The 57,671-nt window shown below is 73.7% G+C and carries 48 protein-coding genes, 1 tRNA gene and 1 pseudogene (2 of these 50 cut by a window edge); 27 read left to right on the top strand and 23 right to left on the bottom strand.

Annotation, left to right across the window (positions count from 1 at the left end; translation table 11 throughout):
* A protein-coding gene (locus CBP52_RS04125; protein WP_232514650.1) for an HAD family phosphatase crosses the window boundary here: on the bottom strand, positions 1–714 show its 5' portion. It extends 9 nt beyond the left edge of the window; the window shows 714 of its 723 coding nt (coding positions 1–714); its start codon is at positions 712–714; its stop codon lies off the left edge, out of view.
* 155 nt (positions 715–869) lie between these two features.
* On the opposite strand from CBP52_RS04125, the gene CBP52_RS04120 reads away from it, so the two are divergent.
* Both CBP52_RS04120 and CBP52_RS04115 read left to right on the top strand, forming a co-directional pair.
* Positions 870–1,154, top strand: a complete 285-nt coding sequence (locus tag CBP52_RS04120; RefSeq protein WP_094179936.1) for a hypothetical protein — start codon at positions 870–872, stop codon at positions 1,152–1,154.
* 82 nt (positions 1,155–1,236) lie between these two features.
* A complete protein-coding gene (locus CBP52_RS04115; RefSeq protein WP_094179935.1) occupies positions 1,237–2,091 on the top strand; it encodes a PAC2 family protein in 855 nt (284 codons plus the stop codon).
* A gap of 52 nt (positions 2,092–2,143) precedes the next feature.
* Here CBP52_RS04115 and mshC read toward each other — a convergent pair.
* Positions 2,144–3,402: pseudogene (gene mshC, locus CBP52_RS04110) on the bottom strand (cysteine--1-D-myo-inosityl 2-amino-2-deoxy-alpha-D-glucopyranoside ligase).
* A gap of 70 nt (positions 3,403–3,472) precedes the next feature.
* Between mshC and CBP52_RS04105 the strand changes: the two are divergent.
* On the top strand, positions 3,473–4,522 hold the full coding sequence (locus tag CBP52_RS04105) for a magnesium and cobalt transport protein CorA (protein WP_157732493.1): 1,050 nt from the start codon (positions 3,473–3,475) through the stop codon (positions 4,520–4,522).
* Between the two features lie 6 nt (positions 4,523–4,528).
* Here the strand turns inward: CBP52_RS04105 and CBP52_RS04100 are convergent, their stop codons facing one another.
* Positions 4,529–5,422, bottom strand: coding sequence for an undecaprenyl-diphosphate phosphatase (locus tag CBP52_RS04100; protein WP_094182136.1), 894 nt, complete (start codon positions 5,420–5,422; stop codon positions 4,529–4,531).
* Positions 5,423–5,501: 79 nt separating this feature from the next.
* Here CBP52_RS04100 and CBP52_RS04095 point away from each other — a divergent pair, with 79 nt between their 5' ends.
* Positions 5,502–6,473: an aldo/keto reductase gene (locus CBP52_RS04095; protein WP_094179933.1), complete on the top strand. Its 972-nt coding sequence runs from the start codon at positions 5,502–5,504 to the stop codon at positions 6,471–6,473.
* 22 nt (positions 6,474–6,495) lie between these two features.
* Here the strand turns inward: CBP52_RS04095 and CBP52_RS04090 are convergent, their stop codons facing one another.
* Positions 6,496–6,873, bottom strand: a complete 378-nt coding sequence (locus CBP52_RS04090; protein ID WP_094179932.1) for a primosomal protein — start codon at positions 6,871–6,873, stop codon at positions 6,496–6,498.
* A gap of 164 nt (positions 6,874–7,037) precedes the next feature.
* Here CBP52_RS04090 and CBP52_RS04085 point away from each other — a divergent pair, with 164 nt between their 5' ends.
* Positions 7,038–7,271 carry a DUF5703 family protein gene (locus CBP52_RS04085; protein WP_094179931.1) on the top strand — a complete coding sequence of 78 codons (234 nt, stop codon included), beginning with the start codon at positions 7,038–7,040 and terminating at the stop codon, positions 7,269–7,271.
* Between the two features lie 27 nt (positions 7,272–7,298).
* Here CBP52_RS04085 and CBP52_RS04080 read toward each other — a convergent pair whose 3' ends face one another.
* Positions 7,299–8,636, bottom strand: coding sequence for a M20/M25/M40 family metallo-hydrolase (locus CBP52_RS04080; protein WP_094182135.1), 1,338 nt, complete (start codon positions 8,634–8,636; stop codon positions 7,299–7,301).
* Between the two features lie 22 nt (positions 8,637–8,658).
* Positions 8,659–10,743 carry a M3 family metallopeptidase gene (locus tag CBP52_RS04075; protein WP_094179930.1) on the bottom strand — a complete coding sequence of 695 codons (2,085 nt, stop codon included), beginning with the start codon at positions 10,741–10,743 and terminating at the stop codon, positions 8,659–8,661.
* 181 nt (positions 10,744–10,924) lie between these two features.
* Here CBP52_RS04075 and CBP52_RS04070 point away from each other — a divergent pair, with 181 nt between their 5' ends.
* Positions 10,925–12,472, top strand: coding sequence for a M20/M25/M40 family metallo-hydrolase (locus tag CBP52_RS04070; protein ID WP_094179929.1), 1,548 nt, complete (start codon positions 10,925–10,927; stop codon positions 12,470–12,472).
* A 55-nt stretch (positions 12,473–12,527) separates the two neighbouring features.
* Here the strand turns inward: CBP52_RS04070 and CBP52_RS04065 are convergent, their stop codons facing one another.
* Genes CBP52_RS04065 through ald form a run of 3 tightly spaced genes read right to left on the bottom strand, consistent with a single transcriptional unit; the run spans position 12,528 to position 15,273 of the window.
* Positions 12,528–13,007: an ACT domain-containing protein gene (locus CBP52_RS04065; RefSeq protein ID WP_094179928.1), complete on the bottom strand. Its 480-nt coding sequence runs from the start codon at positions 13,005–13,007 to the stop codon at positions 12,528–12,530.
* Positions 13,004–14,098: a lactate dehydrogenase gene (locus CBP52_RS04060; RefSeq protein ID WP_094179927.1), complete on the bottom strand. Its 1,095-nt coding sequence runs from the start codon at positions 14,096–14,098 to the stop codon at positions 13,004–13,006. The genes CBP52_RS04065 and CBP52_RS04060 overlap by 4 nt, the downstream gene beginning before the upstream one ends.
* 59 nt (positions 14,099–14,157) lie before the next feature.
* Positions 14,158–15,273: an alanine dehydrogenase gene (gene ald / locus CBP52_RS04055; RefSeq protein ID WP_094182134.1), complete on the bottom strand. Its 1,116-nt coding sequence runs from the start codon at positions 15,271–15,273 to the stop codon at positions 14,158–14,160.
* A 72-nt stretch (positions 15,274–15,345) separates the two neighbouring features.
* On the opposite strand from ald, the gene CBP52_RS04050 reads away from it, so the two are divergent.
* Positions 15,346–16,140 carry a fructosamine kinase family protein gene (locus CBP52_RS04050; protein ID WP_094182133.1) on the top strand — a complete coding sequence of 265 codons (795 nt, stop codon included), beginning with the start codon at positions 15,346–15,348 and terminating at the stop codon, positions 16,138–16,140.
* A gap of 6 nt (positions 16,141–16,146) precedes the next feature.
* Here CBP52_RS04050 and CBP52_RS04045 read toward each other — a convergent pair whose 3' ends face one another.
* Entirely contained in the window at positions 16,147–17,358 is a 1,212-nt protein-coding gene (locus tag CBP52_RS04045; RefSeq protein ID WP_094179926.1) for an AI-2E family transporter, read from the bottom strand.
* 185 nt (positions 17,359–17,543) lie between these two features.
* Here CBP52_RS04045 and CBP52_RS04040 point away from each other — a divergent pair.
* Together CBP52_RS04040 and CBP52_RS04035 are read left to right on the top strand one after the other, a co-directional pair.
* Positions 17,544–17,626 (top strand) — tRNA-Leu (locus CBP52_RS04040).
* 320 nt (positions 17,627–17,946) lie between these two features.
* Entirely contained in the window at positions 17,947–18,522 is a 576-nt protein-coding gene (locus tag CBP52_RS04035) for a hypothetical protein (RefSeq protein ID WP_157732492.1), read from the top strand.
* Between the two features lie 49 nt (positions 18,523–18,571).
* On the opposite strand, the gene CBP52_RS17470 is transcribed toward CBP52_RS04035, so the two are convergent.
* From CBP52_RS17470 to CBP52_RS04015, 4 genes are all read right to left on the bottom strand, one after another.
* Entirely contained in the window at positions 18,572–19,729 is a 1,158-nt protein-coding gene (locus tag CBP52_RS17470; RefSeq protein WP_157732491.1) for an alpha/beta fold hydrolase, read from the bottom strand.
* 151 nt (positions 19,730–19,880) lie between these two features.
* A complete protein-coding gene (locus CBP52_RS04025; RefSeq protein ID WP_094179924.1) occupies positions 19,881–21,527 on the bottom strand; it encodes a glycoside hydrolase 43 family protein in 1,647 nt (548 codons plus the stop codon).
* Entirely contained in the window at positions 21,527–23,098 is a 1,572-nt protein-coding gene (locus CBP52_RS04020; protein ID WP_369826291.1) for an alpha-N-arabinofuranosidase, read from the bottom strand. Before CBP52_RS04020 ends, CBP52_RS04025 begins: the two co-directional genes overlap by 1 nt.
* Before the next feature lie 64 nt (positions 23,099–23,162).
* Positions 23,163–24,164 (bottom strand): LacI family DNA-binding transcriptional regulator, encoded by a 1,002-nt coding sequence (locus tag CBP52_RS04015; RefSeq protein WP_094179923.1) that lies wholly within the window; start codon positions 24,162–24,164, stop codon positions 23,163–23,165.
* Positions 24,165–24,771: 607 nt separating this feature from the next.
* Here CBP52_RS04015 and CBP52_RS04010 point away from each other — a divergent pair.
* From CBP52_RS04010 to CBP52_RS03990, 5 genes are all read left to right on the top strand, one after another.
* Positions 24,772–26,370 carry an extracellular solute-binding protein gene (locus CBP52_RS04010; RefSeq protein ID WP_369826333.1) on the top strand — a complete coding sequence of 533 codons (1,599 nt, stop codon included), beginning with the start codon at positions 24,772–24,774 and terminating at the stop codon, positions 26,368–26,370.
* Positions 26,371–26,462: 92 nt separating this feature from the next.
* Positions 26,463–27,515 carry a sugar ABC transporter permease gene (locus CBP52_RS04005; RefSeq protein ID WP_094179922.1) on the top strand — a complete coding sequence of 351 codons (1,053 nt, stop codon included), beginning with the start codon at positions 26,463–26,465 and terminating at the stop codon, positions 27,513–27,515.
* A 9-nt stretch (positions 27,516–27,524) separates the two neighbouring features.
* Positions 27,525–28,487: a carbohydrate ABC transporter permease gene (locus tag CBP52_RS04000; protein ID WP_094179921.1), complete on the top strand. Its 963-nt coding sequence runs from the start codon at positions 27,525–27,527 to the stop codon at positions 28,485–28,487.
* Between the two features lie 100 nt (positions 28,488–28,587).
* Positions 28,588–29,205 carry a DUF624 domain-containing protein gene (locus CBP52_RS03995; protein WP_198303569.1) on the top strand — a complete coding sequence of 206 codons (618 nt, stop codon included), beginning with the start codon at positions 28,588–28,590 and terminating at the stop codon, positions 29,203–29,205.
* A 56-nt stretch (positions 29,206–29,261) separates the two neighbouring features.
* The gene (locus CBP52_RS03990) at positions 29,262–31,352 is read left to right on the top strand and encodes a right-handed parallel beta-helix repeat-containing protein (protein ID WP_094179919.1); all 2,091 of its coding nucleotides are present in this window, start codon (positions 29,262–29,264) and stop codon (positions 31,350–31,352) included.
* Here the strand turns inward: CBP52_RS03990 and CBP52_RS03985 are convergent.
* Positions 31,289–31,627 carry a hypothetical protein gene (locus CBP52_RS03985; protein ID WP_094182131.1) on the bottom strand — a complete coding sequence of 113 codons (339 nt, stop codon included), beginning with the start codon at positions 31,625–31,627 and terminating at the stop codon, positions 31,289–31,291. The two genes, CBP52_RS03990 and CBP52_RS03985, sit on opposite strands and share 64 nt — an antisense overlap.
* 122 nt (positions 31,628–31,749) lie before the next feature.
* Between CBP52_RS03985 and CBP52_RS03980 the strand changes: the two genes are divergently transcribed.
* The 6 genes from CBP52_RS03980 to CBP52_RS03955 all read left to right on the top strand — a co-directional run bounded on the left by CBP52_RS03980 (position 31,750) and on the right by CBP52_RS03955 (position 39,924).
* Entirely contained in the window at positions 31,750–33,234 is a 1,485-nt protein-coding gene (locus tag CBP52_RS03980) for a DUF3375 domain-containing protein (protein ID WP_094179918.1), read from the top strand.
* Positions 33,227–33,997, top strand: a complete 771-nt coding sequence (locus tag CBP52_RS03975) for a DUF4194 domain-containing protein (protein ID WP_094179917.1) — start codon at positions 33,227–33,229, stop codon at positions 33,995–33,997. The genes CBP52_RS03980 and CBP52_RS03975 overlap by 8 nt, the downstream gene beginning before the upstream one ends.
* Positions 33,994–37,383, top strand: coding sequence for an ATP-binding protein (locus CBP52_RS03970; RefSeq protein WP_094179916.1), 3,390 nt, complete (start codon positions 33,994–33,996; stop codon positions 37,381–37,383). The genes CBP52_RS03975 and CBP52_RS03970 overlap by 4 nt, the downstream gene beginning before the upstream one ends.
* Before the next feature lie 49 nt (positions 37,384–37,432).
* The gene (locus tag CBP52_RS03965) at positions 37,433–38,209 is read left to right on the top strand and encodes an LLM class F420-dependent oxidoreductase (RefSeq protein ID WP_094179915.1); all 777 of its coding nucleotides are present in this window, start codon (positions 37,433–37,435) and stop codon (positions 38,207–38,209) included.
* A gap of 40 nt (positions 38,210–38,249) precedes the next feature.
* On the top strand, positions 38,250–39,185 hold the full coding sequence (locus tag CBP52_RS03960; protein ID WP_369826290.1) for a RimK family alpha-L-glutamate ligase: 936 nt from the start codon (positions 38,250–38,252) through the stop codon (positions 39,183–39,185).
* Positions 39,186–39,381: 196 nt separating this feature from the next.
* The gene (locus CBP52_RS03955; RefSeq protein WP_157732490.1) at positions 39,382–39,924 is read left to right on the top strand and encodes a CarD family transcriptional regulator; all 543 of its coding nucleotides are present in this window, start codon (positions 39,382–39,384) and stop codon (positions 39,922–39,924) included.
* Between the two features lies 1 nt (position 39,925).
* Here CBP52_RS03955 and CBP52_RS03950 read toward each other — a convergent pair whose 3' ends face one another.
* Complete coding sequence (locus CBP52_RS03950) at positions 39,926–41,473, bottom strand: ATP-dependent DNA ligase (RefSeq protein ID WP_094182130.1); 1,548 nt, start codon at positions 41,471–41,473, stop codon at positions 39,926–39,928.
* Positions 41,474–41,585: 112 nt separating this feature from the next.
* Between CBP52_RS03950 and CBP52_RS03945 the strand changes: the two genes are divergently transcribed.
* On the top strand, positions 41,586–42,209 hold the full coding sequence (locus CBP52_RS03945; protein WP_094179912.1) for a hypothetical protein: 624 nt from the start codon (positions 41,586–41,588) through the stop codon (positions 42,207–42,209).
* A 68-nt stretch (positions 42,210–42,277) separates the two neighbouring features.
* Positions 42,278–42,841 carry a cysteine hydrolase family protein gene (locus tag CBP52_RS03940; protein WP_094182129.1) on the top strand — a complete coding sequence of 188 codons (564 nt, stop codon included), beginning with the start codon at positions 42,278–42,280 and terminating at the stop codon, positions 42,839–42,841.
* 14 nt (positions 42,842–42,855) lie between these two features.
* Here CBP52_RS03940 and CBP52_RS03935 read toward each other — a convergent pair whose 3' ends face one another.
* From CBP52_RS03935 to CBP52_RS03925, 3 genes are read right to left on the bottom strand one after another with little or no spacing between them, the layout of a single operon-like run.
* Complete coding sequence (locus tag CBP52_RS03935; RefSeq protein WP_094179911.1) at positions 42,856–46,572, bottom strand: PHP domain-containing protein; 3,717 nt, start codon at positions 46,570–46,572, stop codon at positions 42,856–42,858.
* On the bottom strand, positions 46,565–48,319 hold the full coding sequence (locus tag CBP52_RS03930; protein ID WP_094182128.1) for a DNA polymerase Y family protein: 1,755 nt from the start codon (positions 48,317–48,319) through the stop codon (positions 46,565–46,567). The genes CBP52_RS03935 and CBP52_RS03930 overlap by 8 nt, the downstream gene beginning before the upstream one ends.
* Before the next feature lie 37 nt (positions 48,320–48,356).
* Positions 48,357–49,355 (bottom strand): hypothetical protein, encoded by a 999-nt coding sequence (locus CBP52_RS03925; RefSeq protein WP_094179910.1) that lies wholly within the window; start codon positions 49,353–49,355, stop codon positions 48,357–48,359.
* A 265-nt stretch (positions 49,356–49,620) separates the two neighbouring features.
* Between CBP52_RS03925 and CBP52_RS03920 the strand changes: the two genes are divergently transcribed.
* The 5 genes from CBP52_RS03920 to CBP52_RS18465 all read left to right on the top strand — a co-directional run bounded on the left by CBP52_RS03920 (position 49,621) and on the right by CBP52_RS18465 (position 53,218).
* The gene (locus CBP52_RS03920) at positions 49,621–49,959 is read left to right on the top strand and encodes a metalloregulator ArsR/SmtB family transcription factor (RefSeq protein ID WP_094179909.1); all 339 of its coding nucleotides are present in this window, start codon (positions 49,621–49,623) and stop codon (positions 49,957–49,959) included.
* Positions 49,956–51,755: a SulP family inorganic anion transporter gene (locus CBP52_RS03915; protein ID WP_369826289.1), complete on the top strand. Its 1,800-nt coding sequence runs from the start codon at positions 49,956–49,958 to the stop codon at positions 51,753–51,755. The genes CBP52_RS03920 and CBP52_RS03915 overlap by 4 nt, the downstream gene beginning before the upstream one ends.
* Before the next feature lie 13 nt (positions 51,756–51,768).
* Entirely contained in the window at positions 51,769–52,308 is a 540-nt protein-coding gene (locus CBP52_RS03910; protein ID WP_094179908.1) for a YbhB/YbcL family Raf kinase inhibitor-like protein, read from the top strand.
* Positions 52,309–52,371: 63 nt separating this feature from the next.
* Positions 52,372–52,935 carry a YbaK/EbsC family protein gene (locus CBP52_RS03905; protein WP_232514647.1) on the top strand — a complete coding sequence of 188 codons (564 nt, stop codon included), beginning with the start codon at positions 52,372–52,374 and terminating at the stop codon, positions 52,933–52,935.
* Between the two features lie 151 nt (positions 52,936–53,086).
* Positions 53,087–53,218 (top strand): hypothetical protein, encoded by a 132-nt coding sequence (locus tag CBP52_RS18465; RefSeq protein WP_255407184.1) that lies wholly within the window; start codon positions 53,087–53,089, stop codon positions 53,216–53,218.
* A gap of 48 nt (positions 53,219–53,266) precedes the next feature.
* Here the strand turns inward: CBP52_RS18465 and CBP52_RS03900 are convergent, their stop codons facing one another.
* The 4 genes in view from CBP52_RS03900 to CBP52_RS03885 are tightly spaced (at most 58 nt apart) and all read right to left on the bottom strand, a layout consistent with a single transcriptional unit that may run on beyond the window.
* A complete protein-coding gene (locus CBP52_RS03900; protein WP_094182126.1) occupies positions 53,267–54,100 on the bottom strand; it encodes an RNA methyltransferase in 834 nt (277 codons plus the stop codon).
* Between the two features lie 19 nt (positions 54,101–54,119).
* Positions 54,120–55,325 carry an endo-1,4-beta-xylanase gene (locus CBP52_RS03895; RefSeq protein WP_094179906.1) on the bottom strand — a complete coding sequence of 402 codons (1,206 nt, stop codon included), beginning with the start codon at positions 55,323–55,325 and terminating at the stop codon, positions 54,120–54,122.
* Positions 55,326–55,355: 30 nt separating this feature from the next.
* Positions 55,356–56,639 (bottom strand): sugar MFS transporter, encoded by a 1,284-nt coding sequence (locus CBP52_RS03890; protein ID WP_094179905.1) that lies wholly within the window; start codon positions 56,637–56,639, stop codon positions 55,356–55,358.
* A gap of 58 nt (positions 56,640–56,697) precedes the next feature.
* Positions 56,698–57,671, bottom strand: the end of a protein-coding gene (locus CBP52_RS03885; protein WP_157732489.1) for a hypothetical protein. The gene runs 1,867 nt beyond the window's last position; only the last 974 of its 2,841 coding nucleotides appear in the window; the start codon falls outside the window, past its right edge — the gene reads right to left on this strand; it ends in the stop codon at positions 56,698–56,700.

The following is a 57,671-nucleotide window of genomic DNA, read 5'->3' as shown; positions in this document are numbered from 1 at the left end:
CGGCGGGACCTCCAGCACGGCACCCGCGGCCAGGTCGCGCAGCACGTCCAGCGTGAGGTCGCGCAGGGACCGGATGCGGCTCAGGCCGGGGCGGTCGGCGACGTGCTGCACGCCGTCGACCGCGAGGGTGTGCGCCCCGGAGGCGAGCGCGGACGCGATGCCCGAGCGCGAGTCCTCGACCGCGACGCACCGCTCGACGGGAACGCCGAGCGCGCGCGCCGCCGCGAGGTAGGGCTCCGGGTCCGGCTTGGGACGGGTCACGTCGTCACCCGCGACGACGACGTCGAACACGCCGGCCGCGACCGCGAACGGGTCCGCGAGCGGGCGGTAGGACGACGTGACGAGCGCGAGCGGGACGCCGGCGGCGCGCAGCGCCTGGAGTGCGTCGCGCGCGCCGGGCTGCCACGGGACCTGCCGCGCGACGCCGCGCGCCACGGACGCGGTCAGCTCGTCGACGATCGTCGGGACGGGCAGGTCCACGCCGCGCGCCCGTAGCACGCCCGCGGAGTGCACCATCGCGGAGCCGACGAGCTCGGTGGCGTCCTGCGCCGTCCACGGGACGCCGAACCGTGACGTGAGCTCGATCTCCGCGGCCATCCACAGCGGCTCGGTGTCGATGAGCGTGCCGTCCATGTCCCACAGCACGGCCGCCGGCAGCGGGCGCGACCCGGACGTGCTCGGGTCGGCGGGCGTGGTCGTGCGCGGCGTGGTCACGTCGTCTCCATGGGGGGCGCGGGCGCGAGCAGGTCGAACGGTCCGGGTGGCTCGCGGTCGTGGCCGACCCTATCCGCGTGTCGTGCCGGCGCGACGACGAGGTCCCTCGACGCGGGGCGTCGCGCGCGGTTCACTGGGCACGGAGGTGGGGTGCCATGACCCGACGGTCGGGAGCGGCGCTGGTCGCCGCCGTAGGGGTGCTGCTGCTGGTGGGTGCGTGCGCCGCGGGTGCCAACACCGGGCAGAGCCCGAGCGGGGCGAACTTCTGGTGGGGCCTGTGGCACGGGATGATCCTGCCGGTGACGTTCATCGTGTCGTTGTTCACCGACACGGTGTCGATCTACGAGGTCGACAACGACGGCAACTGGTACGACTTCGGGTTCATGCTCGGGATCGCGCTGTTCTCGGGACCCGTGATCGCCGGCAGCCGCCGGCGCTGACCTGGCGCTCGGTCGCACCCGCATCACCCTTCCGGCGGTACGCCGGACGTGCCACCGGGGCGGCGCGGCCTACGCTGGAAGGATGAGCGACTCCCACGAGCTGCCCGCGGACCGCACGGTCCTGCTCGCCGCCTTCGAGGGCTGGAACGACGCGGGCGGCGCCGCGACGCACGCGTTGGAGCACCTGCACGACGCGTGGCACGCGGAGCACGTCGACGAGCTCGACCCGGAGGAGTACCACGACTTCCAGGTCAACCGTCCGCACGTCGCGCTGCGGGACGACGGCACGCGCGAGATCACGTGGCCGACGACGGCGGTGGTCGTGGCGACCGCGCCCCGCTCGGGCCGACGCGTGGTGCTCGTGCACGGCATCGAGCCGTCGATGCGGTGGCGCCGGTACTGCCACGAGCTGCTCGACATCGCCGCGACGCTCGAGGTGGACACCGTCGTGACCGTCGGCGCGCTCCTGGCCGACGTGCCGCACAGCCGCCCCATCCCGGTGACCGCGACGTCGGAGGACCGCGGCGTGCGGGACCTGCTCGGCGTCGAGCCGAGCACGTACGAGGGGCCGACCGGGATCGTCGGGGTGCTGCAGCACGAGGCGGGTGCCCGGGGTCTGGCCGCGATGTCGTTGTGGGCGGCGGTGCCGCACTACGTCGCGCACCCGCCGTCGCCGAAGGCGACGCTCGCGCTCCTACGCCGCCTCGAGGAGGTGCTGGGCGAGCCGATCGAGATGGGTGACCTGCCCGACGAGGCCGCCGCGTGGCAGGCCGGGGTCGACGAGCTCGCGGGCGAGGACGGCGAGATCGGCGAGTACGTCCGTCAGCTCGAGGAGGCCAAGGACACGGTCGACCTGCCCGAGGCGTCGGGCGACGCGATCGCCGAGGAGTTCGAGCGCTACCTGCGCCGCCGCGACAAGGGCACGGGCAGCGCCTGACCCGACGGTCGGGTCGCGCCCGGCAGGCCCGGTCGGGTGGCGGGGCAGGTCGCTACAGGCGCACGCCGAGCAGGGCGTCGACGGTGCGTGCGACGACGCCCGGGGCCCCTTCGACGAACCCCACGCCCCCGTCCCGGGAGCCTGCGAGCGTCTGCGCGGCCCAGGCGTCCACCACGGCCAGCGCGCGCGGGGTGTCGAGGTCGTCGGCCACGGCCGCGCGCACGGCGTCGAGCACGGGCGCCGCGTCCACACCGCCGTTGCCGGACATCGCATGGCGCCAGCGGGCGAGCCGCTCCTGCGCGGCGACGAGGCCCGCCTCGGTCCAGTCCCAGTCGTCGCGGTAGCGGTGCGCGAGGATCGCGAGCCGGATCGCCATCGGGTCCACGCCGCGGGCCCGCAGCGCGGAGACGAGCACGAGATTCCCGCGGGACTTGCTCATCTTCTCGCCGTCGAGCCCGACCATCCCCGCGTGCACGTGGACGCGGCCGCCGGTGCCGCCCTCGAGCAGGCGCAGGTGCGAGGTGCTCATCTCGTGGTGCGGGAACAGCAGGTCCGAGCCGCCGCCCTCGACGTCGAACGAGCCGCCGAGCGCCTGCCCCGCGATGACCGCGCACTCGATGTGCCAGCCGGGCCGGCCCGCGCCGAGCGACCCGCCGTCCCACGACGGTTCGCCCGCGCGCGCCGCGCGCCACAGCAGGGGGTCGAGCGGCGCACGCTTGCCGGTCCGGTCGGGGTCTCCCCCGCGCTCGGCGAACTGCGCGAGCATCGTGGCCGCGTCCAGGTGCGCGACGGTGCCGAAGCGCTCGTCGGACGCCAGGTCGGCGTACACGTCCTCGCCGGGCGCGTCCGGGGCCGGCACGCGGTACGCGGCGCCGTCCGCGACGAGCTTCTCGACCGCCTCGACGATCGGGGGATCGTCTCGACGACGCCGGCCCACGCGTCGGGCGGGACGACGCCGAGCGCGGTCATGTCCTCGCGGTACAGGGCCACCTGGTCGTCGGCGAGAGCGCGCCAGTCGACACCCGTCGCGGCCGCGCGCTCGAGGAGCGGGTCGTCGACGTCGGTGACGTTCGACGCGTACCGCACGCGCTTGCCCTCGTCGCGCCACGCGCGGCCCAGCACGTCGAACGCGACGTACGTGGCCGCGTGGCCGAGGTGCGTCGCGTCGTACGGTGTGATGCCGCACACGTACAGCGACGCGTCCTCGCCGGGCGCCGCCACGACGAGCTCGCCCGAGGACGAGTCGCGCACGCGGACGGGGCCGCCGTGGCCGGGGAGCTCGGGGATCTGCGGGGCCGGCCAGGTGAGCACCAGCGCAGCCTAACGGGGCCCACGCGCACGCTGCGCAGCGCCGCGGTGCGGTCCGCGACACAATCGGCCCGTGAGCAGCGAGCGACAGGTCTACACGGGCGACGGGCGCGGGTGGCGAGCGGTGCCCGAGGCACCGGCGACGGGTCTCACCTGGGTCGTCGTGCCCGACGGCACCGCGCTGCGCGACGAGGCCCGTCGCGGCGGGCTGAGCGAGCAGGGCCTGCGGATGCTCGACGAGCACCCGCTGACCGACCTGCGGCCCAGCCCGACGGGCCCGCTCGACGACTCCGGTCGGCACGTGCGCGGCCACGTGAACCGGTCGTACGCGGGCGAGATCCTGCTGACGCTCCCCACCGCCACGTACGTGGACGCGTCCCGCGACGTCCGCACCGGAGCGCTCACGTGCGTCGTCACGGACCGGGTCGTGGTCGCGTGGGAGCAGGGCGAGGCGGGTGTGCTCGGGGCCGCGGCGCACAAGCTGTGCGGCGGGCTGCCGGTCCCGGACACGGGCACCCGGCAGGTGCTCGCCGCCATCCTCCTGACGCTCGTGACCCGCGCGGCGGACGTGGAGGCCGGGCTCGGTGACGCGGTCGCCGAGCTCGAGCAGCTCGTCGTCGAGACACCCGACCGGTCCCGGACGGCCGACTCCGACGAGGCGTCGTTGGGAGCGGTGTACGGGCTCAAGCGGGAGATCGCCGAGGCGCGCCGCGCGCTGGGCCCGATGACGAGCGCGCTGCCCGAGCTCGAGGCCGAGGCGCAGGAGGCCCGTGCCGCGGACCGGCCGGTGCGGGACCTCGAGGCGACGAGCGCGTGGCTGCGCCGGGTGCGCGAGCGGTCCGACCGTGTGGACGCGCACCTGGACGCGCACGACGGGCTGCTCGACGCGATGCTCTCCGTCCACCTGAGCACCGTGTCGGTGCGGCAGAACGAGGACATGCGCAAGATCTCCGCGTGGGCGGCGATGATCACGGTGCCGACCCTCGTCGCCGGGATCTACGGCATGAACTTCCGGTACATGCCGGAGCTGGACTGGCGCTTCGGCTACCCGTTCGCGCTGACGGTCATGGCCACCGCGTGCGGGCTGCTGTACCGCGCGTTCCGGCGCTCCGGCTGGCTGTGAGCCCGCTCAGCCCGCGGTCACGTCCGCGGCCGGCATCGCGTCGACCGCACCGGTGAGCAGCAGCACGACGACGAGCGCGGCCAGGCCCAGGCGGTAGTAGACGAACGGCCGGTAGCTGAACGTCGAGACGATCTTGAGGAACGCGATGATCACGAGGTACCCCACGACGAACGCGACCAGGGTCGCCAGCAGCGTGGCACCGAACCCCGGCGTCCCGGCCGTGCCGAAGTCGTCGACGGACTTGGCGAGCTGGTAGAGGCCCGAGCCGAACACCGCGGGGATCGCGAGCAGGAACGAGTACCGCGCGGCCGCCTCGCGGGTGTACCCCATGAGCAGCCCACCCGTGATGGTGCCGCCCGAGCGCGACACGCCGGGGACCAGGGCGAGCGCCTGCCAGAAGCCGAACTTCACCGCGTCGCGCACGGTGAGCTCCTCCAGCGGCCGTGAGTGCCGTCCCACCTTGTCGGCCCAGCCGAGCACGAGGGCGAAGACCGCGAGCGTCGCGACGACGAGCCACAGGTTGCGGAACGTGTGCTCGATCGAGTCCTGGAACAGCAGGCCGAGCACGACGATCGGCACCGAGCCGGCCGCGATGAACCAGGCCATCAGCGCGTCGTGGTCCGGCACCTGTCCCCGCGGCGCGCCGAGCCGCGAGCGCAGGTCCGTCCCGTAGCGCCCGCGCAGCGCGTACCACCAGGCGAGCACGATCCGCTTGATGTCGTGCCGGAAGTACAGCAGCACGGCGGTCTCGGTGCCGAGCTGGGTGATCGCGGTGAACGCGGCACCGGGGTCGCCGCCCATCAGCTCACCCACGATGCGCAGGTGCGCGCTGGAGGAGACCGGCAGGAACTCGGTGAGCCCTTGCACCAGACCCAGGATGATTGCGTCGAACCCGCTGATCTCTGCCACGGGCCGCCACGATATCTCCCCGACGAGCGGCTGCCTCACCGCGCAGGTCGCCGGGCTAGGGTGGCGCACCATGGAGCATCGTCACGTGGGCCGGACGGGCCTGCGCGTGTCGCGGATCGGTCTGGGCACGATGACGTGGAGCCGGGACACCGACGAGCACGAGGCGGCCGAGCTGCTGCGCGACCTCGTGGCCGCGGGCGGCTCGCTCGTCGACACGTCCGCGTCGTACGCGGACGGCGGCGCCGAGGAGCTCCTCGGTTCGCTGGTCGGTGCGGTCGTCCCGCGCGAGGACCTGGTGCTGTGCACCAAGGCGGGCGTCCGGCGCACGGCCGACGGGCCGACGGTCGACGCGTCCCGCGGCGGCCTGCTCGCGTCCCTGGACGCGTCGCTCGCGCGGTTGCGTACCGACCACGTCGACCTGTTCCTCGTGCAGACGCCGGACCCGCGCACGCCGCTGGAGGAGACCGCGTCCGCGCTGCGCCAGGCCGTGCTCTCGGGCCGAGCGCGCTACGTGGGGGTCGCCAACCACCCCGGCTGGCAGGTCGCGCGGCTCGCGGGCCTGCTCGACGACGTGCGCGACCACGTCGGGCTCGCGGCGGTCGAGATGGAGTACTCGCTCCTGGAGCGGGGCATCGAGCGCGAGGTGCTGCCGGCGGCGCGGGCGCTCGGGGCCGGCGTGCTCGCGTGGTCCCCGCTGGGCCGCGGCGTGCTCACCGGCAAGTACCGCCGGACGGTCCCGGCGGACTCACGCGCGGCCTCGCCGCACCTCGCGGGCTTCGTGCGTCCGTACCTGACCGGCTCCGCGTCGGCGGTGGTCGACGCGGTCGTCACCGCAGCGAGCGGGCTGCAGCGCCAGCCGCTCGAGGTCGCGCTCGCGTGGCTCGCGCGCCGCGAGGGTGTGGCGGCGGCCGTCGTCGGGGCGCGCACGTCCGCGCAGCTGCGTGGCGCGCTGTCGTCGCTCGACCTCGAGCTGCCCGACGAGATCGAGCAGGCGCTCGACGACGTCTCCGCGCCGACGGTCGGGTACCCCGAGCGGTTCTGACCCCGCGCCCGACGGTCCGCCGTCAGCGGGCGGGCTCGACCTCGGTCTCGTCGTCGTACTCGTCGTCGAAGCCACCCTCGGCATCGTCCGCGTCGTCCGCGTCGTCGAAGTCCGCGTCGACGTCGTCGGTGTCATCGGCGTCGTCATCGGCGTCGTCGTCGTCATCCGCGTCGTCGTCGTACTCGTCCTCGTCGTCCTCCTCCTCGGCGAGGTAGAACGGCGTGGCCTCCCCGTGGATCGTGCCGAGCGCGTCGTCGTACACCTCGAACGCGTCGGCCAGGACGTCGTAGGCGTCGTCGACCGCGGGGTCGTCCTCGCCCTTGCGCGCGACGACGGCGTTGTAGTGCGCCTCGAGCGCGGCGATGAATCGGTCCAGCGCGGCACGGGGGTCGACGGTCATGCCCCGAACGCTACCGCCGCAACGCGTCGCCCGGCAGGGCAGCAGGGCCCGGTGCGGCGCCCCGCCGGTTGTGATGCATCTCTCCACGTGCGTGGATCGCGGCGACGCAGGGGGCACAATGGCCGCACGTCCGACGACAGCCACGACAGGGGACGAGGTGACGGATGACGGTCGGGACGCGTGCGCGGCGCCGGGACTGGGTCGCTCAGGGCGGTCAGTACGAGTACCGCGTGATCACGCTGCCGCGCAGCACGAGCCGCAACGAGGCCCGTCAGCTGCTCACCGAGCAGGCCGAGTACGGCCGCTGGGAGCTGGCCCGCACGGTGCTCTACGAGGGTGGTGAGCGGCGCGTCTGGCTGCGCCGCAAGATCCTGCGCGTGCGCAGCACGCTCGACTGAGCCGCCCGCGGCACGCGGGACGGCGTGTCAGCAGGTGGCGAGCAGGCGGTCCAGGACGCGCGTGCCGAACCGCAGCGCGTCGATCGACACGCGCTCGTCGACACCGTGGAACATCCCGGCGAAGTCGAGGTCCGCCGGCAGACGAAGCGGCGCGAACCCGTAGCCGGTGATCCCGAGCCGGGACAGCGACTTGTTGTCGGTGCCGCCCGACAGCGTGTAGGGCAGGACCACGGCACCGGGGTCCTCCGCGACCAGCGCCTGCGTCATCGCGTCGACGAGCGGACCCGACGTGGGCGCCTCGAGCGCGACGTCGTGGTGGATCTTCTCGACGCGCACGTGCGGCCCGGCGAGCTCGGTGAGCGTCGCCCAGAACTCGTCCTCGCGGCCGGGCAGGAACCGCGTGTCGACCGCCGCCTCCGCACGGCCGGGCACGACGTTCGCCTTGTACCCGGCGGTCAGCTGCGTCGGGTTCGACGTGTGCCGCAACGTCGCGCCGACGAACCGGCTCGCGGGTCCGAGCGCCGCGACGAGCGCGTCGACGCCCGCCTCGTCGTCCGGGTCGAACGGCAGGCCGGTGAGGTCCGCGACACCCTCGAGCAGCGCCCGCACCGTGGGCGTCAGGTCGAGCGGCCAGGCGTGCCGCCCGATCCGCGCGACGGCCTCGGCGACGTGCGTGACGGCGTTGTCGGGCGTGACCTGGCTGCCGTGCCCGGCCCGGCCTTCCGCGACGAGCCGCAGCCACGCGAGGCCCTTCTCCGCGGTCTGCACCAGGTAGGCCCGGCGGTCGCCGACCGTGACCGAGAACCCGCCGACCTCGCTGATGGCCTGGGACGCGCCCTCGAACAGCTCGGGGCGGTGGTCCACGGCCCACCGTGCGCCGTACGTGCCGCCGGCCTCCTCGTCGGCGAACATCGCGAGCACCACGTCGCGCGCGGGCCTGCGGCCCTCGCGAGCCATCTGCCGCACGACCGACAGGACCATCGCGTCCATGTCCTTCATGTCGACCGCGCCGCGCCCCCACAGCAGGTCCCCGTCCACGTGCCCCGCGAACGGGTCCACGCTCCAGTCCTCCGCGCGCGCGGGCACCACGTCGAGGTGGCCGTGCACGACGAGCGCGGGCCGCGAGCGGTCGACGCCCTCGATCCGCGCGACGAGCGACGTGCGGCCGGGTGCGCTCTCGAACACCTCCGGCTCGATGCCGACGTCGCTCAGCAGCGTCGCGGTGTACTCCGCTGCCGCCCGCTCCCCCGGCCCCGACCCGTCCCCGTAGTTCGACGTGTCGAACCGGATGAGCTCGCGGCAGATGTCGACGACCTCGTCGGCGGCCGTCAGGGTCGAGGACGTCGGAGCAGGCTGACTGGGCACCCGCCCACCGTACCCGCGCGGCTCACGCGCCCGCCGCGGCGGACAGGCCGCGGCGCTCGAGCAGCGGGGTGATCTGCGGGTCGCGTCCGCGCAGGTCACGGAACGCCGCCATCGGGTCGATCGAGCCGCCGCGCGCGAGCAGCCGGGCACGGAAGACGTCGCCGTTCTCGCGGCGCAGGCCGCCGTTCTCGCGGAACCACTCGACGGTGTCGGCGTCGAGCACCTCGGACCAGATGTACGAGTAGTAGCCGGCCGAGTAGCCGCTCGAGAACACGTGGTTGAAGTACGCGCTGCGGTAGCGGGGCGGCACGGGTGCGAACGCCACGCCCGCACGCTCGAGCGCGGCCGCCTCGAACGCCTCGACCTGCTCGGGGTCGGTCGGGACCTCGTCGGGCGCGAGGCGGTACCACGCCTGGTCGAGCAGCGCGGCCGCGAGGTACTCGGTCGTCTTGAACCCCTCACCGTCCTGGCGGCCCGCGAGCAGCGTCTCGACCCACGCGGACGGCAGTGGCTCGCCCGTCTCGTGGTGCACCGCGAAGGCCTGCAGCACCTGCGGCTCCCACGCCCAGATCTCGTTGACCTGCGACGGGTACTCGACGAAGTCGCGCGGCACCTCGGTGCCGGACTGCGACGGGTAGCGCACGGCCGAGAGCAGGCCGTGCAGCGCGTGCCCGAACTCGTGGAACATCGTGATGACCTCGTCCCACGCGAGCAGCGTCGGCCGGCCGTCGGGCGGCTGGGGGATGTTGAGGTTGTTCACGACGACGGGCGGCTCGCCCAGCAGCGTCGACTGGTCGACGAGGTTGTTCATCCACGCGCCGCCGCGCTTCGACTCGCGCGTCCAGTAGTCCGCGAGGAACAGGCCGAGCCCCGAGCCGTCGACGTCGTGCACCTCGAAGACCCGCACGTCGGGGTGGTACCCGACGAGGTCGGTGCGCTCGGTGAACGTCAGCCCGTACAGCGCGGTCGCGGCGCGGAACACGCCCTCGTGCAGCACGCGGTCGAGCTCCAGGTACGGGCGCAGCGCGGTCTCGTCGAGCGCCCGGGCGCGCGAGCGGACCCGCTCGGCGTAGTACGCCCAGTCCCACGGCTCGAGCGTCGCGCCGGGGTGGTCCTCGTGCAGCGCCGCGGTCAGCTCCTCGGCCTCACGGCGCGCGTTGGCGACCGCCGCCGGTGCGAGGCGCCCGAGGATGTCCCCCACCGCCTCGGCGGAGCGCGCCGTCGCGTCGGCCGCGACGTACGCGGCGTGGTGCGGGTAGCCGAGCAGCTGCGCACGCTCGGCGCGCAGCCGGGCGAGCTCCAGCAGCGTCGCGCGCGTGTCGTGCTCACCGGTCAGCCCGCGGGACGACGAGGCGCGGTGCAGCCGCTCGCGCAGGCCACGGTCGCGCAGGGTGACCAGCTGCGGCTGGCCCGTGGGCAGCTGGAGCTCGAGCAGCCACCCGGACTGGTGGCCCCGCTCGCGTGCGGCGCGCGCGGCCGCCGCGCGGGCGTCGTCGGGCAGGCCGTCGAGCTCGGCCTCGTCGGTGACGAGCACGGCCGCGGCGTTCGTCGCGGCGAGCACCTCGCGGCCGAACACGGTCTCGAGCGTCGTGATCCGGGCGTTGAGCGCGCGCAGGCGCTCCTGCGCCGCCGCGTCGAGGCGGACGCCCGCGCGCACGAACGCGGTGTGCGTGCGCTCGAGCAGCCACGCCGTGTCGGGCTCGACCGTGAGCGTGCCCGCCTCGACCTGCGCGACGAGCGCCTCGAGCCGCGCGAACAGCCGCTGGTCGAGGTGGATCGCGTCGCGGTGCGCGGCGAGCCGTGGGGCGAGCTCCTCCTCGAGCGCGTCGAGCTCGGGCGAGGAGTCCGCGCTCGACTGGTTGTAGAACGCGGTCAGGACGCGGTGCAGGGTGCGTCCCGCCCGCTCGAGCGCGACGAGCGTGTTCTCGACCGTGGGTCCGCTCGGGTCCGAGGCGACCATCTCGACCTGCGCGCGGTGCTCGGCCATGGCGTACTCGACCGCAGGGCGGTAGTGCTCGGTCCGGATGCGGGAGTAGTCGGGCAGCCCGTACGGCAGGGGCGACGGGACGGCGAACGGGTTCTCGGGGTCGAGCGGCTCACGCTTCATGCCCCGCATCATCACCCACACCGCGCCGTGCGCGCCCGAGCGCGGGACGCACGGGTGCGCACGTCTGCGGATGTCGTGACAAGTCGGGCAGGATCGGCCACCGTGGGGCTCGGAGTCACCCGTTCGGGCGACACCGACGGCGGCCGACCGGCCGCCGTCCTCGCGACGAAGGGACACCATCGTGGCAGGACGACGTACCTCAGCCCTCGCGGGCACCGTGGTCGCGCTCGTGGTCGGCACGAGCGCACTCCTCGCACCACCGGCCTCCGCGCACGACCGCGGCGGCCACCGGCTGGACCCCGACCGGTTCGCGCAGCAGGTCACGACCCGCGGGGTGTGGCGGCACCTCCAGGAGCTCCAGCGCATCGCCGACCGCCACGACGGCAACCGAGCGGCGCTCACCGACGGCTACGAGGCGAGTGCGCGGTACGTCGAGCGCACGCTGCAGCGCGCGGGCTACCGCACGCACCGGGACCCGTTCACGTTCGGCCTCGAGGTCGTCGACGCCGCGAGCCTCACGCTCGAGCCGGGCGGGACCTACGAGGTCGACCAGATGCAGTACGCCCCGAACAGCCCCGACGGCGGCGTGCGCGCGCGTGCGGCGGTGCCCGTCGACCCGACCGGGTGCACGCCCGAGGCATGGGGCGACGTCGCGACCGTCGGCGCGATCGCGGTCGTCAGCCGCGGCAGCTGCCCGTTCGCCCAGAAGGCCGTCACCGCACAGGCCGCCGGCGCGGTCGGCCTGGTCGTCTACAACAACGTCGAGGAGATGCTCTTCGGCACGCTCGGTGAGGAGGGTCTGGTGCAGATCCCCGTCGCGGGCATGGGCATGGCGGACGGGCTCGCAGTCGTCGGGGCGGTCACCGAGGGCGACGTGATGCTCACGCTCGACACGCGGTTCCACGAGGAGGAGCGCACGAGCTTCAACGTCCTCGCGGAGACCAGGACCGGTCGCGACGACAACGTCGTGATGCTCGGCGCGCACCTCGACGGCGTCGAGGAGGGGCCGGGCATCAACGACAACGGCTCGGGGTCGGCTGTGCTCCTCGAGGTCGCGGTGCAGCTCGCCGAGCAGAAGAAGCACCACAACACGGTCCGCTTCGCGTGGTGGGGCGCCGAGGAGCTCGGGCTGATCGGCTCGACGGCGTACGTCGACGAGCTCGCGACGAAGCCGGGCGAGCTCGACCGCATCGCGACGTACCTGAACTTCGACATGGTCGGCTCGCCGAACTACGTCGTCGGTGTCTACGACGCCGACGAGTCGACCTACCCGGCCCCGGTCGACGTCCCGGAAGGCTCCGCGCAGACCGAGGCGGTGCTGACCGGCTACTTCGACGGCATCGGGCAGCCGTGGGTCGACACCGAGTTCTCCGGGCGCTCGGACTACCAGGCGTTCATCGTCAACGGCGTCCCCGCGTCCGGGCTCTTCACGGGTGCCGACGACGTCAAGACGGACGCGGAGGTCGCGCTGTTCGGCGGCACCGCCGGGATCCGGCACGACCCGAACTACCACACGGCCGACGACGACCTGTCGAACGTGAGTCGTGCGGCCATCGGGATCATGGCGCCCGCGGTCGCGTACGCGACCGCGAGCCTCGCGCAGGACACCTCGGCGATCAACGGGGTGAAGGGCCCGGGCAAGCCCCGTCACCACGGTCCGGGCAAGCCCGGCAAGCGCCACGGGCACCACCCGGCCGGCGAGCATCGGACGCTCGAGCGCGCGTCCTGACGCACTGCTGGGGCTCGGGCGGGGTCGGACGCGGTCCGGCCCCGCCCGAGGCGGGTCACACGGCCGACGGCGGCTCGATGACGATCGCGGTCGAGAGCGCGCCGGCCCGCTGCGCTGCCGCGACGACGTGCTCGACGTCGACGAGCGGCCCCTCCACGAGCACGGGCTGGCCGAGCTGCGACTCCCCCGACCAGCTCACCGCGGCGTGCGGCGGCGGCCGGAACGCCACCTCGCGCGGCAGGTGGCAGACCGCGGCGGCCCGCACGCCCAGGTCCTCGGCCCGGCGCACGACGACGCCCGAGACGGCCGCGAGGCGCTCGACGGCACGCACGAGCTCGTGCTGGCGACGCTCGGTCGTGCGGAACGTCACCGTCACCAGACCGTCGCGCGGTCCCGGGTCGCTCGTCGCGAGAGCGTCGAAGCTGATCCCGCGCGTCGCGAACACCGCCGTCACGGCCGCGACCGTGCCGGGCCGGTTCGCACCCCGCACGAACACGACCCAGCGGTCGTCGTGCACGTCCTGGTCCTGGCTCATCGCGTGACCTCCTCGTCCGAACCCCGCTCGGTCCACGGCGCCACAGCCGCCGCGATCCGCCGCGCGACCGCCGCGAGCCGCTCGTGCTCGTCGTCCGCGAGCGCGGGCAGCAGCACCTGCGTCCACCCCTCGGGGCCGAGCACCACGGGCACGCCGAGCACCCCGTGCACGGGCGCGCCCGCGAGCGTGACCTCACCGTCGAGCAGCACCTGCCCCGCGACCACGGTGTCGCGCCCGTCCAGGACGGTCTCGACGAGGTCGATGGTCGCGCTCGCGGTGCCGGCCGCGGTCTTCGCACCGCTCTGCTGCGTCATCCAGGGGCGCGCGGCGAGCCGCACGTCGGGCGGCCACGTGTCGACCAGCCGGAACGCCTCCGCGAGGTCCTGCACGGCGGCGGTGCTGAGCGCACGCTTGGCGGCGCCGATCTCGTCGGCGTAGGTCGCGAGCGTGCGTGGTCCCCGCACCCGGGCCACCTCGGCGCGACGCTCGGCGACGTCGAGGCCCGCGATCCGCACGGTCGACCACAGCGGGACGAGGTCGTCGCCGTGCTGGCCGACCGCGAACCCGCCGACCCGGTGCCGCCGCACACCGATCGACGCGGCGACCTCGCGGCGGAACCGCAGCGTGTCGAGCCACGCGCCCATGCCGATGACGCGGTGCCGGCCCAACGCGTCCCCGAGCAGCGCGACCCCCAGCTCGACGGGGTTGGAGACCACCACGACGACCTCGCGGCCCGAGCCGTGCCGGGCGAGCGCGTCGGCGTAGGTGGCGAACACCTGCGCGTTGTCGGCGGCGAGCGCGTGCCGGTCGACCGACTCGCCGGGCCGGGTGCCCGCGGTTCGACCGGCCGCGACGACCACGACGTCGGCGACGACGTCCGCGGGGTCGAGCGCGACGTCGAGCAGCGGCGCGTGCTCGTCGTAGGCGTCGACGAGGTCCGCGGCGAGGCCGTACGTGGCGCGCGACGAGCGCCCGTCGGGCCGTCCGACCAGCTGGAGCCGCGAGGTGGGCGGCAGGACCCGTCGCTCGACGAGCTGCGTGCAGATCTGCCGTCCGACGTCGCCCGTCGCACCCACCACCGCCACGTCCATGGCGTGAGACTAGGCGCCGTTCGTTGCGCGCACGTGACGGCACCGCCCGGCGACGAGGCTCAGGCGAGCGCGTCGGCGACCGAGACAGAGGGGTACCCGTGGGCGGCGGCGACCGCGGCGTTGACGAGGCGCCCGCCGTGCGTCGTGAGCCCGCTGGCGAGCGCGGGGTCGTCGGCCACCGCGGCGCGCCAGCCGCGTGAGGCGATCGCGTGCACGTACGGCAGGGTGACGTTGGTCAGGGCGCGCGTCGAGGTCACGGGCACCGCACCGGGCATGTTGGCGACGCAGTAGAACACGCAGCCCTCGACGAGGTAGGTCGGGTCGTCGTGCGTCGTCGGGTGCGTGGACTCGAAGCACCCGCCCTGGTCCACCGCGACGTCGACGAGCACCGAGCCGGGGCGCATGCGTGCCACGAGCTCGTCGGGCACGAGGCGGGGCGCGCGTGCCCCGGGCACCAGCACCGCACCGATGACGAGGTCGGCGTCGGCGACCTCGCGCTCGAGCGCCCACCGGTTCGACGCGAGGGTGCGGATGCGGCCGGCGCTCGCGGCGTCGATCTCCCGCAGCCGCGGCACGGACAGGTCCAGCACGGTGACGTCGGCACGCATGCCGAGCGCGATCTGCGCCGCGTGCCACCCGACGGTCCCGCCGCCGAGGACGACGACGCGTGCCGGGCCGACCCCGGGCACCCCGCCGAGCAGCACACCGGCCCCGCCCTCGTTGCGCATGAGGTGGTACGCGCCGACCTGCGCCGCGAGCCGGCCGGCGACCTCGCTCATGGGGGCCAGCAGCGGCAGCGACCCGTCGGGCAGCTGCACGGTCTCGTACGCGATCGCCGTCGTGCCCGCGGCGAGCAGCGCGTCGGTCGCGGGGCGGTCGGCGGCCAGGTGCAGGTAGGTGAACAGCACGAGGTCCTCGCGCAGGAACGCGAGCTCGGCCGGCGTCGGCTCCTTGACCTTGCAGACGAGGTCCGCCTCGCCCCACACCGTCGCGGCGTCGCCGACGACGTCCGCACCGGCGGCGCGGTACTCGTCGTCGCCGATCGCGGAGCCCACACCGGCGCCGGACTGCACGAGGACCCGGTGCCCGTCGGTCACGAGGTGGTGCACGCCCGCGGGCGTCAGCGCCACGCGGTACTCGCGGTTCTTGGTCTCGGTGGGGACGGCGACGATCATGTCGGCTCCTTCAGGCGAGGGTGGTGCCCGGGGCGGTGGCGAGGGCCGGGTCGCGGACCTGCCGGTCCCAGCATCCGCCGTGCGGGCCGCAGACGCGAGAGGATCGGCGACGTGTTCCGCAAGACGCGCGCCGGCGCACCGCCCGGCTTCTTCCGCTGCGAGGCAGCGGGCCTCGAGTGGCTGCGCGCCGCCGGCGGGGCGCGCGTGGTGCGCGTCCTGGACGTCGGCGACGAGCACCTCGACCTCGAGCAGCTCGCCGCAGTGCCACCGACGCGCGCCGCCGCGGTGGACCTGGGGCGCTCGCTCGCACGCACGCACGCCGCGGGCGCGGACGCGTTCGGGGTCCCGCCCGACGGGTGGACGGGCGACACGTGGTTCGGTCCGCTCGAGGCGCCGCTGACCATGCCGGCGGGGGCCGCCGAGCACTGGGGCGAGCACCTCGCGCACGCCCGCCTGCGTCCGCTCGCGCGCGACCTCGTCGGGTTCGCGCCCGACGAGGTGCTCGACGACCTGCTGCGCGTCGCCGACCGCGCGGAGGCGGGCCGCTGGGACGACGGCGAGCCTCCCGCGCGGCTGCACGGCGACCTGTGGGCGGGCAACGTCATGTGGACGGCGCAGGGTGCGACCCTCATCGACCCCGCCGCGCACGGCGGGCACCGGGAGACCGACCTGGCGATGCTCGCGCTGTTCGGCCTGCCGTTCCTCGACGACGTGCTCGCGGCGTACGACGACGAGCGTCCGCTACGGCCCGGCTGGCGGCGACGCGTCGGCCTGCACCAGCTCTACCCCGTCGGCGTGCACGCGCTGCTGTTCGGCGGTCACTACGTCTCCCACCTGGCCCGGCTGCTCGACCCCCTGGTGCGCTGAGCGCGCTCAGCGTGCCGCGGCCTCGTCGTCGACCTCCAGCGGGACGTCGGACTGCGGGCGCACCTCGTCGTCGGCCTCGTCGGCCTCCATGGGCGGGTCGAGCGTACGCAGCCGCGAGAACACCGCCCACGCGACCGCGACCAGCGGGACGCTCACCACCGCGCCGAGGATCCCCGCCGTGAGCGTGCCGCCCGCGACCGCGAGCGCGACGACGACGGGGTGGATCGACACCTGCTTGCCCATCACGAGCGGCTGCAGCACGTGCCCCTCGAACTGTCCGATGAGCGCGATCCCGATGCCGACGAACACCGCCGACCAGAACCCGTTGGCCGCGAGCGCGACGATCATCGCGATGACCATCGCGGCGGGCGCACCGACGAGCGGGATGAACGCGCCGATGAACACGAGCACCGCGAGCGGTGCCGCGAGCGGCACCCCGAGGATCAGCAGGAGGACGAACGCGAGCATCCCGTCGGTCACGGCGATGATCACCGTTCCCCGCGTGTACCCCGAGAACGTGTACCACCCCGCGCCGCCGGCCTTGATCCAGCCCTCGCGGAACCGCGCGGGGAGCTGGTTGAGGAACCACGTCCACATCTCCTGGCCCCGCGCCAGGAAGAACACCGTGCAGAAGATCGCGAGCGCCAGCGCCGTGAAGACCTCGACGACCGACCCGGCACGCGACGCCGCCTGCCCCGCGAGCTCCGTGGCGTGGTCCTGGAGCCACTTCTGCCCGTCGCTGATCCACCCCGCGATCTGGTCGCTCGTGATCGTGAACGGCAGCGTGTCGCTCTCGAGGAAGTCGATGATCTGGTCGATGCCGTCGCTGAACTGCTTCGACAGGTCCTCCCACTCGTTCGCCACCGAGTACCCCACGTACGTGAGCAGACCGGCGAAGAAGAGCACCCCGGAGATGATCGCGAGCGCGGTCGCGAGGAACCGCGGCATGACCTTGCTGAACCACTCCACGAGCGGACGCAGCACCGCGGTGAACACCAGGGCCAGGAACACCGCGATGAACAGGAGCTTCACCTGCGACGTCGCGTAGAACACCATCCCGACCGCGATGACCGCGACGATCAGCCGCCACGACACCCCCGCGAGCGAGCGCAGCCAGCGCGGCGCGTCCGGCTCGAGCGGAGGCGGGGTCCGGCGGGGCGACCCGGCGACCCGTCGAGCGGGACGAGCGCCCTGCGACCCGACGCCCGGCTCCGCCATCCGGCACCCCTCCTCGCGCACGTCGGGCCGCCTGTGAGGGGCGCCGCCCGGTTCGTGCTGTGTCGTCATCTCTCGTCCTGTGCTGACGAGTCTGCCCCTCGGGGCCGATGCGTGTCCCGGCGACGCACCGTGCTATGTTTTCTGCCGCACCGCGGGGCTCCTCCGGGATCCCGCAGTGACCACCTGTCCGGGTGGCGGAATGGCAGACGCGCTAGCTTGAGGTGCTAGTGCCCGAAAGGGCGTGGGGGTTCAAGTCCCCCTCCGGACACTCGTTGAGACAGCGAACCGAAGGGCCGTGACCGGCAGCAGTGCAGGTCACGGCCCTTCGTGTGTCCGCGACCGTCCTGCATCTCAGCAGCGTTGCCGCAACGTCGGTCCAGGCATCCGGGCACGCACGTGTCGAGGCCGACCCGAAGGTCGCCTGCGTGGAGCATGCGACCGAGGTCGGGGCGTCTCGTCGTCACGCCCGCATCTGTCGGACCGCCTCGGGCAACGGGACGTGTCCGTGGCCTTCACGGCCGCAGGCCCGCGGTGGGAGTTCGGTCCATGTCGGGTACCCAGGAGCTCACCGCGAGCTTCGTCGACAGCGTGGCCTGGCCGATCGCGGTGATACTCATCGTCTTCGTCCTGAAGAAGCCTCTGGGGGCTGCTCTGGCGAACATCAGGCGCGCGAAGGGCTACGGCGTCGAGGTCGAGTTCGGCGAGCGCGCCGACGCGGCACGCGATGACGCGAAGGCGGTGCTCGACGGGTTGGAGCAGCAGGGCGTCGTGACCGAGACGTCCGTGGACTCAGCCACGGCGAGCGCCGAGGTGCGTCGGGACGAGGACCCGTCGTTCGCTGTCGTCGCCTCGTGGGAGCTGGTGTCGTCGGCAGTGCGCGAGCTGTACGGCGCCTCCGGACTGACCGGTCTGCCCAGCACAGCATCCACCCGCAGGCGGGTCGAGGCGCTGCATCGCGCCGGCCTCGTCGACGACACGTACGTGTCGGTCGTGCGCGAGCTCGTCGACCTGCGGAACGTCGTCGCGCAGGGCCAGCAGCGCGTCACACACGATCAGGCACGTGCCTACGTGGAAGCCGCGAACGAGATCGTGCGTGCTTCTCGTGCGTTGGCGGCGCACCTCGCCTCGCCAGCGCAGACAGTTCCTGGCAGCGCCGCACCGTAGACCCATCGCCGGACGAGCCGCGCATGCCCCGACCCCGCGCGGCCGGACGTCACTCCCGCCGACCGATGTGCTCGGTGAGGAACGCGTCGACGGCCGCGTGGTAGGCAGCGGGCTGGTCGCGTCGCACGCAGTGGCCCGCACCGTCGACGGCGACCCTGCGGACGAGGGGGTTGTCGACCAGGTCCGGGCGGGGCGCCATCGGCGCGTCACCGGGCAGGACGAGCAGCGTCGGGACCGCGAGCGCGGCGAACAGCTCCTCCCACGCGAGATCTCCGAGGAACAGCCCCCGCTGGACGTACGCGCGGTCGACGAGCGGACGGCTGTCGGCCCACGCCTCGATCTCGGCGTCGCTCCAGGCCGTCTCGCGGCGCATGCGGGCGACCTCGGCAGCGCGGTCGCGCTCGGTCGCGACGAGCGACGACTCGACGCCGGTCACCACGTCGGGGTGGGCGACGAACACAGTCCGGTCGCCCTCGCGCGTGGGGATGCCGTCGGGCTTGGCAGGGTCCTCGAGCACGAGCGCGCGGACCGCGTCGGGGCGCTCGAGTGCGGCGCGCAGCGCGAGCAGGCCACCGAGCGAGTGCCCGACGAGCACGACCGGGGCGGGCTGGGCGTCGAGCAGGTCGAGCACGTCGGCGAGCATCACGTCGGGCGCGCGGTCGAGCTCGTCGTCGGTGAACCGCGGGGACCGTCCGTGCCCGCGCAGGTCCGGCGCGCTCACGTCCCAGTCGTCGTCCCAGTGCCTGACGAGGTCGGGCCAGGTGGTCCCGGCATCGGTCAGCCCGTGCAGGAGCACCACGCGCGGCCGCCCGGGCCGGCCGTAGCGGTGCACAACCAGCGGGCGCCCGGCGCGTCCGTCATCGGGAGCTCGCGAGTCGCCGGACCGTCTCGTGGCGGGACCGGTTGCGGGCTCGAGGGTGACGTCCTCGTACGCCTCCACGCGCGGCGGGCTCGCGAGCAGGGTGTGCCACTCGTCGATCAGAGCGCGCATCGCGGGGTCCTGCTCGACGCGGACCTGGTCCGCCGCGTAGGTGACACGGTCGCGGTACTCCATGATCTCGACGAACGCCCCGGGCTCGGTCAGGCTCCACTGCAGCCGCACCCTGATGCCGCCCGGCGCCTCGTACACCGGGCGGGCGCGGGCCAGGAACGACTCCAGCGTGCGGGCGTCGCACGCCGCCCTGCCGTGCAGGTAGAGGGTGATCATGGCGACCATCGTCCCGGCGACCTGCGGCGACGCACAGCCCGAACGTCCCGGGCCACGACCGGCGACGCGCCCGGAGGCGTCGTCGCCGGCTCGTCGCCCGGACGGCCACGGCGTCCGCAGGGCTCCCGCCGGTCCGGCCCGGCCGGGCACCTCACGACGCCGGCGATGGCCCCAGGCGGTCGATGTCGTCGCCGACGCGGAACCAGTCGACGTCGACGTGCCCGCCCGTCTCCGCCGTGGCGTAGCAGAAGATCGCGAACCGGTAGCCCGTGAAGTGGTCGAGGCTGTACTCCATCGCGAGGTCGTCACCGATCGGCGTCCAGGTGGCACCGTCGAGCGAGTACGCGAACGTGGCGCGGTCGGCGGCGTCGCGGAAGTCCACGTCCACGCGGAGCAGGACCGTCTCGGCCGTCAGGGGCACGGGCGTACTGGTGAAGGCGACGTGCCCCTGCCGGTCGGCGCGGCGCATCACGAGCCGGCGCGCGCCGTCGGCCACCTCGACGGCGACGTACCCGTACTTCTGCTGGTAGGCGGACAGGCCGGCGACGTCGCCGTCCTTCATGCCGGACACGTCGAGCGAGATCGCCGCGGCGCTCGTCGGACCGTACGTGCGCTGGGTGAGCGTGTTGCGTGCATCGAGGATGCCCGACGCGACGCTGCCGGTGGTGAGCCGCAGATGGCTGGGCCGGTCGGTGAGCGACCAGAACCGGTTGTCCGGGTTGTGGTTCCACTGCCAGGACAGCCCGAGGCTCGAGCCGTTCCAGGCGTTCTCGTCCGACGCCGTCAGGGCACCGGGGTCCGCGGTGCTCCAGTAGCCGGCGGGCGCGGGGCTGTTGTCGAAGTCGTCCGAGACGAGCAGGTCGGTCGCTCGCGCCGACGTCGCCGGTACGGGGTCGGTCGCCCCCGCGTCGAGCGTGTAGACGGGCCATCCGTCCTCGTCCCAGCACACGCGCGCGAGCTGGGGTGAGCGCCCGAGCGGGCCCTCGTCCTGGAACAGCATCGCGTACCACCGCCCGTCGGGCGCCTGGACGACGCCGCCCTGGGCGACGCCGTCGCCCTGACGCCCCGCGACCGGCACGGCCCGGGCGAGGACGACCCTGCCCTCCCAGTCACCGCCCTCGGACTGCGGTGTCAACGACGTCGAGCGCCACACGACCTGCTGGCGGATCCCGTCGGTCGGCCACTCGATCATGAACACGTAGTAGCGGCCGGCGATCTTGTACGCGTGCGCGCCCTCGGCGTGCAGCCCGCTGCTCTGGTCGACGTCGGCGTCCTCGACGAGCCGCGTCGCCGGGCCGTCCCAGGCGAACGTCCCGTCGTCGTCCCGGCGGAGCCGGCGCAGGTCGATCACTCCCCCGCCGTAGACCAGGAAGACGTCGTCGCCGTCGAACAGGAGCGACTGGTCGTGGGCGTAGCCGTCGAGGACCGACCTCGTCCACGGCCCGTGCTCGATGCTGGGCGTGGCGAAGACGTACGTCATGTCGGTGGTCAGGCTCCCGACCGAGACGTAGTACGTCCCCTCGTGGTACCTGATGCTCGCGGCCCAGCTGCCCTGTCCGTAGGCGTTGCGGCCGTGGCGCAGGGCGAGCGCGTCCGTGTCGTCGAGGATCGGGCCGGTGTACCCGACGATCGACCAGTGCACCAGGTCGTCCGAGCGCATGATCGGCACGCTCGGCGCGAAGTACATGGTCGTGCTGACCATGTAGTAGTACCGACCGTCGTGGACGACGTCCGGGTCGGGGACGTCCGCGAGGACGACCGGGTCGACGACGGTGAGCGGCCGGTCGCCCGGCCCCATCAGCGCAAGCCCAGGCTGACGGTGACGTAGGAGTGGGCGGGGACGTCGACCTCGAGCCCGCGGGCGTGCGGCCGCACGCCGGCGTGCGGCCGCGGTGCGACCGCGTCGCGCTGCTGCGGCGTGTTGTGCGCGTCGAGGGCGGACGCGGTCAGGACCCGCGCGTCGTGCCCGACGACGTCGCGACCGCGCAGGTCGAGCACGACCGTGCGGTCGGTCTCCGTGTCGAGGTTCGACAGCGAGACCAGTGCGGCGTCGTCCTTGACCGACGCGGACGCCGAGACCAGGGGCAGCTCGGCCCCGTCGACGACGCGCGTCTGCACACCACGCAGGTGCACGGCGAGCGCTGCGGCGTCGTGGTGCCCGGCGTTCATCGCGAACACGTGGTAGGTCGGGGTGAGCACGAGCGCGCCGGTGTCCGGGTCGGTCAGGATCATCGCCTGCAGCACGTTGACGGTCTGCGCGATGTTCGCCATCACGACCCGCTCCGCGTGCCGGTGGAACGCGTCGAGGTGGGTCGAGGCGACGAGCGCGTCGCGCAGCGTGTTCTGCTGGTACAGGAACCCGGGGTTGGTGCCCTTCTCGACGTTCCACCAGGTGCCCCACTCGTCGACGACGAGGCCCACCTTGCGGTGCGGGTCGTACCGGTCCATGACCGTCGAGTGGCGCGTGAGCAGCTCCTCCATGCGGTGCGCCCTGGCCATCGTCGTGTACCACTCGTCGGTGCTGAAGCCCGTGGCGTCGCCCTTGTCGCCCCACGAGCCCGACATCGTGTAGTAGTGCAGCGAGACGGCCTGGAACGGACCGGCGGGCGCGGCCGGGTCGGCGGCGAGGTCGTCGAACGAGCGCATGAGCGCCTCGGTCCAGTGCAGGTCACCCGAGTCCGCGCCGGCGGCGATCCGGTACAGGATGTTGCCGCCGTGGTTGCGCGAGTACGTCGCGTACTGGCGCGCGAGCGACGCGAACTGCTCGGCCCGCAGGTTGCCGCCGCAGCCCCACGCCTCGTTCCCCAGACCCCAGAACGGGACGCGCCACGGCTCGTCGCGCCCGTTCGCCCGGCGCAGCGCGGCCATCGGCGAGTCGTCCGCGCGGGTCAGGTACTCGACCCAGTCCGACATCTCCGCCACGCTGCCGGACCCGACGTTCCCGCTCACGTACGGCTCGGCACCGAGCAGCTCGCACAGGTCCATGAACTCGTGCGTGCCGAACGAGTTGTCCTCGACCACGTCACCCCAGTGGGAGTTGACCATGCGGGGCCGCTGGTCGCGCGGACCGATCCCGTCACGCCAGTGGTAGTCGTCGGCGAAGCACCCGCCCGGCCAGCGCAGGTTCGGGATCTGCAGCGCACGCAGCGCGTCCACCACGTCGGAGCGGATGCCCCGCACGTTCGGCACGTCCGAGTCCTCACCGACCCAGAACCCGCCGTAGATGCACCGGCCCAGGTGCTCGGCGAAGTGCCCGTACACGTGACGCGAGATGCGCGGGCCGGGAAGGTCGAGGTCGATGACCGCCGTCGTGGTGGTCGTCGACTCGGGGCTTGCCGCGGAGGCAGGCGGCGGCACGGAGGTGCTCACGGGGTGGGTCTCCTTTGACCGGGTAGCGACTGGGTGACGCGAGGAACGGATGGTTGGCGTGTGGTCAGGCGCCGCGCGTGGATCCACGCACCACGAGGCGCACGGGTGCGACGACGTGCTCGGCAGGGCCGGTCCAGCCCGACATCCGGCGGTGCAGCAGCCGGACGGCCGCCTCGGCCACACCCTCGTGGTTGGCGTCCACGGACGTGATGCCGGGAGGCACGAAGCTCGACATGTCGAGGTTGTCGAAGCCGGCGAGCTGCACGTCGACGGGGACGCGCAGCCCATGGTCCGCCAGGGCGGACAACGCCCCGAGGGCCACGATGTCGGTGACGGCGAACACCCCGTCGAACGGCAGCCCGGACGCGATGACCTCGAGCATCGCGTCGCGACCACCACGGGACGTGTAGTCGCTGACGGGCACGACGTAGACCGGGTCGGCAGCGAGCCCGGCATCCTGGTGCGCGCGCTCCCACCCGAGACGGCGGTCCGTGGTCATCGTGTGCGCCGCGTCGGTCGAGCACCCGAGCGCGACGATGCGGCGCGACCCGTGCTCGATCATGTGCGCCGTGGCGAGGAGGGCGCCCGACTCGTTCGCCAGACGCACGTGGTCGAGGTGGTCGGGGACGTCGCGCTCACCGAGCAGCACGATCGGCTTGGGGGTGCGGACCCGCCCCAGCTGCTCCGGGTCGACACCGGCGACGGACAGCAGGACGCCGTCGTAGATCTGCAGGCGCGAGACGCTCAGCGCCTCCATCTCCTGCTCCGCGTTGGCGCTCGTCCGCTCGAGCACGAGGTGGCGACCCTCCGCCTCGACCAGCGGGGCGACCTGGTCGGCGAGCTCCCCGAAGTAGTCGTGGAAGCTCGGCACGACGAACGCGACGGTGTCGGTCCGTCCGGCGCGCAGGTGCCGCGCCGTGAGGTTGACCTCGTACCCGAGATCCTCGACGGCCGCCATCACGCGGGCGCGCGTCGACTCGCCGACCGGGAGGCGCTCGTTGAGGACGTTCGACACGGTCATGACCGAGACACCGGCCGCGCGGGCCACGTCCGCCATCCGCACCATGCGGATCTCTCCTTCCCGCGACACCCCTGCTCGTCCGGCGTTCGCACGTCGGGCCCGCAGCCCGGCCACATCGCCGGAGCGCGCTCAATATATCGATACAACGCGGGACTGCAAGGCCCTCGTCGAAAGAGTTTCGAACAACCACCCGGCGTGTCGTCCCGCCGCGTCCACGCCGTGAGCACCGCCGACGGGAGCTCGACACTCTCGCCGCACACGCGCCCTCTGGCGCGTTCTTGCTGGTCACAGCCCTACGGAACGGCGCAGCGCGGGGGTCGGGAGGGGCGCGGACCGGGACATTCCCGGCCCGGATGGCCGTACCGGAAGGTTGCCGTGATCATTTCGAAACATGCGGGGGCTTGACTGGGCCCGGTGGCCTCTCTACTTTAACGCTAAAATCCCGCCGGGATGAGGACGCGAAGCCCCACTGCGCGTCCGATAGGCACGAGTTCCAGTCAAGGTCGACCGGAACAGTTCTCAAGGGAGAGACCTCGGTGCGTACCGCAAGAACGAAGTTGTCAGCTCTTGTCCTGGTGGCAGCCATGTCCGCGGGCTTGTCGCATGTACCTCGGACAGCGACCCCGACGACGGCCCCTCCAAGCCCGTCGTCATCCCCGAGGGTGATCTCGCGGACAAGTCGGGGACGCTGACCCCCAGCAACCCGACGACGCTCACGACCTGGATCACGACGGCCTCGCAGGCGCCGGCCGCCGACAACAAGATCACCAAGCTGCTCAAGGACCAGCTCGGGGTCACCCTGGAGTACGAGATCGTGACTCCGGACAACGTGGACCAGAAGATCGGCGTCATGCTGGCCGGCGGTCAGTATCCCGACCTCGTCGGGACCACGGACCTCAAGATGCGTCTCCTCGAGGGCGGCGCCCTCCTGCGCCTGGACGACATGCTCGCCACGGGCGACTACCCGAACCTCGCCACGCACGTCGAGGACGACATCAAGAAGATGAGCTACTCGGGCGAAGAGGTGGACCCGGGCCTGTACATCTTCCCGAACTACAACCGCTTCTACGGCGAGGTCACGGGCGGCACCTACTACGGTCCCGCGTTCTGGATCCAGAAGCGCGTCCTCGAGGACGCCGGCTGGCCCGACCTGAGCAACATGACGCTCGAGCGGTACTTCCAGCTCATCGCGGACTACAAGGAGAAGAACCCCGAGACCGAGGGCGCTCCGACCGTCGGCTTCGAGGTCCTGGCGTCGACCGGCCGTGAGTGGGGCATGACGAACCCGCCGGCGCTGCTCGCGGGCTCCCCGAACAACGGGGGCGTCATCGTCGACGACAGCAACAACGCGCAGATCTACGCCGACAAGGACATCGCGAAGGACTTCTACAAGGTCCTCAACGAGCAGTACGCCGCGGGTCTCGTCGACCGCGAGTCCTTCACGCTGACGTTCGACCAGTACGTCGCCAAGCTGGCCACGGGCGCCGTCCTCGGCATGCACGACCAGGGCTGGGACTTCCAGACCGCGACCGACTCGCTGCGCAGCGCCGGCAAGGACCAGTACACCTACGTGCCGCTCATGCCCGTCTACGACGGCGCTGAGCCGTGGTACGCCGACCGCCCGGTCATGAACACCAACCAGGGCTTCGGCATCTCCGTCTCCAGCAAGCAGCCGGAGAAGGCGATGAAGTTCCTCGACCTCATGCTCAGCGAGCCCTGGCAGAAGGTGCTCTCCTGGGGCATCGAGGGCGAGGACTACCAGGTGGGCGACGACGGCATGTTCACCCGCACGGACGAGCAGCGGGCCAACGCCCGTGACCTCACCTGGCGTGCGTCCAACCGCCTCGAGGCGCTGCTCGACATGCTGCCGAAGCACAACGGCCAGTTCTCCGACGGCAACGCCTACAGCCCCGACGACCAGCCCGCCGAGTTCTTCGCGACGCTGACCGACTACGACCGCAACGTCATGGAGCAGTACGGCAAGAAGACCTGGCTCGAGTTCATGAACCCGCAGCCGGAGAACCCCAAGTACTACCCGGCGTGGAACATCACGCTCTCCGACGACGCCAACCAGGTCAACCAGCAGCTGACCGACGCCAACGTGCAGAACCTGCCGAAGATCATCGCCGGTGACCCGGCCGACTTCGAGGCGAGCTGGAACGCCTACGTCGACACCATCAAGAAGATCGACGTCAAGGTCTACGAGGACGCGATCAACGCCGGCATCCAGGAGCGCCTCGCCAACTGGTAACAGTCCGTGAGTCGTCGTGGTGGGGGGTCTCGACCCCCCACCACGACCGCTCCCGACGGCCACCCACTGCTTCTGACGACGAGGTTGGACAGATGACGGACGCACCGGTGAAGAACCTGGTGACCGCCTCCGGGCCCGAGCCGGCCCCGGAGCCCGCGAGCAGCTCGCGCGCTCCGCGCCGCAAGGCCCGGACGCGACCGGCGAAGGAGCCCAAGCGCAAGATCACCTGGGACAGGATCAAGGCGCAGCGGGTCCTTCTGCTGATGGCCGTCCCGCTGCTGATGTACCAGATCCTGTTCAAGTACGTCCCGGTCTACGGCTGGGCGATCGCCTTCCAGGACTACAAGCCGGGTCGCGGCAACATCTGGAACCAGGAGTGGGTCGGCTTCGAGAACTTCGTCGACCTGTTCACCGGCGTCAACGGTGAACGGTTCCGCCGGGTCGTCGTCAACACGCTGGGACAGTCCGTCCTGACCCTGGTGGTCGGGACCCTGGGGGCCATCGTCCTGGCGCTGCTGCTGAACGAGGTCAAGAACGCCCCGTTCAAGCGGATCATGCAGAACATCACCTACATGCCCCACTTCCTCAGCTGGGTCATCGTGGCGAGCCTCGCGTCCGTGGCGCTCTCGCTGCCCTCGTCGGGCGGGTTCATCAACCAGGGCCTCATGAACCTGGGCATCGTGCAGGAACCGATCCTGTTCCTCACCGAGCCGAACCACTTCTGGGGGATCGTCGCAGGGACGAGCCTGTGGAAGGAGCTGGGCTGGAACACGATCCTGTACCTGGCCGCGATCACCGCCATCGACCCGAGCCTGTACGAGGCGGCCGAGGTCGACGGAGCGGGGCGCTACCGCAAGATGTGGAACATCACGCTCCCCGGGATCCGACCCACGATCGTCGTGCTGCTCATCATCAACAGCGGCTGGATCCTGTCCACCAACTTCGAGCTGCCGTACTTCCTCGGCAACGGTCTGATCTCCGAGACGGCCGAGACCATCGACGTCTTCGTGCTGAGGTACGGCTACCAGCTGGGCAACTACAGCCTCGCCGTGGTCGCGGGCATCTTCAAGACGGTCGTCGCGATCATCCTGGTCGGCTCGGCGAACATGGCGGCCAAGCGCCTCAACCAAGAGACGCTGGTCTAGGAGGACTTCATGTCAAGCACCCTTGCCCCGAAGTCCCTGGAGCGGGGCGCCGCCAGCCCCAGGCGACGGCGCCACAAGTGGACCACCGAGCGGATCATCTTCACGACGCTCAACACGAGCTTCCTCGTGCTCCTCGGGGCACTCATGCTCTACCCGCTTCTGAACACGCTCGCCATCTCGCTGAACGACGGCATGGACGCCGTCCGCGGCGGGATCGGCATCTGGCCCCGTGTCTTCTCGCTGAAGAACTACGAGGTCGTGCTCAACATGGACTCGATCTACCAGGCGTTCATCATGAGCGTCCTGAAGACGGTCGTGGTGGTCGCGACGAACCTGCTGTTCACCTCGATGCTCGCCTACGCGCTCAGCCGCAAGGAGTTCATCTTCCGCCGCCCGATCACGCTGATCTTCGTGCTGACGCTGTACTTCGACGCCGGCCTGATCCCCAACTACCTGCTCATCAAGGACCTGGGCATGCTGAACAGCTTCCAGGCCTACTGGGTGCCGACGATCATCAGCGCGTTCAACCTGATCATCCTGCGCACGTACATGAAGTCGATCCCCGAGGAGATCACCGAGTCGGCACGGATCGACGGCGCGGGCGAGTTCCGCACGTGGTGGCAGATCATCATGCCGCTGTGCAAGCCCGTGCTGGCCGTGGTGGGTCTGTTCGTGGCCGTCGGCAGCTGGAACGCGTGGCTGGACACCCTGCTGTACAACTCCGGCGACCCGGCGCTGACCACCCTGCAGTACGAGCTGCAGAAGCTGCTGGCGAGCTCGATGAACGCCGGTGCCAACTCCGGGAACAGCGCGGCGAACGCGGCGTCGGTGGGAGCGGGCGGGCAGCTCACGACACCGATCGCGCTACGGTCGGCGATCACCATGGTGGCGGCCGTGCCGATCCTGCTGGTCTACCCGTTCCTGCAGAAGCACTTCGTGTCCGGTCTCATGATCGGCTCGGTGAAGGGCTGACGGCGTCGGCCTCCCGCGCACCGCGGGAGGCCGACCGCGTCCTCGAGAGTCCTCGAGAGTCCTCGACCCCGTCACGTCCGCGCACCGAGAGGCCCCGACCATCTTTCGTTTCAACCCCGCATCGCTGCTGTGGCGCATCCTCGACTCGCTCGGCTCCATCATCCTGATCAGCCTGCTCTGGCTCGTGAGCCTCGGCCTCGTCGTGACGGCGGGCGCGGGGACCGTCGTCGCGTACGAGCTGTGCCGCAGGTACGTCCTGGGCAAGGACGCCGGGCCCTGGGCGGTCGCCACCAAGGCCTGGCGGCAGAGTTGGGCGCAGGCGACGGTCGTCGGCCTGATGGCCGTCGCGGTCGCGGCGATCGGCCTCCTCACGCTGTCCTACCTGCCCACCCTCGGGCTGGCCGAGGTGCTGGTGCCGCTGCTCGTCATCGGCCTCTTCCTCGTTCTCCTGCTGTTCTGGTGCCTCCCGCTCGTCGCCCGCTTCACCAACCCCACCTGGCGTCAGGTACGCAACGGGCTCACGTTGGGTCTGACGACACCCAGCCTGACGTTCCTGCTCGCGATCGCCGTGTTCGTCGGGTGCGTCGCCATCTGGAACTTCATGCCCGCGGTGTTCGTGGTGCCCGGCCTGATCCTCGTGTGGTGGTGCTACCTGCTCGAGCGGTTCTTCGTGGACCGGGGGTACGTGAGACCCGAGCCGGCGGACGTGGAGGCCTGACACCTCCGCTTCTCCCCCACCACTGCACGACCCAGTGATCGACGAAAGGCGTTGTCGTGACCATCCTGCACGTCGCCGTCACCGGTTCCGACCGTGCTGACGGCTCGGCCGAGGCCCCGTTCCGGACCATCAACCGGGCGGCCCAGGCGGCCCTGCCGGGCGACACCGTCACGGTGCACGAAGGCGTGTACCGGGAGTGGGTGAACCCCCCGCGCGGCGGGACTGCCGTCGCGCCGATCACCTACCAGGCGGCGGTGGGCCCGGACGGGCGGTTCGAGCCCGTCACGATCTCGGGGGCCGAGGTGGTCACCGACTGGCGCCCCCACCCTGGCGCCGAGGGCCGCGTCTGGGTCGCGCGGGTGCCGAACGCGCTGTTCGGCGCGCGCAACCCGTACGCGGAGCGCATCGGCGGCGACTGGTTCTTCGACCGGGTCAACACCTGGCACACCGGCGAGGTCTACCTCGACGGCAGGTCGATGTACGAGTCACTGACACTCGGCGGCGTCGAGAACCCCGAGGTCACCCCCGACTCGTTCGACCCGCAGGGCTCGCTGCTGACCTGGTACTGCGAGGTGGGCGACGACGTCACGACGATCTGGGCGAACTTCGGCGGGGTGGACCCCGCCGAGCACGAGATCGAGATCAACGCGCGCACCTTCGTCTTCTGGCCCGAGGCGACGGGCGTCGACCACATCACCGTCCGCGGTTTCACGCTGACGAAGGCCGCCACGCAGTGGGCACCGCCCACCGCCCTGCAGGAGGGTCTGATCGGCCCGCACTGGTCGACGGGCTGGGTGATCGAGGACAACACGATCACCGACTCGAAGAACGTCGGCGTCTCGCTCGGCAAGGAGGCCAGCACCGGGCAGAACGAGGCGGCCGCGGGGCCCGACGGCGCCAAGGGCGGGACGCAGCGCGAGCGCGAGGTGATCCAGCGCGCGCTCTTCCTGGGCGGACCGGCCGTCGGCGAGCCGCACCCGTGGCACCGGGACCACGTCGGCTCGCACACCGTACGGCGCAACACGATCCGCGACTGCGAGCAGGCCGGCGTCGTCGGGCACCTGGGCGCGGCGTTCTCGACGATCGAGGACAACCACATCTTCCGCATCCACGTGAAGCGGCAGTGGCACGGCGCCGAGGTGGCCGGGATCAAGCTGCACGCCGCCATCGACACCGTGATCAGCGGGAACACGATCCACCACACGCACCGCGCGCTGTGGCTCGACTGGCAGGCCCAGGGCACGCTGGTGCGGCGCAACGTGTTCTACGCGTCCACCGCCGAGGACTTCATGGTCGAGGTCTGCCACGGCCCGTACCTCGTCGACTCGAACCTCTTCCTGTCGCCGTGGGCGGTCAAGGACATGTCCTCCGGCGGCGCGTACGTGCACAACTACGTCGCAGGCCGCATCGCGAACTGCACCGAGCACCAGCGCTACACGCCCTACCACGTGCCGCACTCCACAGCCGTCTACGGGGTGTCGAACATCCTCGGCGGCGACGACCGCTTCCTCAACAACATCTTCGTCGGCGACCGTCCCTCCGCTGGAGCCGACGGCGCCGACGGGCACGAGGAACCGGCGCTCGCCAGCTTCTGGTCCGGCGCGATCGACATGGACGGCGTGCCCGGACAGGCGACCTTCACGCCGACCCCCGTCGGCACCTCGCAGTACGACGCCTACCCGACGCCCCAGGAGTACCCGAACGAGCGCGGGAGCGACCTGGCCGGGCCACGGCTCCCGGTCCGGGTCGAGGGCAACCTCTACGCGGAGGGCGCCGAGCCGTTCCGCGCGGAGTTCACGGCGCTCGTGGTCGGCGCGTCACCGCTGCGCGTCGAGGTGGTCGACGCGGAGGCCGGCACCATCCGCGTCGAGGTGGACCGCACGGACGACCTCCCCGTCGTCGACCCGGTCACGACCGCGCGCCTCGGGACGAGCTACCAGGCCGAGATGCCCTACACCAACCCCGACGGGTCCGACCTGGACCTGAGCACCGACGTCTTCGGGATCCCCCGGGACCCGGTCGTGCCCGGCCCGTTCGCCGCATCGGTCGCGGGTCGGACCCTCGCCGCACCCGGCTCGTCCGGCTACGCCCGGGCCTCCCGACGCACGCTGTCCGCTGCGCCGCCGCCGAGCGTGACGTCCTCGTAGGCCTCGACGCGGGGTGCGCCCGCGAGCAGGGCGTGCCACTCGTCGATCAGTGCACGCATCGCGGGGTCGCGCTCGACGCGGACCTGGTCCGCCTCGTAGGTGACGCGGTCGCGGTACTCCATGATCTCGACGAACGCGCCGGGCTCGGCCAGGCTCCACTGCAGCCGCACCGTGATGCCACCGGGCGCCTCGTAGACCGGGCGGGCGCGCGCGAGGAACGACTCGAGCGTGCGGGCGTCGCATGCCGCCCTGCCGTGCAGGTAGAGGGTGATCATGGCGCCCATCGTCTCGACCGCCCCGTGGCGGTGCATCGGCCGGACGTCCTGAGCCGCGCCGCGCGACTCGCCCAGCGGCGTCGGCGGCCGCCCGCCGCCCGGGGCACCTAAGGTGTCCCGCGATGATCACTCGTGCCGAAGCGGCGTACCTGGGCGCCGTCCGGGCCTTCCAGAACCCGATGCTGGACCTCCTGCACAAGCGGCACGCGCCTCTCGTCGTCTCGCTGCTGTCGCTCGTGTTCACCGCCGAGCGCCCCACGGTCCCCGTGGCAGACGCTCACACCGAGGTCGGCGACGCGCTCGACCAGCTCCGCTCGGCGGGGTTCGGGGACGACCTGCCCACCGGGACGGCGCGTGACCTGTGCCGGCAGTGGGCGGACGCCGGCTGGCTCGTGCGGCAGGTGCTGGACGACGACGTGGAGGTCTACCGCCTCTCGGCGCACGCCGTCGGGGCGCTCGAGGTCGCCGGGCGGGCGGGCGGCGCGCGGGCGCGGGTGTCGCAGTCGCGCGTGCGGACGCTGCTGGACGCGGTCGAGCGCCTCGCGCAGGACGCGGACCCGGACGCCATGGTGCGGGTCGCGCGCCTGGACTCGCAGATCAAGGCGCTGCAGGCGGAGCTGGAGCGCGTGCAGCGCACGGGCGTCGTGGACGAGGTCGACGACGAGGACCTGCTCGAGCAGGCGGAGAACGTCGTGCACCTCATGCGCGAGCTGCCCGCCGACTTCGCGCGCGTCGCGGAGTCGATCAAGGCGATGCAGCGCGACGTCGTCACGGCGCTGCGGCAGGACGAGCGCCCCACGGGCGACGTGCTGCGCGAGTACCTGCAGCGCGGCGAGCACGTCATGGAGTCGACCGTCGAGGGTCGCGCGTTCGCGGGGGCGTTGCGGCTCATCGGCGACCCCCAGCGGCTCGACGACCTGGCGACCCACCTTGACGTCGTGCTCCGGCACCGGTTCGCGCGGCGGCTCGACGCGCAGCAGCGCGGTGACCTGCGGGACGTCGTGCGCCGCATCGAGGCGGGCCTCGAGCAGGTCTTCGCGGCGCAGCGCGAGGCGTCGTACGTGATCACGGCGCAGGTCCGCAACCACGACCCGCTGCGCGACCGGCAGGTCGACTCGCTGTTGCGGGACGTCATGACGGGCCTGCAGGCGTGGATGCCGGACGCCCGCCGGTTCGAGGCCGTACCGCCCGTGCGGCGGTTGCCGGTCGCGGACGTGGAGCACCTGCGGCAGACCGTGGGTGACCTGCGCACGCCCGAGCCCCCGGACGCGCTCGCACAGTGGGACGACGAGGACGGCGACGCCCCGGCGGACGACGCGCGCGCGTGGGGTGGCCCGCACTACGCCGAGCTCGACGCGCACCTGAGCGCGTTCGCCCGCTCGTCGGACGACGAGGTGGACCTCGCCGCCGCGTTCGACGCCGCACCCGACGACCTGCGCCGGCCCGTGGACCTGCTGGGGCTGCTCGAGCTGGCGCACGCCCACGGCATGCAGGAGACCGACCGGGTCGCGTTCGTCGACGCGGTCCGCCCCGACGGGACGCGCCGCCGCCTCGCGTTCGGCGCCGTCACCACGAGCACGACCCGCACGAAGGACGACGATGACTGACACGACGACCGATGCACGCACCGGCGAGGTCGACGCCGCCGCGCCCGCCACCGCTGACGCCGGGTTCATCTCCCCCGTCGCGATGGAGGACGACCCGGCCGAGCTGTTCGCGGGCGACACCGGCGCGCTCGACGCGGACGTGCGCCGCGTGCTCGTCCGGCTGCTGCAGCGCCGCTTCCTCGTCGCGGACCGCAACCGCGCGCAGTGGCGCACGCTGCTGGAGAACCAGCAGGTCGTCGAGTCGCGCCTGCACGACCTGTTCGTGCACCTCGTCGTCGACCACGAGCGCGGTGTCGCGTACAAGCGGCAGGTCCGCTCGGCCGAGCTCGACGTCCCGGTGCTGCTGCGCGACGAGGCGTACTCCCGCGCCGAGACGCTCGTCCTGGTGCACCTGCGCACCGTGTTCCAGCGGGAGCGCGGTGCGGGCGAGACGTCCGTGCGCGTCGACGTCGAGGAGATCGAGGCGACCGCGCTGACGTACTTCGACCCCGACGACACGAACGTCGCGACGCACCAGCGCGAGATCCGCGCGGCCCTCGCGCGGCTCGCGAAGGACGGGATCGTCGACGAGGAGTCCGAGGGCCGCTTCCGCGTGACACCGCTCGTCGAGGTCGTGCTCAGCAACGAGCGCCTGGCCGAGCTGCGCGACTGGCTGCGCGAGCGCGCCGAAGGTCGCACGGTCGGGACCACGCCCGACGAGGGTGCGCCCGACGAGGGCGCGCACGACGACGCCACCGAGGCGACCGAGGAGGCCGCACGATGACGATGGTCGACACGCTGTTCGGCCTGATCCCGGCCGCCTCCACCGGCCAGCAGTGGGTCGCGCGCGACCTGCAGCTGGTCAACTGGGGCGGGTACGACGGCCACCACCGCATCCGGCTCGCGCCGACCGCGACGCTGCTCTCGGGCGGCTCCGGCTCGGGCAAGTCGACGCTCATGGACGCGTACATCGCGCTGCTCATGCCGCACACGACACCGTTCAACGGCGCGTCGAACGGCGGGGTCGTCGGGCGCCCGCGCGGCAAGGACCAGCGCAACATCCTGTCCTACGCGCGCGGCAAGCTCGACGAGTCCCGCACCGAGGACGGCACGCGTCAGCGGGTGCTGCGCGGCGACGGGCGCGACACGTGGTCGGCGATCTCGATGACGTGGGCGGACCAGTCGGGCACGCAGTTCACCGCGGTGCGCGCGTGGTACGTGCCGTCGGCCGCCCGCACGCTCGAGGACGTCGTCGCGGTGCGTGCGACGCGCGACGGCGAGCTCGACCTGCGGGACCTCGAACGGGCGGCCGCCACCCGGTTCTCGCGCCCCGCGCTCACCGAGGCCGGCCTGTCGGTGTACGACACGGACCGCGAGCTCACCGCGCGCCTGCACTCGACGCTCGGCATCGGTGCGGCGGGTGACGGGCACAAGGCCGTCGCGCTGCTGGGCCGCATCCAGGCGGGCCAGCAGATCACGACGGTCGACGCGCTCTACAAGGCGATGGTGCTCGAGGAGCCGGACACGTTCGCGACGGCCGACGCGGTGGTCGAGCAGTTCGACAAGCTCACGGGCACGCGCGACCAGATGATCACGGCGCGTCAGCAGGTCAAGGCGCTCGAGCCGATCCGCGCCTACCGCGCGGACGTCGACGAGGCCGCGGGCCGGCTGCGCGTGATCGACGAGATCGGCACGTTCGACGACGCCGCCTCCCCCGCCGCGCTGTGGAAGCACGCGCACCGGCTCGACCTGCTGCGCGCGGCCGAGGCGGACCTGCAGCACCGCCACCACCGCGCACGCGACCTGGTCGCGGAGACCGAGGCGCGCGTCGCCGCGGCGCGGGCCGAGCTCGACGGCGTCAAGGAGACGCTGTGGACGTCCGGCGGCGACCGGCTCGCGAGCGCGCAGCGTGAGCTCGCGGCCGCCGAGCAGCGCCTCGCGACCGTGCAGCGCGCCCGGGCGCGGCTCGACGAGGCGCTCGCCGACCTGCCCGGCGTGTCCGTCACGTCCGAGGCCGAGCACGCCGCGCTCGTCGCGCAGGCGCACGACGCGCTGCGCGACACCGAGACGAGGAACGCGGCCCGGCAGGAGCTCTTCGACGCGATGTCGGAGAAGAAGGAGGCGGTCGCCGACCTCGCGGACCTACAGGCCGAGCGCGCCGCGGTCACCAGGCGCCAGGACAACATCCCCGGCGAGCTGCACCGCGCCCGCGCGGCGCTCGCCGAGGCGGCGGGCCTCACGCCCGGGGACCTGCCCTTCGTCGCCGAGCTCGTCGAGGTCCGCACCGAGCACGAGCCCTGGCGCGAGGCGTTCAACCTCGCGCTCGGCGGCTTCGCGACGCGCCTGCTCCTCGACGCCTCGCACCTGCGGGCTTTCCGTGCCGCGATCGACGCCGTCCCGCTCGCTCGTCGGATCCAGTTCCAGGGCGTGCCCACCGACCTCCCGGACACCGTCGCCGTGGACTCCCGCACGCTGCCCGGCCGCCTCGACTACCGCACGTCGCCGTTCACGGGCTGGCTGCGCAGCGAGCTCGCGCAGCGGTTCGACTACGTGTGCGTCGACACCCCGGGCGAGCTCGCGCAGCACCCCCGGGCGCTCACACGGGCCGGCCAGATGTCGCAGGGCACCCGCGGCGCGCACGGCGGCCGCGGGCAGGCGAACGTGCTGGGCTTCACCAACACGCGCCGACTCGCCGACCTGGACCGCCGGCTGGACCGCGCGCGCGAGCGCGTCGCCACCGCGCAGGCGCAGGTCGAGGCCGCCGAGGCCCGCCTCGACGGCGACGACGCGCGTCGGCGCTCCTACGAGTCCGTGCTGGAGCTCACGTGGTCGCAGGTGGACGTCGCGGGCCAGCAGGCGGCGATCGACCGGTGGGAGCAGGTGATCGGCGGCGTCACGTCGGGCAGCCCCGAGGTGACCCGCCTGCAGCGGCGCGCCGACGAGCTCGACACGACGATCTCCGCGCTCACCGAGCAGCTCGGCCGCTCCAAGGGCGACGTCGCGGCGCTCGCGGACCGCTGGTCGTCGGTCACCGACGAGGTGGACGTCGCGCAGCGCGCGCTCGACGAGGCCGAGGCGCAGGGCACGACCGTGTCCGACGACCAGCGCGCCTACCTCGAAGGCCTGCTCGTCGCGCAGCGCGAGGGTGCGTCCGCCTCGTCGTCGGGCGACGACGCGACCGAGGACCTGCGGGCGTTCGACGACCTGCTCTCGCGTGCGGGCGCGCTCCTGCTCGCCGACCGCCAGGCCGCGCAGCAGGTCATCGGCACCCAGCGGGACGCGCTGCGCCGCACGTTCGAGACGTTCGTCGAACGGTGGCCGGACCCGAACCTGGGAACCGACCCAGACGCGTCGTTCGACGACTTCGAACGCATCCTCGTCGAGCTCGAGACGAACGGGATGCACGAGCTCGAGGCCGAGTGGCGCAAGAGCCTGCTGCGCCTGTCCGGCAACGACCTGACGGACCTCGCCAACGCGCTGTCGCGCTCCGTGCGGGAGATCAAGGAACGCATCCGCCCCGTCAACGACATCCTCGCGGACCTGCCGTTCGCCGACGACGAGCACCGCCTGCGCATCGACGCACGCGACACGCAGTCCACGGTCGTCGCGCGCTTCCGCAAGGAGCTGCGCGACCTGCGCGAGGTCCTCGCGACCGAGGCGACCGACGGCGAGCGTGAGAGGCGCTACCACCGCATGGCGAAGGTCATCGACCGGATCCGGCGCACCTCCCCCGACTTCGCGGACCTCGTCGACGTCCGCCGGCACGTGCGGCTGTCGGCCGAGAAGGTCGACCTCGACGGCGAGCACGTCGCGCTGTACGACCACATCGGCGAGAAGTCGGGTGGCGAGTCGCAGGAGCTCGTCGCGTTCATCGTCGGGGCGGCGCTGCGCTACCAGCTCGGCGACGCGGGCGCGGCACGGCCGCGGTACGCGCCGGTGTTCCTCGACGAGGCCCTCATCAAGGCCGACGCGCGGTTCACCGGTCGTGCGATCGGGGCGTGGCGCGGCCTGGGCTTCCAGCTCGTGATCGGTGCGCCGAACGACAAGTTCAGCGCGCTCGAGCCGCACGTGGACCTCGAGTACGTGGTGCTCAAGGACGAGACGGGCCGCTCGCGCACCAAGCCGATCGCGGGCGTCGCGCGCCCGGAGGACCCGGCGGACGTTCGCTGAGAGGTAACACGGGCGGCGCACGCGAGGTCGGGGCCGTACGTTGCTGCGCATGACCTTCCCCGTGCGCATCGGTGTCCAGCTCGCGCCCCAGCACGCCGACTACGGCCAGATCCGTGACGCGGTGCTCCGCGCCGAGGACCTCGGTGTCGACGTGGTCTTCAACTGGGACCACTTCTACCCGCTGTCCGGCGACCCGGACGGCAAGCACTTCGAGTGCTGGACGATGCTCGGGGCGTGGGCCGAGCAGACCGAGCGGGTCGAGCTCGGCGCGCTCGTGAGCTGCAACTCCTACCGCAACCCGGACCTGCTCGCGGACATGGCCCGCACGCTCGACCACATCAGCGGCGGGCGGCTGATCCTCGGGATCGGCGCGGGCTGGTTCGAGCGGGACTACGACGAGTTCGGCTACGAGTTCGGCACCGCGGGGCAGCGGATCGCGTCGCTCGCCGACGCGCTGCCGCGCATCAAGGCCCGGTGGGCGGCGTCCAACCCGACGCCGACCCGCGACATCCCCGTGCTCATCGGCGGCAGCGGCGAGAAGAAGATGCTGCGCATCGTCGCGGAGCACGCCGACATCTGGCACTCGTTCGGCGACGCCGAGTCGCTCACCCGCAAGAGCGCGATCCTCGACGAGCACGGCGCCGCCGTCGGACGGGACACGGGGAGGCTCGTCGAGCGGTCGATCGGGGTGTCGGCACCGCCCGACGACGTCGCGGACGGGCTGCTCGCCGGCGGGGCCACCCTGCTGACCATCGGCACGACCGGGCCGGACTACGACCTGTCGCTCGCCCGCACGTGGGTCTCCTGGCGCGACGCGCAGCGCTGATCCGCGCCCCGCGCCCGGCGGCGCCTACAGTCACGTGCTCGTGAGCACTCCCGCCCCCTCGTCGGCCTCCCGTGTCCCCTGCGTCGGCGTCGTCGTGACCGACTCCTACCCGCTCGAGGACCTCGACCACGACACCGCGCCGCTCGTCGCGGCGCTGCGCGCCCGTGGCCTCGACGCCGTCCCGGTCGTCTGGCACGACCCGTCGGTGGAGGTCGCCGACTTCGACCTGCTGGTGCTCCGCAGCCCGTGGGACTACCCGGAGCGGCTGGCGGAGTTCACCGCGTGGCTCGCGCACGCCCAGGCGACGACGCGCGTGCTCAACGAGCCCGCGCTCGTGCGGTGGAACCTCGACAAGCACTACCTCGCGCAGCTCGCGTCACTCGGAGTCGCCGTCGTCCCGACGACGTACCGCTCCCGGATCGACGACGTCGCGCGTGACCTCGCCTCCGCTCCCGCGGGCACGCGCGTCGTGCTCAAGCCCACGGTGTCCGCGGGCGCGCGCGACACGGGCCTGTTCGACGCCGACGACCCCGCGGCGCTCGCCCTCGCGGAGCGGGTGCTGCGCGCGGGCGGCGTCGTCATGGTGCAGCCCGAGGTGCCCGAGCTGTCCCGCGGTGCCGAGAAGGCGCTCTACCTCGTCGACGGCGAGCTCACGCACGCCATCGGCAAAGGTGCGCTGCTCGCACCCGGGGGCGGGTTCGTCGGCGGCGTCTACCAGGAGCACCCGCAGCCGGTCCCGACGACCGCCGACGAGGAGGCGTTCGCCCGTCGCGCACTCGCGGCGGTCGGCGCCGCCACCGGCCTCGACGTCCCGCTGTACGCCCGCGTCGACCTCGTCGACTCCGCCGAGCACGGCATCGTGCTGATCGAGGCGGAGCTGTTCGAGCCGGCGCTCAACCTGCACGTCGCGCCGCACGTCGCGGACGTGGTCGCGGCGGCGGTCGAACGCCGCGCCCGCGCGCTGGCGGCACGGTGAACGGCGTCCGCCCGCCCTGATCGTCCGATGTGAGGGACAATGGGGGCTGTCGCGCTGCAAGCGTTCTCGCGGGACCCACCCCCCGTGAGGCCGCTCGAAGCCCGGCCGACGCGCGCGGCTCACGCGTCGGCCCGTTGCCGGGCCCCGGGGACCACGGCAATGACGGCGCGGCACCGCCTCGTCGAATGAGAAGCCCGTGCCCTTCACCGTCGGTCAGACAGTCGTCCACCCCCACCACGGACCGATGCGGATCAGCGCGGTGGTCACCCGCACCGTCCGGGACCGCGTGGTCGACTACCTCGAGCTGGAGCAGCCCGAGCACGAGCTGCACGTCTGGGTGCCCGTGCCGAGCGCCGCGACGATCGGCCTGCGAGCCGTCATGACGCGCGCGCAGGTCGACGAGGTGCTCGCCGTCCTGCACGACGAGAGCCTGCCGCCGGAGAACGGCTGGTCGCGCCGCATCAAGGACTACTCGTTGCGGCTGCAGAGCGGACTGCCCACCGAGCGAGCCGTCGTCATGCGCGAGATCCTGCGCCACTGCGGCCACAACGCGAGCGGGACCGCCGAGCGTGACCTCCTGCGCTCCGCGCGCGAGGTCCTGAGCTCCGAGCTGAGCGTCGCGCTCGGCGTCACCGAGGACGCGGCCGCCGCCCTCCTCGAGGAGGCCGCCCTCGACGGGCACGAGACCCCCGCCCCGCGCCCCCGCTCGCACCGCCGCACGGCCCCCACGGCGGCCTGAGTCACGCCGGCGAGGCGAGCGCGCGGACCGCCTCGATCGTGTCCGCCTCCGCCGCGGTCTTGTCGTCGCGGTAGCGCAGCACGCGGGCGAACCGCAGGGCCACGCCGCCCGGGTAGCGCGACGAGCGCTGGAGGCCGTCGAACGCGATCTCGACTACCTGCTCGGGGCGGACGTGCACCACCCAGTCGTCCAACGACGAGGTCGCGAGCGCGGTGAACCGCTCGGTCTGCCAGCGCAGCATCTCGTCGGTCATGCCCTTGAACGTCTTGCCGAGCATGACGAACCCTCCGGCCGCGTCGCGTGCGCCCAGGTGGATGTTGGACAGCAGGCCGCGCCGGCGGCCGGAACCCCACTCGACCGCGAGCACCACGAGGTCCAGCGTGTGGCGCGGCTTGACCTTGACCCACGCGCCGCCGCGGCGGCCGGCCTCGTAGGGCGAGTCGAGCGCCTTGACGACGACGCCCTCGTGCCCGGCCGCCAGCACCTCACGCAGGTGGGCGCCGGCCTCGTCGGGGTCGGTCGTCACGACGCGGTCGATGCTCGCGGCGGGGTGGTCGGAGAGCAGGCGGTCGAGCACGGCGAGGCGGTCGCGCAGCGGCTCGTCGAGCAGGTCACGACCGTCCGCGTGCAGCACGTCGAAGAAGAACGGGCGCAGCACGTGCCGCGCCGCGACCTGCGCGTCGGCGGTCGCCGCGCGCGAGGCCGTGTCCTGGAACGCGACGGGACGGCCGGTGTCGTCGACGACGAGCGCCTCGCCGTCGAGCACGAGCGTCCCGCCGGGCAACGAGCGGACCAGGTCGACGATCTCCGGGACGCGGGCGGTGACGTCGTCGAGGCTGCGGGTGAAGACCCGCACCTCGTCGTCGCGCCGGTGGACCTGGATGCGGATGCCGTCGAGCTTGGCGTCGACCACCGCCGGGCCCGGACCCACGTCGGTGAGGGCGGTCGCCACGTCGGTGGCGGACTGCGCGAGCATCGGGCGGACCGCTCGCCCGACCGTCAGGCCGAACCCGGCGAGCAGGCTCGCCGCCTCCGCGGGACCGGACGCGCCGAGCGCCGCGGACGCGACCGGCGCCGTCGCGCCCGCGAGCATCGCCGCACGACGCACCGCGGCGGCGGGCACGCCGGCGGCCTCGGCCACCGCGTCCAGCAGCAGCGCGTCGAGCGAGCCCTGGCGCAGCTCGCCGGTGACCAGACCGCGCAGGAGGTCCTGCTCCACGGCGGTCGCCCGCGCGAACAGCTGCGCGGCGAGCTCCTGCCGCTGCGTCCCCGAGCCGGCGCCGGACAGCTGCGCCATCCGCGCGAACGTCGCGTCGACCTCCTCGAGCGTCAGGGTCGGCTCGTCGGCCGGGGGCGGCAGGTGCGCGAGCGAGCGCCAGCCGAGGCCTGTGCGCCGCTGCCGCAGCTCTCCGCCCAGGTAGTGCGCGACGAGCGGCACGTCCGGCGGTGGGGTGCGGCGCAGCAGCTCCACCAGCAGCGCGCGCTTCGCGAGCCGGGAGCGGGTCGCGGCCAGCGCGCGGGACGTGTCGGCGACCTCGGCGAGCAGCATGCCCGCATCGTCGCGCCCACCGCCCACACCGACCACCGGAACCGGCACGGGCGGGCCGCCCCAGGGACGTTCGTCGGTTGCCCGGGCGGGCGATGTGCGGTGCGCTGAGCACATGGCCCGCCCGCACCGCCCCGCTCCACGGACCCTCGGCGCGCTGTCGCTCGTCGCGACGGTCGCGCTGCTGCCGGTCGTGCGGACGTGGGGGCTGCAGTGGGGCGCCACCGAGGACGAGCTCGACGCGGTGCTCGCGGGAGACGACGTCGTGCGCGACCCGGGTCTCGTCGCGACGCGCGCGATCACGATCGCCGCGCCCGCGCAGGACGTCTGGCCGTGGCTCGTGCAGCTCGGGCAGGGGCGCGGCGGCTTCTACTCCTACGACTGGCTCGAGAACGCGGTGGGCCTCGGCATCCGCTCCGCGGACCGGGTCGAGGCGCGCTGGCAGGACCTCGCACCGGGCGACGAGGTGCACCTCGCGGCGAGCGCGGCGCTCGCGGTCACGACCGTGGACCCGCCGCACGCACTCGTCCTCACCGCACCCGACGCGACGTTCAGCTGGGCGTTCACCCTGCACCCGGGGCGGGACCGCACGACGAGGCTCGTGGTGCGGGAGCGGTACGCGCGGCCGCAGTGGTGGGCGGTGCCGCTGAACGAGGCGCTCGGGCTGGCGAGCTCGGTGATGTCCCGGCGCATGCTGCTGGGCGTGCGGGAGCGGGCCGAGCGCCACGCGGCGCGCTGACCTCGGCCGACGCAGGAGGCGGCGGCCGGTGCAGCCGGATGTCGGACCGGCGTGCTTCGCTGGTGACCATGACCACTCTCGAGAACCGCACAGGCACTGCGCTGCTCGTCATCGACGTGCAGAACGGCGTGGTCGCGCAGGCGTACGACCGTGACGCCGTGCTCGGCCGGATCGCCACGCTCGTCACACGAGCGCGCCAGGAGGACGTCCCGGTGGTGTGGGTCCAGCACCAGGCGCCCGACGAGGGCCTCGTCCCCGGCGAGGACGGCTGGCAGATCGTGCCGGAGGTCGGCTTCCACGACGACGAGGCGCGCGTCGACAAGCGGTTCGGCGACTCGTTCGAGGACACGCCGCTCGAGTCGGTGCTGGCCGATCGCGGGGTCAGGCACCTCGTGGTGACCGGGGCGCAGAGCGACGCGTGCATCCGCTCGACGATCCACGGCGCGTTCACCCGCGGCTACGACGTCACGCTCGTGTCCGACGCGCACACCACCGAGGACCTCACGCAGTGGGGCGCCCCCGAGCCCGCGCAGGTGGTCGCGCACACCAACCTGTACTGGTCGTTCCAGACGGCACCCGGCCGCACCGCGGCGGTCGTGCCGTCCGACGAGGTCGCGTTCGCGGCCCCCTGAGGTCGCCCCGCTGGTCACTGGAAGTCGCGCGACGACGAGCGGACCTTGAGCGACAACGGTGCGAGGTGCTCGGCGACGAGGTTGGTCGCGCCGTCCTGCCGTTCGAGCAGACCGCGCACGACGAGCGCGCGGCTCGTGCGCGCCACGCGTCGGAACCGCTGCCACAGACCCGCCGAGCACACGATGTTGAGCAGTCCGGTCTCGTCCTCGAGCGACAGGAACGTCACTCCCCCGGCCGTGCCCGGGCGCTGCCGGTGGGTGACCACGCCCGCGACCGCGACGCGACGGCCGGGCTCGTGCCGGAACGCCTGCTCGACCCGCAGCACCCCCGCCTCGTCGAGCCCGTCGCGCACGAACTGCGTCGGGTAGGAGTCCACCGAGACGCCCGTCGCCCACACGTCCGCGGTGGCGGTCTCCACCGCGCTCAGGCCCGGCAGCGTCGGTGCGGTCACGCCCACGCTGACACCCGGCAGCGTCTCGGGGCTCTCCTGCGCGAGCGCACCCGCGGCCCACAGCGCCTCCCGCCGGGTCACGCCGAGCGAGTCGAGCGCACCCGCGGTCGCGAGCGCCTCGAGCTGCGGGGTGGTGAGCCGCACGCGACGCACCAGGTCACGCTGGTCCGCGAACGGGCCGTGCGCGTCGCGCTCGTCGGCGACGCGCTGCGCGAGGGGTTCGCCGATCCCGCGGACCGCCACCAGCCCCAGCCGCACCGCGAGCGAGCGTGCCGGACCGGCATCCGGGCCGGCATCCGGATCGCCGTCCAGGCCGGCCGCCGAGCCGGGAGCAGGGCCGGGGCCTCTCCCGGTGCGGACACCCGCGTCCGGGGTCGGTCCCGTACCGCTCGGCCGGGGCACGAGCCGCGGCTCTCCCCCGGCAGGCTCGGGGGCGACGCGCTCGACGCACGCCTGCGCTCGTGAGCGCTGCACGTCCGGGCGCAGCACCTCGACCCCGTGCCGGCGGGCGTCCGCGGCGAGGCTCTGCGGCGAGTAGAAGCCCATCGGCTGCGCCGCGAGGATCCCCGCGTAGAACGCCGCGGGGTGGTGCACCTTGAGCCACGCGCTCGCGTACACCAGGAACGCGAACGAGTACGCGTGCGACTCGGGGAACCCGAAGTCGGCGAACGCCTTGAGCTTGTCGAAGATCTGCTCACCGACCTCGCGCGAGATACCGTGCCCCGCCATGCCCGTCATGAGCCGCTCCTTGAGCGCGAGCATCCGCTCCGTCGAGCGCTTCGAGCCCATGGCGCGGCGCAGCTGGTCCGCCTCGGCGGGCGTGAAGTCCGCGACGTCGATCGCCATCTGCATGAGCTGCTCCTGGAACAGCGGCACGCCGAGCGTCTTGCTCAGGGACGGCTCGAGCAGCGGGTGCAGGTACGTCACGGGCTGCCGACCGCGCGCCCGCTCGATGTACGGGTGCACGGAGTTGCCCTGGATGGGACCCGGGCGGATCAGCGCGACCTCGATGACGATGTCGTAGAACGTGCGGGGCTGCAGCCGCGGCAAGGTGCCCATCTGCGCGCGCGACTCCACCTGGAACACCCCGACGGTGTCCGCCGCGCTCAGCAGGTCGTACACCAGCGGGTCGTCCTGCGGCAGCGCGTGCAGGTCGAGGTCCGGACCGCCGTGCTCGCGCACGTAGCCGAACGCGATGCGCAGTGCCGTGAGCATCCCGAGGCCCAGCAGGTCGAACTTCACGAGCCCCGCGTCGGCGCAGTCCTCCTTGTCCCACTGCAGGACCGTGCGCCCGGGCATGCGCGCCCACTCCACGGGGCACACCTCGATCACGGGGCGGTCGCACATGACCATGCCGCCCGAGTGGATCCCCAGGTGGCGCGGCAGGCGCAGGAACCGCTCCGCGAGGTCGATCACCTGCTCGGGGATCTCCCCCTCGTCGTCGGCCGAGGGGGGCAGCGTCGTCGGGACCACGTCGTGCCCGTCGGCCGTCGCGAGACCGGGCACCTCGGCCCCGCGGGGCGCGCGGCGCGGGGCCGCCGACGAGCCGGGCGTGCCCGAGGTCCACATGGCACCGCGGCGCGCGGACCGCTCGTGCCGGTCCGTGACCACGGGCGCCGCCGTCCGGGACGCGGGCGCGGGCCACGGTCCCGCGTGCCCGGTGTGCGGGCGTGGGGGTCGGTCCAGCACGTTCGGGCCGTCGGGTGGTGGTGGGGCGGCGGGCGCCGCGCGCAGGCTCCCCCACCGCTCGATCGACTTCGCCCACGCGTCCTGCTGACCCGCGTCGTACCCGAGCGCCCGTGCCGCGTCCCGGACGGCCGAGCGTGGCCGGTAGGAGATGACGTTGGCGACCTGCGCCGCGTGCTCGCGCCCGTGCACCGCGTAGACGTGCTGGATGACCTCCTCGCGGCGCCCGGACTCGATGTCCACGTCGATGTCCGGCGGCCCGTCCCGCTCGGGCGCCAGGAACCGCTCGAACAGCAGCCCGTGGTGCACCGCGTCGACCGCGGTCACGCGCAGCACGTAGCAGACCGCCGAGTTCGCCGCCGAGCCGCGGCCCTGCGCGAGGATCCCGTTGTCCCGGCAGAACTTCACCAGGTCGTAGACGACCAGGAAGTAGCCCGGGAACCCGAGCTCCTCGATGACGCGCAGCTCGTGCTCGAGCTGCGCCCACGCCCCCGGTACGCGCTCGGCCTCGGGCGGGCCGTAGAGCTCGAGCGCCCCGCGGCGTACGAGCTCGCGCAGCCACGTGGCCTCCGTGTGCCCCTCCGGCACCGGGTACGGCGGCAGCGTCGGCGCGACGAGCGACAGGTCGAACGCGCACTGCGCCGCGAGGTCCGCTGCCGCCGCGACGGCCTGCGGGTGCCGGCGGTGGCGCGCGAGCATCTCGCGCGCCGAGCGCAGGTGCGCACCCGTCCCCGCGGGCAGCCACCCGTCGAGGTCGTCGAGCGAGCTGCGCGCCCGCACCGCGGCCAGCGCCGCCGCGAGGTCCGCGTCGCGCGGGCTCGCGTGGTGCGCCGCCGTGGTCGCGACGAGCGGGAGCCCGGACCGGCGGGCGAGCTCGGCCAGCGCGTCGGTACGCTCGTCGTCGTACGCGTCCCCCGTCGCCGTGACCTCCACCGCGACGTTGTCGCGGCCGAACAGCGCGACGAGGCGGTCGAGCTCACGCTCCGCCGCCGACAACCCGTCGGGCGCGACCGGGACGACCCCCGAGGGGTCACCGCCCGCGAGCGCACGCCGCACGGCGCCCTTGCGGCAGCCCGTCAGGACCAGCCACTGGCCCCGCGCGGTCTCGGCGAGCTGCTCCAGGTCGTACTCCGCGGCACCCTTGCGCCCCGTGCGCAGGTGCCCCTCCGCGATCGCGCGGGACAGCGCGCGGTAGCCGTCCGGGCCGCGCGCGAGCACGAGCAGGTGCGTGGAGCGCGGGTCGGGGACGCCCGTGGGCTCGTCGAGCACCGGCGGACCGGGCGGCGGCGCGGGCTCGCGGCCGTGGCGGCGCGCGGTGGGCGCGGGCAGGTGCAGCTCGGCGCCGAACACGGTCGGCAGGCCGACCTTGCGCGCGGCCTCGGCGAACCGCACCACGCCGTACAGCCCGTCGTGGTCGGTGAGCGCGAGCGCCTCGAGGCCGAGCCGCGCGGCCTCCGCGGCGAGCTCCTCGGGCTGGCTCGCGCCGTCGAGGAAGCTGAACGCGGAGTGCGCGTGCAGCTCGGCGTACCGGGCGTCCTCCGGCGCGGCCTGCGCGGCGCGTGACCCGCGCGGCGTGGTGGTGCGCTCAGTCATAGCGCGCCTCGCACGCCCACCCGGCGGTCGTCGCGACGAGCAGCGCGGCCGGCTCGCCGTCGAACGCGACCTGCAGGTGCGCACGCGGCGACTGCCCGCTCCACCATCGCCCGGTCAGCACCCACGGTCCCGCCCATCCGCTCACGCGGCTGCGCCGTCCCTGCGACCAGCGGACCCACGCCGGCTCGCCCGCCAGCCCCTCGCGGCCGTCGAGCAGCACCTCGACGCCCGCCGCGTCCTGCACCTGGACCGGCTCGGGCTCGGGTAGCACGGTCGCGGGTGCCGGCGGCGGGAGCCGCCCCGGCCAGGGACGGTCGAGCGGCAACGGCGCGGCACCCTGCTCGCCCCACGGGCGGACGTGGACCTGCTCGCGCACGTCACGTCCGCCCTGCACGCACGCGGCGAGCAGCCCGCTGCCGCCGAGGATCGCCTGCACGCGGTCCATCGCGCGGTGCGCGCGCAGGTCACCGCCCGACGGGCCGCCCCACAGCCGGCCCTGCTCGGCACCGGCCGGTGCGACGTCCAGCGCCGTGACCGACAGCCGCACGAGCGTGACCGGCGGGGTGTCGTCCGACTCGTGCGCCGTGCGCGCGTCGAACGCCCACTGCACGTCCTCGTCGGTACGACCCGTCGGCCGGTCACCCGGGCGACCGGTCGCGGCCCGCCGCGCGTCCCTCAGCCGCACGCGGTCGTCGAGCGCGCGCGAGCGAGCGGTGGCGACCGCGGTGGCGGACAGCCAGCTCTCGAGCTGCCAGCGGATGCGGTCCGTGATGCGCGACGGCGACAGCCCACCCCAGCCGCCGAGGTCGGTACGCCACGCGCGCACCAGGTCGGTCCCCTCGTCGGTGCGCGCCGCGATCTCGAGGCGCCCGCACGTGAGCGAGCGCTCGACGAGCAGGGTGTGCAGCTCCTCGGCGAGCCGGCGGCCCGCGAACGTCGCGGTGTCGACCCGGTCGACGGGCGGGTCGAGCGCGGTGGCGACCTCCAGGTCGGCCTCGGGACGGCGCCGCACGGGTGGGCGCTCGTCCTCGCCGCGGGAGAGCACGTGCGCCCACGTCCCGAGCCGCCCGAACCGGGCGTGCACGTCCGCGGCGGGCAGCGCCGCGAGCTGCCCCAGCCTCCGCAGCCCGAGCCGGTGCAGCAGGTCCACGAGCTCGTCGACCTGCCGGCCGGAGTCCTCCGTGGTCGCCGCGAACCCCAGCTCCGTCATCGGCCGGGACGCGAGGAACCCAGCCGACCCGCCGGGTGGGACGAGCGCCCCGGTGCGGGCCGCGACGACCGCGGCGAGCAGACCGTCGGCCGTCCCCACGGCGCACTCGTGACCGGTCTGCTGCGCGACCGCCTCGACGAGCCGCTCGGCGAGGTTCTCCTCCGAGCCGTGGTACCGGCTCGCGCCGCCCGCGGGCAGCAGCAGGAGGCCCGGACGGACCACCTCGACACCGGCGACCACGCTCTCCGCCGCGACCGCGACGGGCTCGAACAGGCGCGTGTCGCGGGCGTCGTCCGCGGGCAGCAGCTCGAGCTCGGGGCACACCGACTGCGCCTGCCGGCGGCGCATGCCGCGCCGCACGCCCTCGACGCGTGCGAGCGCACCCACCGCGACGACGTGCTGGCCGAGCAGGACCGCGGCAGGGACGTGGCGCGGGACCTCGAGCGACTGCGACGCGGCGACCACGGGCCAGTCGGGCACCCACAGGACCGTGGTGCGCGTGCTCGTCGGCCGGCGCCCCCGCTCGTCGTCCCTCACCGGACGCACCTCATCCGACGCACCTCGTCCGCGAGCCTCATCCGACGAGCCGCAGCGGTGCGCGCCGCTCCCCGGCCTGCGACGCGGTCCGCGGCACGGCCGCCGCGACCGCGGCGTCCTGGCCCGGGGCGGTCAGGGGGAACGTCAGGTCGAGTGCGAGCGGCACACCGGCACCGGCGCGCCCCGCGCGCGCGACGCGCACCCGGTGGGTCCGCAGACGGCCGTGCCCGTCACCGAGCCCCGACCACGCCGCCCGCTCCGCGGTGAGCACGACCTGAGCGCCCGGCCAGGGCGTGGTGGCGAGCAGCACGGCGCCGCGCTCCCGCGCACGTGCGGACAGGCGGCGCCGGTCCGCGTCGACGAGCCGCGCCTCCGGTCCGACGACGACCACGTCCACCCCGTCCAGCAGGGCAGCCAGGACGAGCGCGGCGTCCGCCCCCGGGTGCGGGACGACCGCGAGGCGGTCGAGCACCACGCCCGACTCCGCGGCCGCGAGCAGCCCGAGCGTGGGCTGGCCGACGACGGCCGCCCAGGAGCCCGCGGCGCTCGCCGCGGCCAGGACCGCGAGCGCGAGCGACGTCGAGCCCAGGACCGCGGTGGTCGCACCGCGGCGCAGCCCGTCCGGCAGGAGCGGGGCGAGGGCCGGCGGGACGGGCAGCGCGGGGCGCTCGGTGGTGAGCAGCGCGGCCGACAGCACGCCGGGCGCGCGCGTGGGCTGCTCCGGGCCGTGGACGGTCATCCGCTCGGGGCGGGTCACCGGCTCGGGCACGGTCACCGGCTCGGGGACGGTCCCCGTCTCAGGGATGGTCTCAGGGATGGTCACCGGCTCAGGGATGGTCCCCGTCTCAGGGACGGCCACCGGCTCAGGGACGGCCACCGGTCCGGGTCCCGTCGTCTCCGGCTCGGCCGTCGGGACGGCGACGACGGGTCGCTCGTGCAGCAGCACGCTGCGTGCACCGGTGCGACGCTCGGCGTGTGCGAGCGCGAGCCGGGCCCGCGCGATCCGCTCCTCCCGCGACAGCACGTCGACCGTCATCACGCACCTCTGTGGACGCCGTCGCCGGACCCCCGGCACCTGCACAGACGCCGCTGACCTGCAGGTTTGCGGTCAGATCGTGGTCTGTTCGAACGTCTGTTCGACACTGCTAGTACACGCTCCCCGCGGCGCGATGTCAACCTGCGGCGGGCCCGCGACCCGTGTCTCACCCGCATGGGCGAGCGAACCGCGCACCGCCTCAGAAGGCGTATGGTTTGACAGATTCATCAATCCATCAGGCGTTCTCCCCACCCCTGGAGCACCCGTGCCGCAGTCACCCGGCCTCGACCGGCCCCTGGCCGAGGTCAAGGCCGACCTGTTCAAGGCCCTGAGCCACCCCGTTCGCGTGCGCACCCTCGAGCTGCTCGTCGAGCGCGACCGCCAGGTCGCCGACCTGCTCACCGAGCTCGAGCTCGAGGCCTCCCACCTCTCGCAGCACCTGGCCGTGCTGCGACGCACCGGCGTCGTCACCGCGACCCGCCGCGGGAACGCCGTGCACTACACGCTCGCGCTGCCGGCGGTCGCTGACATGCTCGCGGCCGCACGCGCCGTGCTCGTCGACGCCGCCACACGCCGCGCCGAACTGCTCGAGGACGCGCGGTGACCGCCACCGCACCCTCCGCCGCGCCCTCCTCCGACCACTCCTCCCACACCTCCTCCACCGACCCCGCCGGATCCTCCAGCGCCTCCGACCCCTGGGCCACGCTGCGCCGCCTGCGCGCGCTGCTCCCCGGCCGCGACGACTACACGGGGCTGTCCCGCTCGTGGCGGCGCGACCTGGTGGCGGGGCTGACGGTCGCGGTCGTGGCGCTGCCCCTCGCGCTCGGGTTCGGCGTCTCCTCCGGGACGGGCGCCGCCGCCGGGCTGGTCACGGCCGTCGTCGCCGGCGCCGTCGCGGCCGTCCTCGGCGGGTCGCACCTGCAGGTCAGCGGACCGACGGGCGCGATGGCCGTGGTGCTCGTGCCCATCGTCGCGCGGTACGGCCCGCAGTGGGTGCCCGTCGTGGCGATCATGGCGGGCGGCATCGTCGTGCTCGCGGGCGTGCTGGGCCTCGGCCGGCTCGTCGCGTACCTGCCGTGGCCGGTGGTCGAGGGCTTCACCATCGGCATCGGCGTGGTGATCGCGCTCCAGCAGGTGCCGCTCGCGCTGGGCACGCCGAAGGCGGAGGGCGAGAACGCCGCGCTCGTCGCCGCGCGCACCCTCGCCGCGACCGACTGGTCGGCGGCCGTCGCGCCGCTCCTTCTCGTCGCGCTGGGGGTCGCGCTCGTCGTCGGGCTGCCACGGCTCCACCGCGCGGTCCCGGCCTCGCTCGTCGCGGTCGCCGTGGCCACCGTCGTCGCCGAGGTCGCGCACCTCGACGTGCAGCGCATCGGTGCGCTGCCCTCGAGCCTGCCCGCACCGCACCTGCCGGTCGTGGACCTCGCGACGACGAGCGCGCTGTTCTCGTCGGCCCTCGCGGTGGCCGCGCTCGCCGCGCTCGAGTCCCTGCTGTCGGCGCACGTCGCGGACGGCATGGCCGACGACGTGCCACGCACCCGGCCCAACCGCGAGCTCGTCGGCCAGGGGTTCGCGAACGTCGCGTCCGGGCTGTTCGGCGGGCTGCCCGCGACGGGTGCGATCGCCCGGACCGCGGTCAACGTGCGCACGGGGGCACGCACCCGCGTCAGCGCGCTCAGCCACGCCGCGGTCCTCGCGCTCGTCGTCTACGCCGCTGCGCCGCTCGTCGGCCGCATCCCCGTGGCCGTGCTGGCCGCCGTCCTGCTCGTCACCGCGGCCCGCATGGTCGACCTGCGCGCGGCGAAGGCCATCTGCCGCTCGGGACGCGCGGGCACGCTCGTGCTCGTCGCGACGCTCGTCGTGACCGTCGCGTTCGACCTCGTGCTCGCGGTCGAGGTCGGCGTCGCGGTCGCCGCCGTGCTGTCGCTGCGGGCGATCGCCCGCTCCAGCGGGCTGCACCGCGAGGACCCGCCCGACGAGGTGATCGCGGCCGACACCGAGCGCGAGCTGCTGCACGAGCACATCGCGGTGTACCGGATCGACGGCGCGCTGTTCTTCGCCGACGTCCGGCGCTTCCTGGACGAGCTGATGGCGGTCACCGACGTGCGCGTCGTGGTGCTGCGCCTGTCCCGCGTCACCGTGATCGACACGAGCGGCGCTCACGCGCTCGTGCAGATCGTCACCGACCTCGAGCGACGCGGCGTCGTCGTGCTGCTCAAGGGGCTGCGTCCCCAGCACCGCCGGGTCGCGGAGTCGATCGGCGTCATCGCGGCGCTGCGTCACGAGTCGCACCTGTTCGACGACCTCGACGCCGCGCTGGACCACGCGCGTGCGCACGTGCGCGCCGCGCGCGTGCCCGCGACGATGGGCTCGGCCGCCCACCCCGACGGCCCCCACGCCTGACCGGAGGACTCGCATGGTCTCGCTCACCCGCCCCGTCGCGCCGGACCCGTACTCGCTGCTGCCCGCCGTGCCCGCGTTCGAGGTCACCAGCACGGACTGGACGCACGGCGAACCGGTCCCCGACGTCCACACCAACACGCCCGCGGGGCGCAACGTCTCGCCGCACGTCGCGTTCTCGGGCTTCCCGGAGCAGACCGCGGGCTTCGCCGTGAGCGTGTTCGACCCGGACGCGCCCGGCGTCGCCGGGTGGTTCCACTGGACGGTGCTGGGCCTGGGCGCGGACGTCACGTCGCTGCCGACCGGCGCCGGCACGCCCGACGGCGCGGGCCTGCCGGCGGGGGCGTTCCAGCTGCGCAACGACGACGGCACGGTCGGCTACGTGGGCTGCGCGCCGCCGCCGGGCGACCAGGTGCACCGCTACTTCCTCGTCGTGCACGCGCTCGACTCCGAGGACATCGGCCTGACCCCCGACGCCCCGCCCGGGGCCGTGAGCTGCGCGCTGGTGTTCCACACGCTCGCGCGGGGCGTCCTGGTCGGCACCTACCAGCGCTGAGCCGCGCGACGACGGCGGTGGACGGCTCGGCCGGCGTGCCCGCCGGTCGGTAGGGTGCGGCGCGTGACCCTCGGGACCCTCGACTGGAAGCCGGCGCTCGAGCACCTCGACCTCGTCGCCGCGCCGACCGCGCGCACGCTGAGCGCGTGGGCCGCGGCCGACGCCGACGTGGCGCGGCACGTGCTCGTCGCCGAGATCGACCCGGACCTGGCCGACACGGCGGCGCTCACAGAGGCGTACGCGCTGCCGCCGTCCGCGTCGGCGAACTGCGTGCTCGTCGCGGGCCGACGCGAGGGCGCCGAACGCGTGGCCGCGGCCGTGGTGCGCGCGACGACGCGCGCCGACGTCAACAACGCGGTCAAGCGGCTGCTGGACGTGCGCAAGGCGTCGTTCCTGCCGATGGACCGCGCCACCACGGAGTCCGGTATGGAGTACGGCGGGATCACGCCCGTGGGCCTGCCGGAGGGCTACCGCGTGCTCGTGGACGCGGCGGTCACGGTGCCCGACGAGGCGGGCGCGCTCGTGGTGGTCGGCAGCGGTCTGCGGCGCTCGAAGATCGCCCTGCCGGGTGCGCTGCTCGCGCGTCTCCCGGGCGCCGAGGTGATCGAGGACCTTGCCCTCGCTTGAGCGTCTTGGCCCATCGCACGGGCATTCTTGACCCCGTGGTGACCGGCCCGTGGGGCACCTGTGGAGGTGTGGCCGGAGCCTCGCCGCGGGCCCGCCGGAGTCGGGACGGACGTCCCTGAGAACCCCGCTGCGGACGTCGGACGATCGGGTCATGCACCTCCTCCTGGCCGACCCCACCCAGACCCTGGACTCCCCCGACGCGGACCGCGACGAGCCGGTCGTCACCACCTTCCTCGCGGTGGCGCAGGCGCAGACCGACGAGCTCCCGCCCTTCTGGGACTGACAGGCACCGACCGGCCCCGCGCTCGAACGACGACGATCCGGCGCGGGGTCACCCCACCGCGCGCGTGGCCCAGAACGCGACAGCGGCCGCCGCGGCGACGTTGAGCGAGTCGACTCCCCCGGCCATCGGGATGCGCACGACGAGGTCGCAGGCCGCCACGGTCGCCGGCTTGAGGCCGTGCCCCTCGGCGCCCAGCACGAGCGCCAGCCGGTCCGGCAGGTCGGCGACGAGCGCGTCGAGCGTGATCGCGTCGTCGCCGAGCGCGAGCGCCGCGGTGACGAAGCCCGCCTCGCGCAGCGTGTCGACGCCCCCGGGCCACGGGTCGATCCGCGTCCACGGCACCTGGAACACGGTGCCCATCGACACCCGCACGGAGCGCCGGTAGAGCGGGTCCGCGCACCGCGGCGTCACGAGCACCGCATCCACGCCGAGGGCGGCCGCCGAGCGGAACGCGGCACCCACGTTGGTGTGGTCGACGACGTCCTCGAGCACCGCGACGCGACGCGCGCCGGCGAGCAGCGCCACTGGGTCGGGCAGCGGTGGGCGGTGCATCGCCGCGAGCGCGCCACGGTGCACGTGGAAGCCGGTGATCGCCTCGAGCACGGGCTCGTCGGCGACGTACACGGGCACCGGTGGGTCGTCGTCGGCGGGCAGGGAGGCGACCATGCGCTCGAGGTCGGGCACCCACCGCGGCGCGAGCAGCACCGAACGCGGCCGGTGCCCCGCCCGCAGGGCACGCTCCAGCACCGTCGAGCTCTCCGCGATGTACAGACCCTTGGCGGGCTCGTGCCGCGACCGCAGCGCGACGTCGGTGAGCGACACGTAGTCGGCGAGGCGCTCGTCGTCGGGGTCGGTGACGGTCAGCAGGTCCAGGTGCGGCACGACGCGCGGCCTCCCGCGGTCAGGCGGCGAGCCGGACGACGGGCCGGGCGTCGTCCCCGACGACGAACGACGCCGACGCGCCACCGGCGCGCACCTCGTAGTCGCCGCGCCAGCCGCTGACCGTGACCCGGCCCTCGGCGTCGGTGCGCAGCGTCGTCGGGGCGTGCCACCACTGCCCGCGCACGAGGTCGCGCAGCGCATGGTACGCGGGCTTGGGCGTGCCGTCACGCCGCACCAGCCCCGCGGGCGCGCCGAGCCACGCCCCCTCGTCGCCCAGCCCCCAGTAGGTCACCGACTGCACCGCCGGGTGCTCCGCGAGCAGCGTGTAGTGCGCCGTGAGCTCCGCGGCCTGACGCTCCTCGCCCTGCGACGTCGAGGGCCACGAGTCGACCACGTAGTCGTTGAGGTCGTCGATCTCGGGCGGCATGAGGTCACCGGACACCAGCGTGGTCTCGGTGAAGTGCAGCGGCAGGCCGAACCGGGCGAACCGCTCGAGCACGCGCTGCGTCTTCTCCTCGCCCCACCAGCCCTGGTGCATGTGGCTCTGCAGGCCCAGCGCGTCGACCTGGATGCCGGCCTCGAGCACGCCCTCGATGAGGCACTCGTACGCGGTCGACATGTCGAAGTCGTTGAGCAGCAGGGTCGCCCCGGGGTTGGCGGCGCGCGCGGTCTCGAACGCGAGGCGGATCGTCTCGATCCGCCCGCGCTGCCACGCGAGCGGCGTGACGGCGTTCTCCTCGGCGCGGAACACGGGCATGATCACGACCTCGTTGATCGCGTCCCACGTGTCCACGAGACCCGCGAACGCCGTGACGTCACGCGTGATGCGCTCGCGCGCGATCCGCTCGACCTCCTCGACCGGGCGTCCGAGCAGCCACTGCGGCGCGAGCGTGTGCCACAGCAGCGGGTGCCCCTTGACGCGGACACCGCGCTCGACGAGCCGGCGTGCGGCCGACGCCAGCGCGTCCGTGCGCGGGTGCCCCTCCTCGGGCTCGAAGTGCCGCCAGTAGAACGGGAGCGTCGCGGTGTCGAACAGCCCGTGCCACAGGTCGTCGAGCGGGGCGCGCTCACCCGGCGCGAGACGGACCTCGTCGAACGCGATGCAGCCGAAGCCGAACGCGTGCCGCGTCTGGGCGACCTCGACCTCACGCTCCGCCAGCGGGCTGCCCTGCGCGTCCAGGACGGTGAGCACGGTCGAGGTGGTGCGGTGGTCGAGCGCGGCCATCGGTCGGGTCTCCTTCATCGGGGTTCGCGGTCAGCGTACGGGCGTCGGGGCGACGAGCCGGCCACCGACGAGCGCGACGACTCCCCCGAGCAGCGCGACCGCGGGCAGCACGAGGAACGCGGTGTGCACGCCGACCGCGTCCGCGAGCGCACCGAGCAGGAACGGTGCCACGCCGATCGCGAGCCCGCCGGCGAGCGTGGCCCGCGCCTGCGCGGCGTCCTGGGCCTGCGGGGCGGTCGACAGCAGCAGCGCGATGGACAGCGGGTACTGCACGCCGCAGCCGAAGCCGGCGATCACGAGGCCGACCACGGCGACCGTCGACGACGACGCGGTCCACAGCACCGCCCAGCCGGCGATCGTGACGGCGAACGACGCCGCGAGCAGCATCGCCGGACGCACGCGCAGCGACAGCGGCCCGACGAGGAACCGCACGCCGGACACCCCCGCGACGAACCCGGCGGTCGTGGCCGTCGCGATCCCGGCACCCGCGGCGGTCTGCTCGCGCACGAGGTCGGTGGACCAGTACGTGGTGATGTTCTCCAGCGCGATCGCGGCGACGACCGCCGCGAGGAAGCACCACGCCGCGAGCGCGGAACGAGGCGCGGGCTCGTCGGGTGCGTCGGGCAGGTCGTCGACCGGGGCGACGGCCCGGTCCTCCACCGGGGCGAGCGCGTCGACCGGCCCGTGCGCGGTGCCCCCCACGGGCACGAGCCGCGGCTCGGCCCGCGACGCGCGGGTGCGCGCCACGGCGGGCGGGGTCATCGCGCCGCCGACGGGCAGCCGGGAGGCGGCCCACGCCGTCAGCAGGGTGATCGCGATGGTCACGGCGACCGCGGGACGCCACCCCCACCCGATCGCGACGCACGCCCCCGCGGCGAGCGGCCCGACGAGGCCGATGCTCGACCCGACGCCGTTCGCCTCGGTCACCGCGGCGGACGCGGCGGGTCCGTGGTGCTGCGCGAGCCCGGCCTGCGACGCGGCGATCGCGACGTTGCCGCCGAGCGCGAGGACCGCGACGGCGGGCAGGCTCACCGCGAGCGATCGCGCCAGCACGAGCGCGAGGACGCCGACCGCGACGAGCACGAGACCGACGACGACGGCCGTGCGCCGGCCTGCGCGCGCCACGAGACGCGGGGCGACCCAGCTGGCGGCGATCGCGCCCACCGCCATCGCGGTGCCGTGCAGGCCGGCCTGCGCGTCGGAGATGCCGAGCTCGTCGGCGAGGAGCGGGACGCTCGGGTTGAAGCTGTACAGGAACCAGCCCCACGCCACGAAGCACCCGTAGAACGTCCAGGTCAGGCGGTCGCGACGCACCGACCGAGGATACGTGTCACCACGAGCGCCGGGACGGGACCGAGGACCGCCCGGCGCGTCACCGGGACGGGCGGCTCGCGCGCAGGCACGCGACGAGCGTGTCGAGCTCGCGCCGGTACTCGGGGGCGCGCGGGTAGCCGGAGTGCGCGACCACCTGCAGGAGGTACGCGTCGGCGTCGACCTCGCTCGCGGGGACGTCGACCGGCGAGTCCGCGTACCCGTCGACGGGGAACCCGATGAAGTCGGTCCGCCGCCAGAGGCTGCGCCACCGCACCGCGCAGGCACCGCCCGGGGGTGACGTGAGCGAGCCGAGCAGCGTCGGCTCGGTCCGGGGGCCGGGCACGGGCGACGGGTCGGCGGCCCACGGGTCGGCGGCCCACAGGAGGGCGCCCGGGCTCGGGCGCGTGCCGAGCACCTCGGGTCCGAACAGCTCCGGGAAGAAGCGTCCGAAGTACGCGCGCAGCTGCGTGCCGTAGGTCAGCAGGCCGACCCGGTGGTCGTGCGGCCCCGCGGGACCGTCCCACCGCGCCAGCAGGGTCGCGACGGCGACGACCCCGCCCAGGCTGTGCGCGGAGAGCAGCACGCGACGCCTCGCGCGGGTCGCCTCACCGCCGGGCAGCGGCGTGCCGTCGTCACCGAGCCACGCGTCGATGCGCGTCCTGAGCTCCGGCACGACGCGCTCGGCGTAGCACGGCGGTGCGAACGGGTGCGCGGCGCGCGGCAGGAAGCACATGAGGTCCCACAGCAGCCCCCAGGGACGCGCGAGCGCGTTCTTGGACCCGGCGAGCACGACGCTCGCGACGACGAGCCCGAACGCCGCGACCACCGCCGCGCCGGACAGGTCGACCGCGAGCGCCCACAGCGTGCCGAGCGCGCCGCCGTACGTCGCGCGCGGGTCGGGCAGCGCGAGCGAGCCGACGAGCGCGAGCAGGTGCAGCACCGCGACCGCGCCGACCAGGCGCTCCGCGCGCTGTGCGAGCGCGGCTCGTCGTCGTGCGGCCTGCACCGCGGCGTCCTCCCCCGTGGTCGGCC

The organism is Cellulomonas sp. PSBB021, from assembly GCF_002240455.1.
In the GTDB taxonomy this organism is placed as follows: domain Bacteria; phylum Actinomycetota; class Actinomycetes; order Actinomycetales; family Cellulomonadaceae; genus Cellulomonas; species Cellulomonas uda.
Note: the sequence above shows the minus strand (reverse complement) of the source record. Positions and strands in the feature narration are given on the sequence as shown.

Bases quoted from the DNA above. Each gene is read 5' to 3' on its own strand.
- CBP52_RS04120 (WP_094179936.1), top strand. From the start codon at position 870: ATGACCCGACGGTCGGGAGCGGCGCTGGTCGCCGCCGTAGGGGTGCTG.
- CBP52_RS04115 (WP_094179935.1), top strand. From the start codon at position 1,237: ATGAGCGACTCCCACGAGCTGCCCGCGGACCGCACGGTCCTGCTCGCC.
- CBP52_RS04095 (WP_094179933.1), top strand. From the start codon at position 5,502: ATGGAGCATCGTCACGTGGGCCGGACGGGCCTGCGCGTGTCGCGGATC.
- CBP52_RS04090 (WP_094179932.1), bottom strand. From the start codon at position 6,873: ATGACCGTCGACCCCCGTGCCGCGCTGGACCGATTCATCGCCGCGCTC.
- CBP52_RS04085 (WP_094179931.1), top strand. From the start codon at position 7,038: ATGACGGTCGGGACGCGTGCGCGGCGCCGGGACTGGGTCGCTCAGGGC.
- CBP52_RS04075 (WP_094179930.1), bottom strand. From the start codon at position 10,743: ATGAAGCGTGAGCCGCTCGACCCCGAGAACCCGTTCGCCGTCCCGTCG.
- CBP52_RS04065 (WP_094179928.1), bottom strand. From the start codon at position 13,007: ATGAGCCAGGACCAGGACGTGCACGACGACCGCTGGGTCGTGTTCGTG.
- CBP52_RS04060 (WP_094179927.1), bottom strand. From the start codon at position 14,098: ATGGACGTGGCGGTGGTGGGTGCGACGGGCGACGTCGGACGGCAGATC.
- ald (WP_094182134.1), bottom strand. From the start codon at position 15,273: ATGATCGTCGCCGTCCCCACCGAGACCAAGAACCGCGAGTACCGCGTG.
- CBP52_RS04045 (WP_094179926.1), bottom strand. From the start codon at position 17,358: ATGGCGGAGCCGGGCGTCGGGTCGCAGGGCGCTCGTCCCGCTCGACGG.
- CBP52_RS17470 (WP_157732491.1), bottom strand. From the start codon at position 19,729: ATGATCACCCTCTACCTGCACGGCAGGGCGGCGTGCGACGCCCGCACG.
- CBP52_RS04025 (WP_094179924.1), bottom strand. From the start codon at position 21,527: ATGGGGCCGGGCGACCGGCCGCTCACCGTCGTCGACCCGGTCGTCCTC.
- CBP52_RS04015 (WP_094179923.1), bottom strand. From the start codon at position 24,164: ATGGTGCGGATGGCGGACGTGGCCCGCGCGGCCGGTGTCTCGGTCATG.
- CBP52_RS04005 (WP_094179922.1), top strand. From the start codon at position 26,463: ATGACGGACGCACCGGTGAAGAACCTGGTGACCGCCTCCGGGCCCGAG.
- CBP52_RS04000 (WP_094179921.1), top strand. From the start codon at position 27,525: ATGTCAAGCACCCTTGCCCCGAAGTCCCTGGAGCGGGGCGCCGCCAGC.
- CBP52_RS03985 (WP_094182131.1), bottom strand. From the start codon at position 31,627: ATGATCACCCTCTACCTGCACGGCAGGGCGGCATGCGACGCCCGCACG.
- CBP52_RS03980 (WP_094179918.1), top strand. From the start codon at position 31,750: ATGATCACTCGTGCCGAAGCGGCGTACCTGGGCGCCGTCCGGGCCTTC.
- CBP52_RS03975 (WP_094179917.1), top strand. From the start codon at position 33,227: ATGACTGACACGACGACCGATGCACGCACCGGCGAGGTCGACGCCGCC.
- CBP52_RS03970 (WP_094179916.1), top strand. From the start codon at position 33,994: ATGACGATGGTCGACACGCTGTTCGGCCTGATCCCGGCCGCCTCCACC.
- CBP52_RS03965 (WP_094179915.1), top strand. From the start codon at position 37,433: ATGACCTTCCCCGTGCGCATCGGTGTCCAGCTCGCGCCCCAGCACGCC.
- CBP52_RS03950 (WP_094182130.1), bottom strand. From the start codon at position 41,473: ATGCTGCTCGCCGAGGTCGCCGACACGTCCCGCGCGCTGGCCGCGACC.
- CBP52_RS03945 (WP_094179912.1), top strand. From the start codon at position 41,586: ATGGCCCGCCCGCACCGCCCCGCTCCACGGACCCTCGGCGCGCTGTCG.
- CBP52_RS03940 (WP_094182129.1), top strand. From the start codon at position 42,278: ATGACCACTCTCGAGAACCGCACAGGCACTGCGCTGCTCGTCATCGAC.
- CBP52_RS03935 (WP_094179911.1), bottom strand. From the start codon at position 46,572: ATGACTGAGCGCACCACCACGCCGCGCGGGTCACGCGCCGCGCAGGCC.
- CBP52_RS03925 (WP_094179910.1), bottom strand. From the start codon at position 49,355: ATGACGGTCGACGTGCTGTCGCGGGAGGAGCGGATCGCGCGGGCCCGG.
- CBP52_RS03910 (WP_094179908.1), top strand. From the start codon at position 51,769: ATGGTCTCGCTCACCCGCCCCGTCGCGCCGGACCCGTACTCGCTGCTG.
- CBP52_RS18465 (WP_255407184.1), top strand. From the start codon at position 53,087: ATGCACCTCCTCCTGGCCGACCCCACCCAGACCCTGGACTCCCCCGAC.
- CBP52_RS03895 (WP_094179906.1), bottom strand. From the start codon at position 55,325: ATGGCCGCGCTCGACCACCGCACCACCTCGACCGTGCTCACCGTCCTG.